This window comes from Mycobacterium sp. IDUB_39 (assembly GCF_055419205.1).
In genome coordinates, this window is record NZ_JBVAXF010000009.1 from 1 (window position 1) to 57,671 (window position 57,671).

Genomic DNA, 57,671 nt, shown 5'->3' on the forward strand with positions numbered 1-57,671 from the left:
ATCCTGGTCGCGGCCCTACTCAGGTGTCAGCGATGTCCCGAGACATACAAGTGTCAGCGATGTCCCGAAACAGAACACGTCGCTCAGCGAACGAAAGCGCGCCGAAATCGCTAGAAGCCCAGCTTTCCCAGCTGTTTGGGGTCGCGCTGCCAGTTCTTGGCGATCTTGACCCGCAGATTCAGGTACACCTTGGTCCCGAGCAGCTTCTCGATCTGAGTGCGCGCCGCGGTGCCCACCTCCCGCAGTCGCGCGCCGCCCTTGCCGATCACGATGCCCTTCTGGCTGTCGCGCTCGACGTAGAGGATGGCGTACACGTCGATGAGTTCCCCCTGCTCCTCCGAGCGGCCCTCGCGGGGGGTCATCTCGTCGATCACGACGGCCAACGAGTGCGGAAGTTCGTCGCGGACGCCCTCAAGCGCCGCCTCCCGAATCAGCTCGGCCATCAGGACTTCCTCTGGCTCATCGGTCAGTTCGCCATCGGGGTAGAACGCGGGCCCCGGGGGCAGCTTCGAGACGAGCACGTCGACAAGGACATTCACCTGTTCGCCGGTCGTCGCCGACACGGGCACGATCTCGCAGTCCCCGCCGGTCAGTTCGCTCACCGCGAGCAGTTGGGCCGCGACCCGATCCTTGGGCACCTTGTCGGTCTTGGTCACGATCACGATGAGCGTGGTCCTGGGTGCGACCGCGCGGACCTGCTCGTAGATCCAGCGGTCACCTGGGCCGATAGCCTCATCGGCGGGTATGCACAGCCCGATGACGTCGACCTCGGAGTAGGTGTTCTTGACCAGTTCGTTGAGCCGCTGGCCGAGCAGAGTCCGTGGCCTATGCAGCCCGGGCGTGTCGACCAGCACTATCTGGAAGTCCTCGTTGTGCACGATGCCGCGGATCGTGTGCCGCGTGGTCTGCGGTCGGTTTGAGGTGATCGCCACCTTGGTCCCGACCAGCGCATTGGTCAGCGTCGACTTACCAGTGTTGGGCCTGCCGATGAAACAGACGAAACCCGAACGGAATTCGGTATCGGTCATCGTGGCTCCCCCGCCAGGTCGGTGACGATGATCGCGGCATCCGCCGACATCTCACGCACCGCGGCCACCCCCGCGTCATCGGAGGTGCCGCCGACGAGGACCGCGGCCTCCAGACCCGCCGCCCCGCTGGAGACTGCGGCGGACACCGCGGCCTGCAATGCGGTGAGGCTCAGGGCCGCAAGCCCGACGGGGGCTCCGGCGTAGGTGCGGCCGTCGAGATCGCGCACCGCCGCACCGCTTTCCGACTCGGTCCGGGCCATCGCCCCACGGGCCAGGGTCACCAGCTTCGCGTCCTCGGTGTCCAGGGTGGTCATCGATCCTCCTCGATCTCGGTGGTGGGGGCGACCAGCACCGTGCCGATACGCACCCGACCGCGGTGGTCCCTGCCGCCCTCCGCGCGCAGCCGCAGCCCATCCCAGACCACCTCGGCGCCAGGAAGGGGCACCCTGCCCAGCTCATGAGCCAGCAGTCCGCCGACGGTGTCGAAGTCGAGGTCGTCCTCGATCTCGAGACCGGAGAACAGTTCGGTCAAGTCCTCCAGCGGCAGCCGCGCGGATACCCGGAACCGCTGGTCGCCCAGGTCCTCCCAGGGTTGGACCTCGTCGGTGTCGTACTCGTCGGCGATCTCGCCGACGATCTCCTCAAGGACGTCCTCGATGGTCGCCAGTCCGGCGATCGCGCCGTACTCGTCCACCAGCAGTGCCATGTGGTTGCGGTCGCGCTGCATCTCGCGCAGCAGGGCGTCCAACGGCTTGGAGTCCGGTACGAACACCGCGGGACGCATCACGTCGGCGACCTTGGTATCACGGCCGCCGTTGGTCGAGTAGTACGTCTGCTGGACCAGGTCCTTGAGGTACACCACGCCCACCACGTCATCGACGTTGTCGCCGATCACCGGGAGGCGGCTGTGGCCACTGCGCACCGCAAGGGATGTGGCCTGGCCGGCGGACTTGTCGGATTCGATCCAGACCATCTCGGTTCGCGGCACCATGATCTCGCGCGCTGCGGTGTCCCCGAGTTCGAACACGGACTGGATCATGCGGCGCTCGTCGTCGGCGACCACACCGCTCTGCTGCGCCAGGTCCACCACCTCACGCAGTTCGATCTCGGAGGCGAAGGGGCCGTTGCGGAATCCGCGGCCCGGGGTCAGCGCGTTCCCGATCAGCACCAGCAGCCGACTGATCGGGGTCAGCAGAACCGAGATCGCCTGTAGCGGAAGGGCGGCCATCAAGGCTATCGAGTAGGCGTTCTGCCTGCCGAGGGTGCGTGGGCCGACGCCCATCGCCACGAATGTGACCACCACCATGATGGCCGCGGCGACCACCAGTGCCCACTGCAGCGCGAAGTACTCGGCCAGGTACGCGACGAGCAGGACGGTGGCAATGGTCTCGCACGTGATGCGTAGCAGCACAACGAGGTTGATGTAGCGGGGTCGGTCGGTGACCAGCCGTGCCAGTCGGGCGGCACCGGGGCGTTCCTCGCGGACGAGTTCCTCGACGCGGGCTATGGAGACGGTGCTGATGGCGGCGTCGATCGCCGCGAACAGTCCGCCGATGAGAATCAGGGCGATGGCGCCGAGCAGCGGCGCGAGTGCGGTCACGGGTGGTCGTAGAACCGCGACTTGTCGAGCAGTTCCCGATCGCGCTCGGTCTGCCGGTCCCGGTGATAGGCCGCCACTTGATCGGCCACCCATTCCTCGAGCAGTTCGCCCTGCAACGCAAACATCTCCTTCTCCTCATCGGGCTCGGCATGGTCATAGCCCAAGAGGTGCAGGACGCCGTGCACGGTAAGCAGTGCGAGTTCGTGGCCCAGTGAATGTCCGGCGGTCTCAGCCTGTTTGGCGGCGAACTCCGGGCACAGCACGATATCGCCGAGCATCGACGGTCCCGGTTCGGGCGCGTCGGGCCGGCCACCGGGCTCGAGTTCGTCCATCGGGAAGCTCATCACGTCGGTCGGACCGGGAAGATCCATCCACCGCATGTGCAGATCGGCCATGGCCGCGGTGTCGAGCAGCACCATCGACAACTCGGCGGCCGGATTGACATCCATTCGCTTGATGACGAAGCGCGCGACGCTGATCAGTTCGGACTCGGAGACGTCGATCCCCGACTCGTTGGCCACCTCGATGGTCATCGGCGCTGCCTGCCCAGGTTGGCGCGACGCTGGGAGCGATTGAGTCCGCCAGACTCCTCGGACTCGGATCTCGCGTAGGCGTCCACGATCTCCGACACCAGCCGATGGCGCACGACGTCGGCGCTGGTGAGTTCGGAGACGTGAATGTCGTTGATGCCGTCCAGGATGTCGACTGCGGCCCGCAATCCCGAGCGGGCGCCGCCGGGCAGGTCGACCTGTGTGGCGTCCCCCGTCACGACCATCTTCGAGCCGAAGCCCAACCGGGTGAGGAACATCTTCATCTGCTCTGCGGTGGTGTTCTGCGCCTCGTCGAGGATGATGAACGCGTCATTGAGACTGCGGCCACGCATGTACGCCAGCGGCGCGACCTCGATGACACCGGTACTCATCAGCTTCGGGATCAACTCGACGTCCATCATGTCGTGCAGCGCGTCATACAGCGGGCGCAGGTAGGGATCGATCTTCTCACTCAGCGTGCCGGGCAGGAAGCCAAGGCGCTCACCGGCTTCCACGGCCGGCCTGGTGAGGATGATGCGCGACACCTGCTTGGTCTGCAGCGCATTGACCGCCTTCGCCATCGCCAGGTAGGTCTTGCCGGTGCCGGCGGGGCCGATGCCGAACACGATGGTGTGCGCGTCGATCGCATCGACGTACCGCTTCTGGTTCAGCGTCTTGGGACGAATGGTCTTGCCGCGCCGCGACAGGATGTCGAGCGTCAGCACCTCGGCGGGTGACTCGGTGCCCGATCCGGTCAGCATCGACAGCGTGTGACGCACGGCGTCAGGGGTCAGGCGCTGTCCGCTGGCGACGACAGCGAGGAGTTCGGTCACCGCACGCTCGGCGAGTGCGACGTCGGCGGGCTCACCGGACAGGGCGAGTGCGTTGCCGCGCACGTGGATGTCTGCGGTCAGCAGGTTCTCCAGGGCGCGCAGATTCTCGTCGGCTGAGCCGAGCAGGCCCACCACTAGATCGGGCGGCACGTTGATATTGCTGCGCACGGCGTCGTTGCTTCGCATGGCCGACGACGCAGCCTGCGTCTCGCGGGGAGTCACGTGGTGTTCAGTGCCTGCTTTCTGTGCTCTGGTAGCGGTGCAATTGCAGTTTACCGCTGGTCACGCACTCAAACCAACGGTCGACCCATAAGCCCATGGTGCAGACCGCACTAGGACCACCTGCCGGTCAGCACCCCGAGTGCCCCCAGCGCGACCGCCGCGGCGGTCGAGGTTCGCAGCACTGAGGGCCCCAACCGCACCGCTGTCGCACCCGCCCGGGTCAGTGCTTCAATCTCGTCGTCGCTGATCCCGCCCTCGGGCCCCACCAGCAGCAGCACTGCTCCGGCCTTATCCAGACGCGCTGTCATTTCGGGCGCGGTGAGCGGTCCCGTCGCCGATTCGTGCAGGGCGAGCACCACCGCGCCGGAGTCGACGGCCGCACCGACGGCGTCGATCAGCTCAGCGGTGGACAGCACCGACGTGACCGTCGGGATGTACGGGCGGCGCGATTGCCTGGCCGCCGACCTGGCCACCGCCTGCCACCGTCGCAGGCCCTTGTCCACCTTGGCGGATCCGTCCCAGCGCGCGACGCACCGCTGCGACTGCCAGGCGATGAAGCTGTCCGCGCCGGCCTCGGTCGCCAACTCGATGGCAAGTTCGGAGCGGTCGGACTTGGGCAGTGCCTGCACGACGGTCACGGTCGGAGTGGGCGGATCCACAGTCCGCCGTGTCATCAGCCGCGCCTCGAGCCGACCCTTGGCGACGTCCTCGACGACGCAGTGTGCGACCGCTCCCGCACCGTCGCCGATGTCGAGTTCCTCACCCACGCGGATGCGACGGACATTGGCGGCGTGGAATCCCTCATCACCGTCGACGACGACCCGCTCGCCGGTCTCGGGAAGCACATCGACGTAGAACAGGGCGGCGCTCACCCGAACCAGCTCACGCGCGGCTCACCCGATCTCAGCGGCCGGTGAAGGTCTCACGCAGACGGCTGAACAGGCCCCCGCCCGAGGACGTCGCATGCGTGGACTTGACCTCGGCGACATCGCGCGCCCGCTGCTCCTTGAGCTTGCGCAGCAGCTCGGTGTCGTGCGTGTCGAGACGCGTGGGCACGACGACCTCGACGTGGATGTGCAGGTTGCCGCGCACGCCCGTCCGCAGGTGCGGCATACCGTGCCCGCGCAGCGATGTGACGGTGCCCGGCTGTGTCCCGGGTGCGATGGTGATCTCGGTGGGACCGTCGATGATCGCGTCAACCGACAGGGATGTGCCCAGCGCGGCGTCGACCATCGGGACCGACACCGTGCAGTGCAGGTCGTCACCGTCACGCACGAAGACATCGTGCTGTTGCTCGTGGACCTCGACGTAGAGGTCGCCTGCCGGTCCGCCACCCGGGCCCACCTCGCCCTGGGCCGCCAGCCGTACGCGCATCCCCTCGCCAACGCCAGCGGGAATCTTGACGCTGACCTCGCGGCGGGCGCGCACCCTGCCGTCGCCGCCGCAGCGGTGGCATGGATCGGGAATCACCTCACCGACGCCGGCACAGACCGGACACGGACGCGACGTCAGCACCTGGCCGAGCAGCGAACGCTGCACGGTCTGCACCTCACCCTGGCCGTTGCAGGTATCGCAGGTCACCGGGGTCGAGTCGCCATGCGTGCCCTTGCCGTGGCACAGGTCGCACAGGATCGCGGTGTCGACAGTGACCTGCTTGGTCACGCCGGTCGCGCACTCCGTCAGGTCCATTCGCATCCGCAGCAGCGAGTCCGAACCGGGCCGCACTCGGCCAACCGGTCCGCGAGCCCCGCCGCCACCGCCGCCGAAGAACGCCTCGAACACGTCACCGAGCCCACCGAAGCCACCGAACCCGTTGCCGCCGCCTGCGGCCCGCTCCATTGGGTCGCCACCCATGTCGACGATCCGGCGCCGTTCGGGATCGATGAGGATCTCGTAGGCGAGCTTGACCTCGGCGAACTGCTCGCCCGCATCGGGGTTGACGTCGGGATGCAACTCGCGCACCAGTCGGCGATACGCCTTCTTGATATCCGAATCGCTCGCGCCCTTGCTCACACCGAGCAGGCCGTAATAGTCGCGTGCCACGCCAAACCCTTTCAAAACCCTCTGAGCCGCTTTTCGCGGCCCGACTCACACCCCTAACGGGTGCCCAAGACCTCGCCTATGTAGAGAGCAACCGCCGCAACGTTGGCGATGGTTCCCGGATAGTCCATTCGAGTGGGACCAACCACACCCATGCCGCCGTAAATCTTGCCCAAGCTGCCGTAGCTGGTGCTGACCACCGATGTTCCGGCCATCTGCTCGGCCTCGGTCTCGTGCCCGATACGTACCGTGACCTTACCGGCCTCCTGCTGCACGGCCAGCAACCGCAGCACCACGACCTGCTCCTCCAGCGCCTCGAGCACCGAGCGCAGTGATCCACCGAAGTCACCGGTGTTGCGAGTGAGGTTGGCGGTGCCACCGAGAAGCAGACGTTCCTCGTGGTGCTCCACCAACGTCTCGACCAGCACCGTGGCCGCGCGACCCACGGCGTCGCCGAGGCTGCCATGGCCGACGAGCTGGGAGGCGAGGTCCGCGACGGCGACCGACGCCGCCGAGAGGGGCTTGCCCTCGAGTGCCTGGGCCAGGCGCTCCCGCAACTGCGCGAGCTGATGGTCGTCGATGGCGTCGCCGAGTTCCACGATGCGCTGATCGACGCGGCCGGAGTCGGTGATCACGACAAGCAGCAACTTGGCCTGCGTCAGCGCGACGACCTCGAGGTGGCGCACCGTCGACGCTGACAACGTGGGGTACTGGACGATCGCGACCTGGCGGGTGAGCTGAGCGAGCAGCTTGACCGCGCGGCGCAGAACATCGTCGAGGTCGACGCCGGACTCCAGGAACGACAGGATCGCGCGTCGCTCGCTGGACGACATCGGTTTGACGTCATCGAGGCGGTCGACGAACTCCCGGTAACCCTTCTCGGTCGGCACGCGTCCCGAGCTGGTGTGCGGTTGCGCGATATAGCCCTCAGCCTCGAGCACCGCCATGTCATTGCGCACAGTGGCGCTGGAGACGCCGAGGTTATGCCGCTCGACAAGTGCCTTGGAGCCAATCGGCTCCTTGGATGTCACGAAGTCAGCGACGATGGCGCGCAGCACCTCGAAACGCCGATCATCAGCGCTACCCATCGTTCACCTCCTGGTCGAGTTTCATTTTACGGTGCAGAGCAGCGAGGACACCGAACGATAGTGCTCCGATGCCAGGGACAAGGCGCGCCCGGGGCACTAATCTCGACACATGCCGACGCCGATGTTGCGAAACAAGCACTGCGCGACGGCCCAGCGATGATCTTCAAGGGCGTCCGCGAGGGCAAGCCGTATCCCGAACACGGCCTGTCCTACCGGCAGTGGGCGCAGATCCCGCCCCGCCAGATTCGGCTCGATGAGCTGGTCACGACCACCACTGTGCTGGCACTCGACCGGCTGTTGTCGGAGGACTCGACGTTCTACGGTGACCTCTTCCCGCACGCCGTGCGGTGGAAGGGTGTGGTGTACCTCGAGGATGGCCTGCACCGCGCGGTGCGCGCCGCGCTGCGAAACCGCACGGTCCTGCACGCCCGCGTGTTCGACATGGACGGTGCGCTACCCCAGCCGACCTGACGCTTCGCTCCCCCACTTTCCGCGAGCGCGCGTGTCTGCGGCCGACACGCCGCGTCTGAATCGGACTCTGCGCGCTCTCACGCGTGAGCGCCTCTACGGCCGCGCGCCAGAACCGTGACCGCCGTCGCGACCTGCCACGCGTAGATCGCGTAGACACTGCCGCGTTCCCAGACACCGATCGGCGCCAGCTCGACCGCGACGGCGACGAGGCACAACAGTCCCGACACCCCGAGCGCTATGGACATCACCCGGTACGCCGGCGCGGCAAGCGCTGGTCGAAGGGCCGACGATCCGACCAGTACCGCCGCGTTCCCGCCGACCAGTGCGAGGGCCGCGCCGACACCGTGCCAGGCCGAACCCGTTCCGCTGTGTACGGCGGCAACGAGCAGATTGCCGACGCCGTTGCACACCGCGAGCGATAGGAACGGCAGTGCCTTGCGCAGCTGCCCGGCCCGGCACAGCAACCACGCACCGATCGGGAAGGCCAAACCCTGCACCACGAAGGCCGCGTTCATCACCGCCGCGTGCGGCGATCGAGCTGGGTCGCCGAGGTCACTGACGTAGTTGGTGGCGTAGCCGTAGGTGTCGATTGCTGTGGCCGCCACCGCCTCCGCGGCGAAGTAGCAGACCGCCGACGCGATCCAGAGCAGCGCACCGGTCCGGGCGGTCACGCCCGCCAGCCTAGACAGGGCTAGTCGCAATCCCCAGGCGCGAGCGCGCGAAAAGTCCGATTTGAACGCGGCGTGTCGGCCGCAGACACGCGCGCTCGCGGGAGAGGGCGTAGGGCTAGTCGGCGGCCATGGCCTCGCGCAGTGTGCGCGGCCGCAGGTCGGTCCAGTTCTCCTCGACGAAGGCCACACAGTCGGCGCGTGTGCTCTCCCCGAACACCACCCGCCAGCCCGCGGGCACGTCGGCGAACGTCGGCCAGAGGCTGTGCTGGTCCTCGTCGTTCACCAGGACGAAGAAGGTGCCGTCCTCGTCATCGAACGGATTGTTGCTCATCGAGTCTCCTCATCGGATCGTGGGTCAGGTCGGCGCCCAGCACCCGGTCCGACAACAGCCCGAGGCAGGACAGGTTGGGGAACCCGGGACCTTGGGTGAGTCCGGACAGGCCGGGCAGGAACAACTTCGGGTGCACGCCAGTGACGGCCAGGTCGTCGCCGATGGACTCCTGCAGCGACTCACTGGTCATCGGCCCGCCCATGCCGAGTTCCAACACGTCCAGCGCGTCCTGGGTGAACAGCGGCACGAACCACAGCGCGTCCGCGCCGGACCCGTCGATCACCAGATCGAAGCCGTGCACGGTCTCGACGGCCTCCCCTCCGGTGTTCGTGCTGAGCGTCAATCTGATTCGTCCGTCACGCGCGACGGCGTGCGCGACGCGGCCACGCAGGTGCCGGATGCGGTCATCGGCGAGCAGAGCGTCCTGAACGCGTGCCGAGAAGACGCCGCGATCCGTGCGGGCCAGGGCGTCGCGACGCTCGGCCAAGGTCAGTCCGGTCCACCCCGTCGGATCGGAGAACAGCGCGTTCTCGAAGAAACTCTCGCCGCGGGTGAACAACGTGACCGACGGCGAGATCACCGTGATGGTCGAAACACGGTGGCCGAAAAGCTCATTGAGCATCGACGCGGCGGTCTCGCCACCACCGATCACCGCGACGCGCTCGGCGGAGATACGTTCGTGCTGCGCCGCGTGGTGCCAGAACTGGGCGATCGACATGACGCGCGGATTACCCGGCAGCACCGACCGTTCGGCCTGTCCCGGACCGGTGACCATGACCCCGTCGGCGTACACCGTGTCCTCGGCGGTGTGCAGCGCCCAGCGCTGGTTGCCCGCGTCCTCGTGCACCGAGATCCGCTCGACCTCACCGTTGACCACGGTCATGCCGACGTCATCGGCCACCCACCGCAGGTACTGGCTCCACCGCCGATGCGTCGGCGCGGGTCGGCCACGGTCGATCCACTCGGCGAAACCACCCGTCGCCACCAGGTATGCCTGCCAGCTGTGCCGTGTCATCCGCTCGTCGAGTTCGGCGTTGCGGCGGGGCACCAACGACGACCGGTACGGGAAGCCCACGTCCTTCTCGGGGCCGGTGCCCAGGCGGTGATTACCGTCGGTCCAGCCTCCGCCAGACTGCCAGTTGGCGGCCACACCGGCGCGCTCGACGGCGACGACGTCCGGTGCGGGCACGCCCATCGCCCGCAGTTCGGCGGCCTTGGCGGCGACTGCGACGGCCTTGGCCCCCGCACCGATGACAGCCAGTTTCGGAGTTGTAGGACTCACTCGATTACCTCTCGCAGAGCGTCCATCCACATCGCCTGCAGGGTGGCGACATCGGAGGTGGACAGGATTTCGGGAAGGGTGCGCCACTGGGTGCCGAGAACCGCCGACCCATTGCGGTCGATCACGGCCGCCATGATCGTCAGTTCGTGTCGCACCGCGGCGTTGGGCTCGGGAAGCGTCGACACGTCGCTCAACAGTGAGCGGTCCTGCCGCAGCGCCCCACCGTCGGTGGCGAGCTGCATGCGACCCAGGTAATTCAGCAGAATCTGCGGATCGCGATGCGCGCCAAGTCGTTCGGCGGTATCGGCGCGCAGGTAACGCAGCAGCCCGTAGTCGATGCCGTCGCCGGGTATCGCCGCGAACGCCTCTGCCACCCCGCGGGCGTCGGTCGCGCCGAGCCGCAGCGGGTAGATCGCACTGAGCAGGCCGACGGTATCGCCGGTGTCGATCTGACGGGCATCCTCGCCCAGCCCAGCCGACACGGCCAGGTCGGCGCGGCCGTGCGTCTCCAATGCCAGTAGCGGCGATGGTGTCGCCTGGCCACGATGACGACGCCACGCGGTCAGCGTGCGTGCCGTCGTCGCGGCCAGCACCTCCGTCACGGGGATCGGGCCGGTGAGCACGCGCGCTGTCACCTCGGGATCGGCGAACGCCATCTCGACCATCACATCGCCCATGCAGTCGTTGCCCGGCGATATCCGCCGCGCCCCCAGAAGGGGGTCGTCACCGTCGAACTGCGCCGCCCAGAAGTCGCACGTGTCGAGCGTGCGTGCGCGCTCGGCCAGAAGCCCCGACCACTGACGCAGCGACGTGTGCTCCCGTGCTGGCGCCGGACTGGTGCCGGATGCCAGCGCGTGCCAGCCCGCCTCGAGTTCGCCGAGCACGATCCGCCACGACGCCGGATCCATCGCCAGCACGTGCACGGTGAGGACCAGCACGCTCGGCCCGCCGTCACCGTCGTGTAACCACACCGCGTCCAGCATCGAACCCGCGTCGGGATTCAGGCGTTCCACCGACTCCGCGGCGTGCTCGGAGACTGCTCCGATCAGGTCACCGGCCACGATCGCCTCGGACAGCACGGCCTCGTTGACGTGGCCAACCAGTGTCATGGTGTCGCGGTCCAGCCGACTGCGCAGCACCTCGTGCCCGTCGATCACGTTGCGCAACAGCGCCTCAAGCTGGACGCGGGTGATGCCGTCGGGGAGACGGAGCGCCTCGGTCTGTGCGAGCCGGCGCGGGTCACCGCACTGGTAGAGCCAGTGCCCGTTGGGCAGCAGCGGGATCGGATCCGACCCCTCGTCGTAGTCTGCGTCCACGCCGTCGTCGGAGTCGATCGCCGCGGCCAGTTCGCGGACTGTCGAGCAGTCCAACATCAGCCGTGCCCGCAACGCGATACCGCGTCGCCGCACGGCCTGCACGACCGACAGCGCCACGATGCTGTCCAGACCGAGATCGAGGAAGTCTGCCGTGACGTCAATCTGCGTGGCCTCGAGCATTTCGGCGAACACCTGCGCGAGCACGGTCTCGGTGTCGGTGGCCGGGGCCTCGAACTGCTCGGAGCGCCGGTCGGCGTCAAGCGCCGCCAGCGACGCGTCGTCGACCTTCCCATGTCTGGTCAGGGGTATCTCGTCGACGACGACAATGTGGTGGGGCACCAGGTATCTCGGCAACGTGGTGACCAGCAGCCTGCGCAGGTCGGGCACCGGGGCGCTGGTCGCAACGTAGGCCACCAGGCGGGGGCCGCTGCGGTGGCGGCGCACCGCCACGTGGGCGTGACGCACATCGGGGTGACCGGACAGCGCGGCGACGACTTCGCCCGGTTCCACCCGGAATCCGCGGATCTTGACCTGGTCGTCGCTGCGACCCAGGAACTGGATTGCAGCGTCCGGCGGGCAGGAGCGCAGCGACCCGGGGTTCGACACAGGCTTGCGGCGGACCACGTCGCCGGTGCGGTACATCCGCGCGCCTGGGGTGAACGGATCGGCGACGAACCTGCCCGCGCTCTCGCCGGCACGACCGAGGTAGCCGCGTGTGAGTTGGCCTCCGGCCAGGTACAACTCGCCTGCCACACCGTCGGGTACGGGCCGCAACCAGGAGTCCAGCACGTAGGCCACGGTCGAGTCGGTTGTCGTGCCGATACACGGTTCGTCGTAGTTGGTGATCGCGGCGACGACGGCCTCGACCGTCGTCTCGGTCGGCCCGTAGCAGTTGTGCGCGGCCATGCCGGTGCGCCCGCACTCCGCTCGAATGGCCTGCCACAGCCCGGTGTCGATGGCCTCTCCCCCGAGCGCCAGCACCGCCAGGGGCACCCTGCTCAACAAACCCGCCGCCTGTAACTGACCGAACATCGACGGTGTGGTGTCGATCAGATCGATTCCGTGCCGGTCGATCACCTCGACCAACGCCTCGGCGTCGCGCTGCACGGCGTCGCCGACAATGTGCACGGTATGCCCGTCGAGCAGGGCGGCCAACGGCTGCCACGCCGCGTCGAAGGTGAACGACCACGCATGCGCGATGCGCAGCGGACGGTTCAGACGCTCGGCCGCGGGACGCAGGACGTTGCGCACGTGATCGGTCGCGTAGGACAGCAGCGCTCGGTGAGTTCCGATGACCCCCTTGGGCTTTCCCGTCGTCCCTGAGGTGAACACCACGTAGGCGCCCTGGCCCGGACGGATGTCGGCAGCCCGGTAGTTGGCGCCTGCCACGCGCGGTGCGGCGGCCAGCACTGCGTCATCGACGATGAGCGACGTACTTGTCTGGCCCACGATCTCGTCGATGCGGTCCTCGGGCATCGAGGGGTCCAGCGGAACGATCAGCCCACCTGCCTTGAGCACGGCCAGCATCGCGATCACGTAGTCCGGGCCACGGCGCAGCAGAATCGGCACCGGGGTCTCGGCGCGCACCCCGCGTCGGACGAGTTCATCGGCCAGTCCGTCGGCGACCTCGTCGAGGTCACGGTAGGTGAGTTCACCGCCGTCCCAACTCAGTGCAGCCGAATCCGGGCGCTGCGCGGCGATCTCGGCGAAGGCGGTGTGGAAGCCACCCGTGGGTTCGGTGCCGTCGACGGGCGCCGGCGGTGAGACCTCGCCATCGAGAGTCACGGCGACATCGCGCAGCGGCCGGTCCCACAACCGCAGGAGGCGTTGAACAACCGTGAGCACCCGTCGGCCGAGCGCCTCGGCGTCGAGCGCTCCGAGCGCACCGTCGAGGGTCTCGACGAGCACCGTCAGCCGCCCATGCGTCGGATGTGCGGCGATGGTGACCGGGAAGTGCGACAGGCTCTCCAGGGCGGCCGGGCGCAGTACCGCACCGTCGAGCGGGAATTCGTCGCTGCCGACCAGCCCGCCCGGCGGGAAGTTCTCGTACACCAGCAGCGAGTCGTACATCTCGCCGAGGCCACCGAGTGCCCGGATCTCGGAGTGGCTCAGGTAGCTGTGGTCGCGCAGCTCGGCGGCTTCGCGTTGCAGTGCCAGACACTGCTGCCCCACCCGCCCGGTGGCGTCGAGGCGGATGCGCAGCGGCACCGTGTTGATGAACAGCCCGACCATCGTCTCGACACCGGACAGCTCGTCCGGTCGACCCGACACGGTGACTCCGTACACCACGTCGGTACGGTCCGTGAACGCCGAAAGTATTGCCGCCCAGGCCATCTGGAACAGCGTGTTCACGGTGACACCACGCAGCCGCGCGGCGTCCACTAGCTCGGCGGTGGCCGCCTCGTCGAGCATGACCTCGGCGCGCTGCGGCAGCCCCGGCGCGGCCTCACGACCGGTCAGAGCCGGTGAGAGCAGCGTCGGCCCGTCGAGTCCGTCCAGGTGTGTCCGCCAGCGCACGCGGCTGGTCTCCGGGTCGCGGCCCGCCAGCCAGCCGATGTAGTCGCGGTAGGGCCGCGGCACCGACGGCAGCGCGTCGACGTCGCCGCCGGCGCAGTACAGCGTGATCAGTTCGCCGACGAACACCGGCAATGACCACCCGTCGATGACGATGTGATGGGCGATCACGACGAGCCGCCACTGCGATTGCGGTTTCTCGATGAGCAGGAAGCGGACGACGGGCCCCTTGGCCAGATCGAATCGTCTGCGCCGTTCGTCGGCCTCGATCCCGACGGCCTCCTCCGCGGTCGCCGTCACGTGCCGCCACGGCAGGTCCACGTTCGATGGCACCACGGCCACCGGCCGGCTCAGATTGCCCTGGAAGAAGCTGGCCCGCACATTGGGATGGCGCACCAGCATCGCCTCGGCGCAGCGGCGCAGAAGCCCCACATCGAGCGTGCCCTCGACGTCGGCCGCCATCGCGATGACGTACGGATCGGCAGCGTCGTCGCCATCGGTCAGGCCCGTCAGCGAGTAGAGCCCCTGCTGCAGCGGGCTCAGCGCCATGACGTCCTCGACGGCAGACGGCGTTCCGATCGTCGTCACGTCGTCTCGTCTCGCGTCTCCGACCAGCCGGCGGTCAACGCCGCCAGTTCATCGGCGGTCAAACCGGACGCGGCCATCGGCGCATGGTGGGCGTCGCCACCGGTGGGGGCACCGCCTGCGGCGGCCTTCTCGTCGATCGCGACGGAGAGTTCGGCGATCTCGGGATGCTCGAACACCATTCGTGCCGTCAGCGGAACACCGGCGTCGCGGGCCCGCGCGGCCAGCTGCACGGCCAGGATGCTGTCACCACCCAACGTGAAGAAGTCGTCGTTGCGACCCACTTCGCCGATCCCGAGAACATCGATCAGCACCGCGGCCAGAGCGCGTTCGGTGTCGGTGCGCAGGGGTTCGGTCGGTGCGGTGTTGGTGAACACCGGGCGGGTGAGGGTCCTGCGATCGATGGAGTCGACCACCGTGATGGATGGCGGAACCAGATCCTCGGGCAGTGCCGCAGCCACCTGCTCGGCGAACCGGATACGTTCGGCGGCGTCCTCGATAGGCGCCTCGGGCACGACATAACCGGCCAGCTGCGTCCCGACACGACCGGGCCACGCCCTGGTGGCCGCCGACGCGACACCCTCGACTGCCTCCAACGCGGCCTGGACGCGGTGATCACCCGCGTCGACGACCTCGAGCCTGCCGTCAGCTGTCCACCGCGCCCGATCGCCGGTGCGGTACAGGCTGGTGCCCGTCGTGAACGGGTTGCCCACGAACCGGATCGCGCCTGCGACATTGGCATTCGCCGCCGCGTCGTCTACGGCGCCTCCTGCGTAGTGGACATCGCCGATGACACCGACTGCGGTCGGTTCGAGCCACTCGTCGAGTACGTAGACAGCGGTTGCGCCCGCGGTCTGCGGCAGCGCCTCCGGCGGTACCGCGGAGGCGCTCCAGTCCTCGACGATGCGGCGGCGTTCGCCCGGCTCGATGACCGTGATGTCGCGCAGCGTCTGATCCGCGTTATCGGCGAACGCGGCGATCACGCGATGCAGCCACGAGACGAGGCGTTCCGCGGTGGCACGCTCATACAGCTCGGTGCGGTAGATGACGGTGCCCTTGTACCCCGCGTCGGGCTCGGCGAAGAAGTTCAGCGACAGGTCGGCATGGGCGACGTCGAACGTCGGCTCCAGTGCGGTGAAACGGGTCTCACCGTCGGGGCCGGAATCGATGACCCGATCGGCAGGCAGATCCTCGCGGACGTGCACCACGACGCCGAACAGCGGGTTGCGTGACAGCGACCGCACCGGGCTGACCGCGTCCACGACGCGATCGAACGGCAGGTCTTGATGCTTGTACGCGTCGAGCGCCATCTCACGGGCGCGACGCAGCACCTCACGCAGTGTGGGGTTTCCGGCGAGGTCGTTACGCAGCACAACGATGTTGATGAAGAAGCCGATCAACGCTTCCAGCTGCGGTTCGGTGCGCCCCGCGACCGGTGTGCCCAACGGGATGTCGACGCCCTCCCCCGCGGCATGGAGCGCAACGGCCACGGCCGCCTGCAGCAGCATGAACTCGGTGACGCCGAGTTCTCGGGTGAGCTCGGTCAGCCTGGCGCGTGTCTCGCCGTCGATGCTGAAGCCCAGTGCGTCGCCGCCACCGGATGGCACCGGCGGGCGCGGGAAGTCCGGACGCAGCCCGTTCTCCTCGGGCAGCCCGGCCAGCTGTCGGGTCCAGTACTCCCGTTGCGCGACAACCGCTTCACCCTCGTCGGCGAGCAGCCCGGCCTGCCAGGACGCGAAGTCCGCGTACTGCACATCCAGGTCGGGGAGCTCGACTTCCTGGCCCGCGCGTCGGGCGCGGTAGGAGGTGAGGATGTCGGTGAACAGCACGCCCGCCGACCAGTGGTCGGCGGCGATGTGGTGTACGACGATCGACAGCACATGGTCGGACGGCGTGGACAGCACCGCGGCGCGGATGGGCCAGTCGCTCTCCAGCTCGAAGCAGTACTTGCGCTCGGCGTCGAGTTCGCGCTGCAGCCACTGTTCGTCGGCACCGCGTGCTCGCCGCACCGTCAGTGGCGCGACGGGGTTGATCAACTGGTAGGGCGCACCGTCGATCTCGGTGTAGGTGGTCCGCAGGATCTCGTGGCGTGCGACGACGTCGTTGATCGCCGCGACCAGCGCCTCGGCGTCACTGGGTCCGGTCACCCTGGCGGCGAACGGGATGTTGTTGACGGGGTTCGGTCCGTCGATGCGGAACTGGAACCACTGCCGCAGCTGTGCGGCCGACATCTGCAGCGGCCCCTCGTGCGGGATGGCCACGATCGGGGGCCGCCCTGACGTCCCGCCCGATGCGATGAGATCGTCGACGTGGGCGGCCATCGCCGCGACCGTGGCGAGTTCGAAGACGTCCTGTACACCGATGTCGACGCCGCAGCGCGAACGCACCGCCGCCACCAGCTTGGTGGCCAGCAGCGAGTGTCCACCGAGTTCGAAGAACGAGTCGTCGGCGCCCACCTGATCGCGGTCCAGCAGCTCGCCGAAAAGCGTCGCCAGCTGACGCTCGGTGTCGTTGGCGGGCTCGCGGAACTCCGTCGCCGAGCGGATCTCGGGCTCCGGCAGCGCTTTCCGGTCGATCTTGCCGTGCGCGGTGATCGGGATCTCGTCGATCGCCACGTACGCGGCGGGGATCATGTACTCGGGCAGCGCAGCCGCAACCCGCGCCCGGATGCGGTCGATCTCCACGACCTCGGCATCGGCGGCTGGGGTGATGTAGGCGACCAGGCTCTTGCCCAGCGTCGGCAGATCGCTGACCACGACCACGGCCTGACCGACCGAGGGGTCCACCGAGATGGCGGCGGAGACCTCGCCGAGTTCGATGCGGAATCCGCGTACCTTGACCTGTTCGTCGGCGCGGCCGACGAACTCGACGTCACCGTCGGCATTGCGGCGCGCGAGGTCACCCGACCGGTACATCCGTCCACCCGGGTTGAACGGATCGGCGACGAAGCGCTCGGCTGTGAGGCCGGCCCTGTCGTGGTAGCGGGCGACATGGCTTCCGCCGATGTAGATCTCACCGATCACCCCGACCGGAACCGGTGCCAGCGCCTCGTCGAGGAGGTGGATGGTGGTGTTGATCTTCGGGGTGCCGATCGGCACGATCCGGGCGCCCTGCTTGCCCTCGACCTTGAACCGGGTGCAGTTGAGCACCGTCTCGGTGGGCCCGTAGAAGTTGTGCAGCAGCGAGTCGAACGTGGCGTGGAACTTGTCGGCGATCTCGCCCGGCAGGGCCTCGCCGCCGATCGGCACACGCTGCAGGGTGCGCCACTCGTTCACCCCGGGTAGCGACAGGAACAGGCCAAGCAGCGACGGGACGAAGTGCATCGACGTGATGCCCTCGTTGCGCAGCAGATCGGTCAGGTAGCCGATGTCGCCCAGTCCACCCGGCCGTGGAATCACCAGGCGGGCACCGGCGGCGAGCATGCCGAAGATCTCACCGATCGACACGTCGAAGCTCTGCGAGGCGACCTGCAGAAGGCGATCGTCCTGGGACACCTCGTATTCGGCGCCGAACCACACGAAGTACTCCGCGATGGGGCGGTGCGAGACCGGCACCCCCTTGGGCAGGCCGGTGGAGCCCGACGTGTAGATCAGATAAGCGGTGTTCTCGGGCCGCAGTGGTCGGACGCGGTCGGCGTCAGTCGGGTCCGCCGCCGAGTAGTCGTCGAGTCCGGTGACGGGCTCGCGCAGCACCACCTTGGGGTCGGAATCGGCGAGGATGTAGGTCAGCCGATCCTCGGGGTAGGTCGGGTCCACCGGCAGGTACACCGCGCCAGCCTTGACGATCGCCAGTGCGGTGATGACGAGTTCCGGGGACTTGTCGAGCAACACGGCGACACGGTCCTCGGTGCCGATGCCCTGGCTGATCAGCCAGTGCGCCAACCGGTTCGCGGATTCGTTGATCTCGCGGTAGGTGTAATGGCGTCCCTCGTAGACGACGGCGATGTTGTCGGGGGTGCTGGCCGCCTGCTCACCGACCAGTTCGGTAAGCGTCCTGGCCGGGGTCTCGAAGACCTCACCACGCGACACCGAGTCCATCCACGCCGCGTCCTCGGCGGTGAACAGCGGAAGCCGGGACAGCGGAAGGTTTGGATCCGCCAGCGCAGCCTCGAGGAGCACGACGAAGTGATTGAGCATCTGGCGAGCCAGGCCGGCGTCGATGATCTCGGTCAGATGCTCGGCCTCGACAACGGCTCCCGCCGCGTCGATCTCGATCATGAAGCCCAGCGGCAACTGTGTGGTGTGACCGCGAAGTTCAGCGCGGGCACTGAGCACGCCGTCTGGGCTGAATCCGCCGCCGTCGGGTTCGCGGAAGCCGAAGCTGACCCGCGTCATGCGCTCTGCGCCGTGGCGGCGATCGGGGTTCAGCTCACGCACCACCCGGTCCAGGTTGACGCGCTGGTGTGCGAACGCGCCGAGCGCGGTGTCGCGGGCCGCGGTGACGAGATCGCGGAATCCCACCGACCCCTGCGGGCGCAACCGCATGGCCACTGTGTTGCCGTAGTAGCCGATGGTCTCGTCGGACTCGCGGTTCAGGACCGGTGAGGCCACCAGGAAGTCGTCGGCGTGGGTGTAGCGGTTGATGAGCGCGCCGAAGGCGGCCAGCAGCACCATGTAGGGCGTGGACCCGGTGTCGCGTGCCAGCGCCGACACCCTCTCGACGGTGTCGGTGGACAACCGGATTGTGCTGCGCTGCGAACGGAAGCCGGTGGGTATCGCGGATCCTGTGGGACCCGGAAGCTCAAGCGGCTCCGGTGGATTCGCCATCACCCCACGCCAGTACCGCAGGTCCTCGGCGGTGGTGTCGGCCGGCGGGGCGGCGGGCCGCGGTGTCGGCGCCAGTTCGGCACCGGAGTAGGCCTGCGTGAGGTCGCCGAAGAACACCCGCCACGAGCCGTCGTCCCAGGCGATGTGATGCGCCACCAACAGCATCACGTGTTCGGCCGGGCCGGTCTTGATCAGGGTGATGCGCAGCGGCGAATCGGTGCGCAGATCGAAGGGCTTGCCGAACTCGCGCTGCGCGAGCACCTCAAGCCGAAGTTTGCGCGCCCGTTCCGAGGACTCGGACAGATCGTGCACCGTCCACCCGGGAGTCAGGTCCTCGTGCACGCTCGCCTGCGGCTCGCCGTTCTCGTCGGCGGCATAGGTGGTCCGCAGAATCGGATGGCGCTGTGCGGTGGCGGCCAGCGCGGTGTGCAGGCGGTCGGCGTCGACGATGCCGGTGAGCCGGTAGGACAGGCAGATGTTGAGCAGCACGCCACTGGGGTCCACTGCCTGCACGAACCACATCCGGCGCTGCCCGTCAGACAACGCGTTCGGATCGACCTCGGCGTTGGAGTCGGGGTCGGCGGCCGTCGAGGACAGCCCCCGTTCGGCGAGCTTGCGCTTCATCAGCTCGAGGCGGGACTCCTTGGCGGTCTGCTCCGCTCCCGCCGTCTTGTCGGTGCGGGTGCCGTCTGCAATGTCAGTCACGCGAAAGTGCTTTCTTCTCGGGTCGTTCGAGGTGCTCGATCAACTCGGTGGCCGTGGCTCCGCCGAGAATTCTGGCCAGGGGAACGTTGTGCCCGGTGGCCTTCTTGAGCTTCTTGCGGAGGTCGATCGCCAGAAGTGAATCGACCCCCAGGTCCAGCAATGAGGTATCCAGGTCCAGCCCAGTGGTGTCGGCCAGCTTCAGCACCGCCCCCAGGGCGGCGCGGATGATGCCCACGGTGTCCAGACCGCTGGTGTCCAGATCGGCCGCGCCCGGCGCGTCCGCGAGTCCGTCCGTCTCCGCTTCGGCGCTAAGGAATGCCCGCAGACGGTCCGGATCCGCCGAGAACACCAGCGGATCCGCGCTGTGATCGCGCAGGCTCTCCTCGACGGCCCGTTCGGGCTGCATCGCCCGCAGACCCGATCGCTCGACGCGGGCGATCTCGTCGGCATCGATGACGCCGGTGCCCTGCCACAGACCCCAGCGCACGGAGGTGCACTGTCTCCCCCGGTCGCGCATCTGTCCGGCGATGACGTCCAGCAGCCGGTTGGCTGCCGAGTAGGCGGCGTGCCCACGCCCGCCCCACAGCCCGGACACCGATGAGCACAACAGGATTCGGGCATCGGTCCGCATCGGCCACGTGTTCTCGAGCAGACCAAGACCGACGACCTTGGCGGCGAACGTGTGGTGGGCCGATTCCGGGGTCAGCTCGCGGTGGGCTGCGATGGTGGCCGCGCCCGCGGCGTGAATGACCAGTGATGCACCGTCTCCGCCGTACTCAGCGGCGATGGCCGACAGCGCGGCGGCGTCGGTGATATCGCAGCGGGGAGCGACTATCTCGGTGCCGTACCTCTCGGCAAGCCGGGTCAGTGCGGTGATATCGGCGCCGCCGCGGCTCAGCAGCACGATCCTGCGGGCGCCACGCTCGGCGAGCCAGCGCGCATAGTGCAGGCCGATCGCTCCGCCACCGCCGGTGATCACGACGTCGTCGAACACGCCGCTCTCTATCGACCATGGCGCCGCCCGTGTCGTCTCATCGCGCGTCGAGCGCCCGTATGCCCTCAGACCGGAGGCACTGGCTCGCAGGGCCACCGTGTCCACATCGCCCAGTAGCGCGCCGATGACCGCGGGCGTGGCCGCAGAGGGCAGGTCAGTGGGTAGGTCCAGGTGTCGGAATCGCTGGTCGGGGTACTCCAGGCCGACGCTGCGGTGCATGGCCGCCAGCGCCGCGGGACCCGGTCGCGGGCCTGCGGCCGCCGGGTCGACGCGTTCAGCACCGGACGTCACCAGCCACACGTCGCGACAGGTCGCGGTGATGGCGTCGACGTAACCGAACAGTCCGTCGCCGATTCGGCGGCTCAGCTCGGCAGCGGCCTCGTCAGCGTCGCCGTCGACATCGGGTGCCACCACGATGAGCAGATCGGCGTCGGCCGCAGCCACCAGCTCGAGCGCCTCGTGTCCTTCTGCGGCGGCGCGCAGCCATGCGCCGACGCGTCCCTGCGCACCGCTTTCGAGGATGGCGGCGCGCCGGACGTCCGTCGCGGGCGTCGATGCCGCGAGCGCCTCCCAGTGCTCGACCGCGACGGTCAGGCCGGGGATCGGTGGTAGCGGTTCCGCTGTCGCCCAGTGATGTTCGCGCCGCATCGGTGCGTACGGGAAGTCGGCCAGCGGTCGGCGAGTTCCGTCGGCCTGGTCTGCCCAGCGATGCCCCGGCTCGGCCAGCGATGCCGCGACGATGCTGGCCGCCAACTGATCCACGATCGGTTCGTCGCGTCTGCCCGAGCCCAGCAGGACCGTCGCGCCGTCGGCCAGATCGGGCAGGTCGTCGAGCACCGCCCCCATGGCGAACAGCAGAGCGGGGTGCGCCGACATCTCGATGAAGGTCCGCGCACCGTGCGAGACGGCCGCGGCAACGGCCCTGTCGAATCGGACTGTGGAGCGCAGGTTGGTGTACCAGTAGTCGGCGAAGGGCGTGTTCGGCGCCACCACGTCGGCGGTGGCCGAGCCGATGAACTGAATCGGCGTATCGGTGAATTCCGCTGCGGGAAGCAGTGCTTCGAGTTCGGCGCGCAGCGGATCCAGGGCTGTGGTGTGCGCGGGGAACCACATCTCGATCTCCTTGGCGAACGCGCCGCTCTCGGCGACGGTCCGCACGGCGGCCGCGACGGCGTCGCAGTCACCGGACACCGCGACCGACGAGTTCGAGTTCACGACCGACAGTTCCAGCCAGCCGGGGGTCTGCTCGATCACCGCCTGCGCCTCGTCGGGGGTGACGCCGAGCACCGCCACCCGGTAGGGACCGGTGAGACGGTCCAGCAGCGTCGCACGCGCGATGACCACGCCGACGGCGTCCGACAACGTGATGGTTCCCGCGACGTACGCGGCACCGATCTCGCCGAGGCTGTGCCCGACGGTGATGTCGGGCAGCACGCCGCAGGAGCGCCACACGGCGGCCAGTGCGACGCCGTGCACGAACTGGGCACCCTGGGTTGCCACCTGTGTGAACTCGGCGGTCGGGTCGGCGGCGAGCAGGTAGGACAGCGGCGACACCGCTCCCGCCGCCTCGAAGGCCGCGGCGCACTTGTCGGCCTCCGCGCGGTAGACGGGAAGACGGTGATAGGCATCCACACCCATCGATGGCCACTGGCTGCCCTGCCCGGGGAAGACGAAGGCCACCCTCGGCACCGAGCCCGCGGCGCTGCTCGTGGAGCGCGTGAGCAGCGGGTGTTCATCGCCCGAGGCGAGTGCGCTCAGCCCCGCTCGCAGCTCACCGATGTCGGCGGCCCGCAGTACGGCGCGGTGCCGCCGGGTCCGACGTGTGCGCAACAGGGTCGCGGCCACATCGTCGACGTCGGTCACGGCGGGTCGCGCGTCGAGGTAGGTCAGGATCGCGGCGGCGTCACCGCCGATGAGGTCATCGGCGTGGGCGCTCAGCAGCACCGGGGTACGGCCGTCGGGCAGCGGGTTGGCGACCATCAGGCGACCAGCCCATCGGTGTCGCGGGCGGGATCCTCAGGCATCGACACGACGACGTGGGCATTGGTTCCGCTCATGCCGAAAGCCGACACCGCGGCGATCCGCCGGCCGTTGACGGCGGGCCAGGGGGTCTGCTTGTTGGCCAGCCTCAGACCCTGTGCATCCCAGTCGATCTCGCGACTAACCTCGTCGACGTGGAGGCTGGCGGGAACCGCGCCGTGCTGGGCGGCGACGAGGACCTTGGCCAGACCAAGTGCACCGGCCGCGGCTTGCGCGTGGCCGATGTTGGACTTCACCGATCCCAGCAGCGCGCCCGCGCCGGTGGCGGTGGCGCCGTAGGTCTGGGCCAGCGACCGCAGTTCGGTGCGGTCGCCGAGGCGAGTTCCGGTGCCGTGGCCCTCGATCATGCCGACGTCCTCCGGTCGCACGCCTGCGGCCTCGATCGCCTTGGTGAACAGGCGTGTCTGCTGCCTGCCATTCGGGGCGGTCAGCCCGATGGTGCGGCCGTCCTGATTGACGGCCGTCGCGCGGACCTCGGCGAGGACGCGTCGACCGTCGGCCAGGGCCCGGGACTTGCGCTGCAGCAGGAAGATCGCGGCGCCCTCGGCCCACACCGTTCCACTCGCCAGCGCGCTGTACGGACGGCAGTGCCCGTCGTCGGACAGCGCATGTTGCTTCGAGAACTCGACGAAGTAGCCGGGGGTGCCCATCACGCACACGCCACCGGCCAACGCCATATCGCAGTCGTCTGCGCGCACCGCCTGTACCGCGGTGTGGAAGGCGGTCAGCGCCGACGAGCACGACGTGTCCACAGTCAGAGCCGGGCCTGCGAGGTCAAGGGTGTAGGCGATGCGTCCGGAGATGACGCCGAGCGATGTCCCGGTGATGAGATGGCCGCTGTGGTTGGAGAACTCGGACAGCTCGGGTCCATACTCGAGGCCCGACGCTCCGATGTAGCAGCCGACGTCGTGGCCTGCCACGTCATCGGGGTTGATACCGCTGTTCTCCAGCGCGCGCCACGCCAGGCGCAGTGCGACTCGCTGCTGCGGGTCCATCGCGACGGCCTCGCGTGGCGAGACCCCGAAGAACGCGGGGTCGAACGTCGCCGCGTCCGACAGGAAGCCCCCGAGATCGTGGATCGCCTTGAAGCCGTCCCGGCGCGAGCCGTCGAACAGGTCCCTGATCGCCCAGCCGCGGTCGGTCGGGAAGTGCCCCAACCCCTCTCGCTGCTCGGACAGCAGTGACCAGTAGGCGTCGGCGGTGTCGATCCCGCCGGGGGCCTCGAGCGCCATCCCGACGATGACGACTGGATCCTGCCCGGTGAGCTGGCTAGAGCTCATTGATCAGCTCCGCGACGTCCGCGGTGTGCTCGTTGACGTAGAAGTGACCACCGTCGAACATCGACACCGTGAACGCACCGGTGGTGTGAGACTCCCAGCGGCGCAGCATGTTCTCACTGACCCGATGGTCGCGGTCACCGCCGAGGGTGTGGATGTCGGCACCGATGGTCACATCGGTCTCACAGCCGTAGCGGTTGAAAGCGTCGTAGTCGGCGCGCACCGCCATCAGCAGGAGCTCGACGAAGTCGTCGTCGGCGAGCAGTTGGGGGTCGGTGCCTCCGAGGTCCACCATCTCGGCGAGGATCTCGGACTCCGCGGTCGGCAGCGCAGGCGATGCCGCGACCGTCGAGGGTGCCTCGCTGGCCGAGACCCACAGCGAACTCACCTCGACGCCGTGACGCTCAGCCACGCGGGCGAATTCGAAGGCCACCACGGCACCCATGCAGTGCCCGAACAGGCGCAGCGGGCCCAGGCCCGCCCAGTCGCCCGCGTCGAAGAGGTCCGTGGCGAGGTCGCCGACCGTGGCCGGCGCGGGGTGCGTCAGGCGGTCACCGCGCTGGGGGTACTGCATCACGTATGCGTCGGAGCCCGCCGCGGCCAGGGCGGTTCCCAGCGACCGATAGGCCAGTGCGGCGCCGCCGGCGTGCGGAAAGACCAGGGTGGCGCGTGCGTCGCCGCCTGCCGCCGCGGGGTAGCGCTTCACCCACGGCTTGAAGGCGAGCTGCGCCCTGTCCTCGATCATGGCTGCGCCGATGCGCGTTCCAACTCGGACACCACTTCGGCGTTGTCCATGTCAGAGATCTCCAGGTACAGCTCGGCCACCTGCTCCAGCCGGTCGCTGCCCGCCTCACGGTCGGCCAACCGCGCGGCGAGCATCTCGACCGTCCGGGTGGCGAAGATGTCGGGCACCCCGACCGTCGGCGTGTCCAGCCAGTCCCGCACGCGGGCGACCACGGTGGTCGCGAGGACCGAGTCGCCGCCCAGTGCGAAGAAGTCGTCGTCGACGCTGACGTCCGTGCGCGCGAGCACCTCGCCGACGATGGCGGCCAGCGCCTTCTGCAGGGGTGTGGACGGAGCACGGTAGACCCGCTCGGCTAGGGCACCGGCCTCGGCGAGACGTTGGGCGACGGCCTTGCGGTCGATCTTTCCGCCGACCGTGAACGGGATCCGGTCGGTGGCGACCAGGATCTGCGGAATCATGTGCGCGGGAACGAGTTCGGCCATCGCAGTGGTCACCGACGCGGTGTCGATCGAATCCCCGCCCAGCGTCTCGGCGTCGACCCGGATAAGCGCACCAAGCACCTCGCGGCCACCGTCGACCTGCACGACGCCGGCCACGGCGGCGCCCACACCGTCGACGCGAGCCAACGCGGCCTCGACCTCGCCCAGTTCGATGCGGTACCCGCTGAGCTTGATCCGGTGATCGACACGGCCGACGAACTCGATGGTGCCATCGGGCCAGTAGCGCGCGAGATCACCTGTCCGGTACCACGTCCGCCCGTCGTACTCGACGAACTTCTCCGCCGTCAGATCCGGACGTCCTCGGTACCCCCGGGCGATGCCACGACCTGAGAACCACAGTTCGCCGGGCACCCAGTCCGGGCAGTCCGCGCCGCTGGCACTGACCACGCGGCAGGCGTTGTTCGCGAACGGCACGCCGTAGGGCACCGACGGCCAATGCACCGGGAGCGCCGCATCCAGGTCAGCACCGATCTCGAATAGCGTTCCGTGCACCGCGGTTTCGGTGGCACCGCCCAGACCGGCGAACCGTGCCTGCGGTGCGCACCTGCGCACCGCTCGGGCCAGATCCGGGCGCACCCAGTCACCGCCGGTCAGCACCACCCGCAACGACGAGACCGGCCGCCCGGTGGAGGCTGCCGCCTCGACGAGCATCTCCAGCCAGCCCGGCAGGAAGTTGACGACCGTCACGCCGTGCTCATCGATGAGCCGGGCCCAGGTGTCGGGGTCACGGCGGTGCTCCTCGTCGACCATGACGATCGCTCCGCCGGCACGCAGTGTGCCGAACACGTCGGGCACCGACATGTCTGATTCGAGGTGGGACAGCGCGAGCGCCCGGTCGGCGGAACCGATGTCGAAGTGGCGGTACAGGAATTCGAGGGTGTTCATCACGGCGTCGTGAGTGAGTTCGACACCCTTGGGCGCACCGGTGGAGCCCGACGTGAACAGCACGTACGCCAGTTCCTGCGGGTCGACCGTCGTTGCCTCGAAATGGGCTGGATCACCGATGATCTCGGCGTCGGCGACGGTCAGCGATGGCACTCCGCAGGCGTCGAGCACGTCCGGGGTGTCCGTGCCGCACACCAGGGCGAACTCGACTCCCCCGGTCTCGAGGATGCCGGCGGCCCGGTCTGCGGGCTGGTCGGGCCCGATCGGGAGGTATGCGGCACCGACAGCCAGGATGGCCAGCAGCGCGGGAATCTGCTCGGCGCCCTTGGGCCCCATGATCGCGACGACGTCACGTCGACCGACGCCCCGGGACTGCAGCGCGGCCGCGAGCGAGAGCACCTTGTCCTGCAGCTGCGCATACGTCAGGGTCTCGGCGCTGCCGATGAGCGCCGTGGCCTCCGGTGTCCGTGCGGCGTTGCGGAAGAACCCGTCGTGCAGGGCGTCCCCACTGGGTGCGGCGACGGTCGAGTTGACGGCGTCCCGCACAGCGCGTGCGGTCTCCGACAGTGCGGGCGGGTCGGTGGCCTCCCATGCCGCGTCATCGGTGGCGAGTCGCGTCAACTCGGCGACCTGGTAGGCGAACATCCCCTCGGCCACGCCGGGCGGGAAGGCCTCAACGCGCACGTCCCAGTTGATCATCAGCCCGTTGGCGAGCGGCGTCGCCTGAGCGTCGATGAGCACCTGCGGTCCCTGCGAGATCGTCCACACCGGCTCGCCGAATTGGTCGGTGACATCACCGGCGAACAGATCACCGAGGCCCAGCGCGCTGGTGTAGACGATGGTCGCCAGAGTCTGGGTGCCGCGGTGACGGCTGGTGTCGCGCAACACCGACAGCCCGGACACCGCCGAGTGTCTCGCGGTGGCGTGCAGGGTCTCCTGCACCGACCGGGCTCGCGAGATCGGCGAGTCGGTGTTGGTCAGGTCGATGTCGAGCATGAGCGAGGAAGTGAAGTCGCCGACGAGTTTCTCGACGTCGGCGTGGTACGGCTCGCGGCCGAACATCGGCAGGTTGAGCAGGAACCGCGAGTTGGTGGACCACCGCGCCAGCGCGTTCGCGTACGACGCCGCGACGGCCATCGCCGGGGTGATACCGCGGCGCTGCGCCGCGGCGAACAACGCGTCGCGAGTGGGCACGTCGAACACGTGCCACAGCCTGATGTTTCGCAGCGGGTTGGCCTGCTCGGAACGCGGAACCAGCGGCAGGGCAGGAGGTTCCGCAAGATCGGGGATCCGCTCTGCCCACCACTGCACGTCCTCCTCCGGGGGCGGCGGCGTCGAGGCGGTCAGCTGCGCGCGGTACTCCCGGTAGGTGTAACCGAGCTCGGGCAGTTCGGCGCCGCGGTAGAGGGCGGCCAGGTCACCCATGAAGTTGCGATAGCTCACCGCATCCGCGGCCTGCATGTCCATGTCGACGTGCAGGCGGGTGCGCCCGTCGGGCAAAAGCGACAGGCTCAGTTCCAGCATGTCGACCTCGAGCAGCTGATGCGACTTCGCGTCGCGGGTGATCTCGAGCTGCTCATCGGCGGCCGCGGCGTCCAGCCCACGAAGGTCGTACACGTGCACCGGCAGCTCGCGGTCAGTGATCCGCTGGGTGCCGTCGGGGAGGATCTCGACACGCAACATCGGATGGCGCGCAGCCAGTTTGACCGCCGCGGCGCGCAGTCGATCCGGGTCGACGCCCGCGCCGTCGAACTCGACGTACAGGTGGGCGGCGACACCGCCGAGTTCCTGTTCCCCGTTGCGCCCCAACCACATCGCGTGCTGGATGGGGGCGAGCGAGAACGTTGTGTCGGGGTCGAGGTCGTCGACCACGGAGGCGTCAGCCGCAGCGGCCTCGTCGGCACTGCTGTGCTCGGTGACCAGATCGATCCACGAGGCGACCGTCGGATTTGCTGCGAGTGCCGCGAAACCGACGTTTATGCCCTGCTTGCGCCAGCGACCCGACAGCGACATCATCCGAATGGAATCCAGACCCGAGGCGATGAGATCGGCCTCCGGATCGAGGTCGTGGGCGCTTATGCCGAGCAGTTCAGCGACCTCGTCGCGAACAGTCTGAGCACTTGTCGCACCTGCACGCACTTCTGGACCTCTCCAACATTTAGTAAAGGCTGCCCTAACTTTGAGCAGGCTACCCTATATAGGATCTTGGGAACACATCTACCCAGAGGGGCTGGACTTCACCGATGAGCACCGGATCTCAACGTGGGCAACGTGACCTCGGCCGGGGTTTCGTGCCGTTTCCCGACCACCGCGCCGAGGTGTATCGAAGCGCCGGCTACTGGCGGGGACGGGCCCTGGAGAGCATCCTGCGGGACGCGGCGACCCAGTGGCCGGACAAGCCCGCTGTGATCGATGCCACGGGCAGCCACACGTTTGCCGAACTCGACGCGCTGGCCGATCGAACGGCCGCCGCGCTGGCCGCGCGCGGCATCGCGCCGGGCGACCGCGTGCTCCTGCAGCTGCCAAACACCCGGGAGTTCGCGGTGGCGGCGTTCGCGCTGCTGCGGGCCGGCGTGGTCCCGGTCTTGTGCCTGCCCGGCCACCGCTCGGCGGAGTTGGGCCACTTCGCCGAGGTGAGCGGCGCCGTCGGCCTGGTGATTCCCGACGTGGTGGGCGGCTTCGACTACCGCGAGATGGCCGGTCAGCTCCGGGATGCACACCCCGATCTGCGCCACGTGTTCGTGCACGGTGAGCCCGGCTCCTTCGAATCCTGGTCCGCACTCGCAGATTTCGAGGATCCGGGTCCTCCCGTCTTCACCGTCGACACCAGCGATCCCGCGGTGCTGCTGGTATCGGGCGGCACGACGGGGCTGCCCAAGCTGATCCCCCGCACCCACGACGACTACGTATACAACGCGGTGGCCAGTGCGCAGGCCTGCGAGATGGTCCATGACGACGTCTATCTGGTGGTATTGCCTGCCGGGCACAACTTCCCCTTCGCCTGCCCCGGCCTGCTCGGAGCCATGACCGTCGGAGCGTCCTCGGTGTTCACCGCCGATCCCAGCCCCGAGTCGGCGTTCGCCCTGATCGACAAGCACGGTGTCACCATCACCGGCATGGTCAACGCCCTGGCCAAGCTGTGGACGCAGGCGTGCGACTGGGAGCCCGTGCTGCCGAGCACGCTCCGGCTGGTTCAGGTGGGCGGGTCGCGGCTCTCCCCCGATGAGGCCCGCTACATCTATGACGGCCTGACCACTGGGTTGCAGCAGATCTTCGGCATGGCCGAGGGCATGCTGCAGTTCACCCGGCCCGGCGACCCCGTCGAGGTGGTGGCCAACACCCAGGGCCGGCCGATGTCCCCGCACGACGAGCTGCGCGTGGTCGATGAGTCAGGTGTCGAGGTGGCACCCGGCGAGGAGGGCGAACTGCTGGTCCGCGGGCCCTACACCCTCAACGGGTACTACCGAGCCGACGAGGCGAACGCCCGCTCCTTCTCCCCCGACGGCTTCTACCGCTCCGGCGACCGGGTCCGCATCTTCGCCGACGGTCCGCTGGCCGGCAACATCGAGGTCGTCGGCCGGATCAAGGACGTCATCCACCGCGGCGGTGAGACGGTGTCGGCCACCGACCTCGAGGACCATCTGCTGACCCACCCCGCGATCTACGCGGCCGCCGCAGTCGCACTGCCCGACGACTATCTTGGCGAGAAGATCTGCGCCGCAATCATCTTCAGGGGAACTCAGATATCGCTCGCCGAACTCAACGCCTTCCTCGACGAGCGCGGCGCCTCGGCGCACGCACGGCCCGACGTCCTGGTGCCGATGCCGTCGCTGCCGATGACCGCCGTCGGCAAGGTCGACAAGAAGAGTCTCGTCGCCGCGATTTCGGCGCGCTAACCGTCGCTCAGCGAACGAGAACGCGCCGAAATCGCGGGGTTCAGACGCGCAGGGCCGCCTCGCACAGGCCGTGGGCCCGTTCCACCGCGGCGCGCAGTGCTGCGGGCTCGGCGTCCAGGCCCGCAACCACATCGTCGATCGCGCCGAGCCCCGCGCGCGACAGCAGCGTCTTCTCGTTGGTGATCCACTCCCCTCGCGCCGCGAGCACTGCATGTGCACTCTTCATCGCTGCCTGGATCAGCAATCCGGTGGACTGCGCCACACGTCCCTGCGGCGCACACGCGTCACGTGCATGTCCGAACACCAACTCGGCGTCCGCCCACCAGACGCCAGGCGCGTGCTTCCGCAGTGCGTCGGGATAGGCCGGCTTCTGCAACGGATCGGGGAGTTCGCCGCGCAGCACACGGTTGATGGCGAGTTCGGCGACCACGAGGTACGACGGGATGCCCGCGAGGTGAAACAGCAGGGGCTCGACATGGAACCGGCCGGCCTGCGCCTCGCCCATTTCGTGCTCGACTACGTCGAGGTCGCGGTAGATCACATCGACGGACTGGCCGTCGACCTGAAGCCACGCGCCGCCGTTGAAAATCCCGCCGCCCCAGGCGCCGACGTTGAACACCTCACCCGCCCAGCCGACGGCTCGCAGGTCGTCCGGATCGAAGTTGCCGCGGTAGTACAGGCCGAGGTCCCAGTCGCTGTCGGGCCGATGGGTGCCCTGCGCTCGGGACCCGCCGAGGGCAACCGCCTCCACGCCGGGCAGCCGGAACAGGCGGTCGGCGACGTCAGCGATGAAGTTGTCTGCCATCCGGCGACGATCTCACGGGCATCGCCCTCGGGACCAACGGTTTTCGGCGCGCTAACCGTCGCTGCGCGAACGAAAGCGCGCCGAAATCGCAGCTAGAGGGCGACGCTGGCGGCCGAGTCCAGCATCTCGGTGATCTTCTCCGCGACCGCGGCCGCGGTGGGGTGCTCCCACAGCAGCGTCGGGGGCAGCGTGAGGCCCGTCTGCTTCTCCAACTGACGCCGCAGCCGCACCGTCATGATCGAGTCGACACCGAGTTCCACCAGCGGCAGGTCGGGGTCGACATCGCCCTCGGACAGTCCGAGCTGGGCGGCCACCGCAGCCAGCACCTGGCCGGCCAGCCACTCCGGATCCACCTCACCCGATGCCATAGGTGCCGAGCCCTCGTCGGCGGGTTCATCGTCGCTGGGCGCCACATCGGCCAGGATCGGCACCGCGGCGGCGGCGGGTAGCAACGGCAACACCACGACGTTCGGATCGTCATCACGCATCGCGAGATCAAGCGCACGCATCGCGTCATCGGCTCCCACGGTGCCCATGCCGAGCGCCTCGAGTTGTGCGGCGACGAACTCCGACGCCGAGCCCATACCGAGGCCGCGCCACGCCGTCCACGCCACCGCGGTGGTCCGGTCACCCAGGCTGCGCCGATGGCGCGCCATCACGTCGAGGAACGAGTTCGCGCACGCGTAGGCGCCCTGGCCCGGGAATCCGGCGAGATAGCCGCACGACGAGAACAACACCATCCAGTCGAGTTGCTCCGGCGGGAAGACCTCGTGCAGTGCCAGCGTGCCGTGCACCTTCGGGTGCATCGCCGCGGCGAAGTCCTCCGGCTTCGTATTCGACAGCAGCGCACCGGCTTCCACACCGGCCGCGTGGATGACACCACGCACCGGCGGAAGGTGTGCCAGCACCACGCGCAGCGCGTCGGCGGCACCGGGCGCACCGATGTCGACGGCGGCGGCCGTCACGGTGACACCGCGATCCTCGAGCGCGCAGACCGCGCGGACCGCGTCGGACTGACCCGCCTCGCTCCAGGACGCCCGATCCGGTAGCCCCGATCGCGATAGGAGCACCAGGCGTCGGGCGCCGAGGTCGGCGAGGCGCTGCGCCATGCGCAGGCCGAGCACGCCGGTACCGCCGGTGATGAGGTAGGTGCCCGCCGGGGAGCACGCCATCGGGGACGCCGATCCGGGCCCCGTCGGGGCCAGCCGCGCCACTAGGGCGGCACCGTCCCGGATCACGACAACACCGTGACCGTGCAGTGAGATCGCGCCGAGCGGCAGGCGTCCGTCAGCCACGTCGATGACGCCGCCCCAGTGTTGGGGCTGTTCCGCGGCGGCCACCCGGGCCAGGCCCCACAGCGGCGCGTGAGCGAGGTTGGCGCCCTCGTACACGCCGGTGGTGAGGACCCACAACCGGGCGTTCAACCCCGACTCCTGCACCAGGGTCAACGTGCGCATGACCAGATCGACAGACGCCTCCGGCGCATCGTCCTGCCGCGGAAGCACCAACACCACCGCGGTGGGGCCGAGTTCCTCTGAGAGAACGTTGAACTCGGTGATCGACGCGATCTCTGCGGGATCCTCCACCGCTCGGTAGGGCACGCCCGCGGCTGCCAGGTCGCGTACCGCGCCGTCCAGTCCGTGGGCGTCGCCACCGACGAGTACGACGCCGCTGGGGCGGTCGTCCGCACGCCAGGCAACCGGCTGCCAGTCCACGTGGTGGAGCATTCCGGCCGCGTCGTTCAGCGAACGCTCCCGGCCCGGACTGTCGAGTTCCTCGAACGCCATCCCCGATATCGACACCAGTACCGAGCCCGACTCGTCGGCGATCGACACATCGGTGGTCGTGGTGCCGGGTCGACGCCTGACGTGCAGCGTCGCGACGGCGGGCGGCGCACCGTGCACGTGCACTCGCTCAATGCGAGCGGGCATCCGAAGCCGCGGCGGTCCGTCGAAGATCGTCGACGCGGCCGATGTCGCGGCGTCAATGAGCGACGCCCACGTGCTCGGGGCCGATCCGTCGGCCTCCGCCGCAACGACACCCAGCAACTCGTCGGCACCGCGACGCAGATCCCGCACATCCCAGCCGAAGCCCATCGCCGCGACGCCGAGGGTGGCGAGCGTGTCAATGACGTGGCGCGGCGGCAGCTGCTCGGTGCAGCGCTGCCTGGCGGACTCGAGATCCACCTGGGTGTCCAGGAGTTCGTCGATATCGTCCTGCACGGCCACCACTGCGCGGCTGTGGGTCAACCACCCACCGTCGTGCGAGTCATCGAGTTCGACAAGCCGCGATGCCAGCGTCAGCTCCCTGTCCTGCAGCACGACCTGGAGATCGCGGGCGCGTCCCGGCGGGACAGGGGTTCGCAACTGGACGTCGGCCAGCCCGATACCGGTGCACTCACGGCCAGCACCGAGTTCGCCGCCGCGTGCCGCGGTGAGGAATGTGTTGAGAAGTACTGCGGCGGGGACGATCTCGGTGCCCTGCACGGGATGGTCACCCGGGTAGGGGCGGGTGTCGAGGTCCAGCCTGGTCTGCCACATCCGGGTCGACACGGCACCGGTGACCTCGGTCCGGCCGCCGAGCAGGGTGTGACTGTCGGTGTCGTGGACGCCGCGACCGCCGGGCGGCGGGGTCGGGGTGCGCCAGAAGTGGCGATGCTGCCACTGCGTGCCGGGCAGATCGCCGGCCCAGGGGTCCTCGGCGGTCACTCCGTGCGCGACGGTGGCGCCGTGGCAGTACAGCCATGCGACCGACGTCGCGACGGCCCGAACCTCCGGGGTGTCACGGCGAAGCACTGGCACGGCTGCGTGCTCGTCGATCCCGAGGCCCAACAGTGTCTCGACGATCGAGTGCGACACAACAGGATGCGCGGACACCTCGAGGAAGAGCCGGTGCCCGTCCTCGGCTGCGGCGGTGACGGCCTCGGCGAAGCGCACGCGCCCCCGCAGGTTGGCGACCCAATAGTCGGGATCGCGCGGCGCGGTGGAGCGCGGATCGTCCAGTGCCGTCGAGTACAGCGGGATGCACGCGGGCCGCGACGGTGCGAGCCCGCCGACCAGCCGCGCGAGATCGCCGGTGAGTGCATCCATCGCGGGGCTGTGGAACGCCACGTCGGTGTTGACCCGCCGCACCACGACGCCTTCAGCGGCCCACGACTCGCACACTGCCTCGACGGCGTGGGTCAGCCCCGAGATGACGGTCGACTCCGTCGAGGCGCTGATGGCCGCGACGACATCGGTGCGACCGGTCAATCGGCGCTCCGCCTCCGCGAACGGCAGGCGGACCAGTGCCATGGCGCCATCGCCGGCGACCGAGCGGAATCCGCGGGCCCGATAGCACGCCACCGCGGCACCCTGGCGTAGGTCGAAAACGCCTGACACCACACACGCCGCGACCTCCCCCACGGAGTGGCCGATCACCGCGCCCGGCGTGACGCCGCGGTCCCGCAGCACGGCGGCAAGCCCGACCTGCATCGCGAACGTCAGCGCCTGGACCCGGTCGGTGCCGCCCAGTTCGCCGGAGGTCAATGCCTGGCGAGCCGAGAAGCCGAGTTCGGCACCGAATACCTCGTCCACCTCGTCGATGACACGGGCGAACGCCGGTTCGGACTCGATGAGCTCGCGGCCCATGCCGACCCAGTGCGAGCCATGACCGGAGAAGACCCAGACCGCGTCGCGGGCCCGGCCGGATGGCGCTGTGCCGGTGACGAGATTTGTGGTGGACTCGCCGCGAGCCAGCGCGTCCAGGCCCGCGATCAGATGGTGTGGATGCCTGGCCACGACGGCGGCGCGGACAGGCTCGTGGGTCCGTCTCGTCCACATCGTCGCCGCGACCTGCTCGGCGGGCACGTCCGCTGCCCTGAGGTGGTCGGCCAGCGCCTCGGCCTGACGAGCCAGCCTCGTCTCCGAGCGCCCTGACAGGGGGATGACAACGGGCACGGGCTGCACCGCGGGCCCGGGCTGCGTAGCGACGGGAGCCTCCTCCAGCAGCACGTGCGCGATGGTGCCGCCGTATCCGTAGCTGCACACTGCCGCCCGCCGGGGCACCGCACCGCGCACCCACGGTTCGACCTCGGTCGGAACACGTAGGCCGCTGTTCGCCCAGTCCACCGCGGGAGTCAGCGCTTTCAGTCCGGCGGTCGGCGGAATCGCCTCGTGATGCAGGGTGAGCACGGTCTTGATGAGCCCGATGACGCCCGCGCCACCCTCGAGGTGGCCGACGTTGGGCTTGACGGAGCCGATGCGGCACGGCTGATCGGCCGGGCGTCCAGCGCCGTACACCGCGGCCAGCGCACCCACCTCGGTGGGATCGCCTGTGGGCGTGCCGGTTCCGTGAGCCTCGATATAGCCGACGCTGACCGGGTCGATAGCCGACATGCTGCAGGCGCGTCGGAACATGTCGGCCTGGGCATCGCCGTTGGGCGACATGATGCCGACCGTGCGGCCGTCCTGCGCGATCGCTCCCCCGCGCACGACCGCCAGCACGTGGTCGCCGTCGCGCTGGGCGTCGGAGAGTCGCTTGAGCACCACAACGCCCACGCCCTCACCCCGGCCGTAGCCGTCGGCGGCCGTGTCGAAGGTCTTGCACCGGCCGTCGGACGCGGTGGCACCGGCCTCGTCCAGCACGCGAACCAGGCCCGGACCGATCAGCGCGCTGACACCGCCGGCGAGCGCCAGCGACGTCTCGCCCGCGCGAAGCATCTGGCAGGCCTGGTGCACGGCGACCAGCGACGCCGCGCACGCGGCATCGAGCGCGACGCTGGGGCCACGCAGGTCGAGCAGGTGTGACACGCGGTTGGCGATACCGCACAGCGAGGTGCCGATCCCGGTCCACGCCTCGATGCCGGGCAGATCCTCCATGATCAACTTGCCGTAGTCATCGGAGTTGACGCCCATCAGCACGGCAGTGTCGCTGCCCGCCAACGCCTTCGGTGACACGCCCGCGTTCTCGAGCGCTTCCCAACTCACCTCAAGTGCGATGCGCTGCTGCGGGTCCATCAGCTCTGCCTCGCGCGGCGACACCCCGAAGAACTCGGCGTCGAAACCGGGCAGATCGTCAAGGAAGGTGCCCCAGCGCGTGGTCTCACGCAGCACCGCGGCGTTGCGCGGGTCGCGGCGAAGGTACGGCTCCCACCGTTCCTCGGGGACCTCCCGCACGTCGCTGCGCCCCTCCAGCAGGAATGTCCAGAAGTCAGCAGGGGTGGCGATGCTGCCCGCGACGCGGCAGCCAAGGCCGATGACGGCGATGGGTTCGGGGGCTGAGGTTTCGGGCGCCATGTCAGCAGGTTTCCGACGACACGAAAGTCTGGATAGCCTTGCCTAAGTGCGCTGGCGACATGCGGACAATACTGACATACCGACCCTGCCGGTTGGCCCCCACCCGCGCGAAGAGTGCACAGAAGGGGAAGTTTGCCTGTCGGCGCCCATGACGTGCGGTTTCACCGTTGCCGGGTTGTCACACCAGCGGTTGCCCCCCAGCGCGTGGGCCCCCACGGTGTTAGCTCACTCACACGCCGGACCCCACGGGCCCGGGCCAACGCCCTCGTCAGGCGAGCAGGTCGCGCACGACGGCGTCGGCGAGCAGTCGACCTCGGTCACTCAGCACCAGGGCATCGTCGCGGCGCAGGAGAAGGCCGTCGCCGCGCATCGTTTCGGCTCGGGCCAGTTCATCGGCGTCGAGGAGTCCCACCGCGAGGCCGTCACGCAGCCTGGCCCGCAGCATCACGGCCTCGACGTGCATATCGGTGTCATCGAGCACCTCGGAGTCGGCAACGGGCAGCCTGCCGGCGGCGAGCTCGCTCGCATAGGCGTTGGGGTGCTTGACATTCCACCACCGCGTGCCGTCGACGTAGCCGTGCGCACCTGGGCCCGCACCCCACCATTCGCCACCCTGCCAGTAGCCGAGGTTGTGCTGACACTCCCCGCCCGGCCGACTCCAGTTCGACACCTCATACCAGTGCAAACCGGCGTCGGACAGTCGCGCGTCGAGCAGTTCGTAGCGGCCGGCCAGTACGTCGTCGTCGGGTGCCGCGATCTCACCGCGCCGGACCCGGCGGGCAAGGGCCGTGCCGTCCTCCACGATCAGCGAGTAGGCGGACACGTGGTCCACCCCGGCCCCGATCGCGGCGTCGATGGAGGCCCGCAGATCGTCGTCGGTCTCGCCGGGTGTGCCGTAGATGAGATCGAGGTTGACGTGCTCGAACCCCGCGGCACGGGCCTCGATGGCCGCTGCGGGCGCGCGGCCCGGCGAGTGCACCCGATCCAGCGCAGCGAGCACGTGCGGCGCCGTCGACTGCATCCCCAGCGAGATCCTGGTGAACCCCGCGGCGCGCAACTCGGCGAAGAACTCCGGTGAGGTGGACTCCGGGTTGGACTCGGTGGTGACCTCAGCGTCGGGTTCGAGATCGAAGTGCTCGGTGACCGCTGCCAGCACCGCAGCCAGGCCCTTTCCGCCGAGCATCGACGGCGTGCCGCCACCGACGAACACCGTCCGCAGGGACCGGCGATCACCGAGGCGCCGGGCGGCCAGCTCCAGCTCGATACGCAGAGCGGCCAGCCAACCGTCGGGGTTGGCGCCGCCCAGCTCCGACGGCGTGTAGGTGTTGAAGTCGCAGTACCCGCACCGGGTAGCACAGAACGGCACGTGGACGTACATGCCGAACGGACGGGAACTCATCCTGTCAGTGTCGCAGAACCGGTTGCACTCACCGTGATCGCAAAGCTGGCCCAGTTAGGGCACACGAGGCCGGTCGTGGCAGAATAGGCACCGTGTCTGCCGCCCTGAGTCCACGCCGCGTATCGCTCGTGGCACGGCGGCACGTTGACTTCAAGCGCGTTTGCACCTGTATCTGTCTGCTTTGACGTCGTAGACCTGCCCACCTGTACTTCCAGCTGGCCGCCGGATCTGCGCCGCCGGAACAGCCACCGGTGGACGCTTGTGATCTGAAACGCCGGCTCCTCGCAAGATAGGGGCCCACCCCATGACCACAGCTGAATCCAAATCCGCGGATACATCCGCCGCGGCCAAGCCCGCCAAAGCCCCCAAGGTCGAAGGCCAGTGGGCGCTTGGACACCGCGAGCCGCTCAACGCCAACGAGCAGGCCAAGAAGGATGACAACCCGCTCAACGTGCGGGAACGCATCGAGAACATCTACGCCCCCGGCGGCTTCGAGTCCATCGACAAGGGCGACCTGCGTGGCCGTTTCCGCTGGTGGGGTCTCTACACACAGCGCAAGCCCGGCTACGACGGCACCTGGACCGGTGATGACAACACCGACATGCTCGAGGACGAGTACTTCATGCTGCGGGTCCGTAGCGACGGCGGTGCGCTGACCGCGGCCGCGCTGCGCACCCTCGGCGGGATCTCGACTGAGTTCGCCCGCGACACCGCCGACATCTCCGACCGCCAGAACGTCCAGTACCACTGGATCCGCGTCGAGGACATGCCCGAGATCTGGAACCGGCTCGACGCTGTCGGCCTGCAGACCACCGAGGCCTGCGGCGACTGCCCGCGCGTCGTGTTGGGCTCGCCGCTGGCCGGCGAGTCGCTCGACGAGGTCATCGACGGCACCCCGGCGGTCAACGAGATCGTCAAGCGCTACATCGGCAAGCCCGAGTACTCCAACCTCCCGCGCAAGTTCAAGACCGCGATCTCGGGCCTGCAGGACGTGGTGCACGAGATCAACGACGTCGCATTCATCGGCGTTGTGCACCCGGAGCACGGGCCCGGCTTCGACCTGTGGGTCGGCGGCGGCCTGTCCACCAACCCGATGCTGGGCCAGCGCCTCGGCGCGTGGGTGCCGATCGACGAGGTGCCCGATGTGTGGGAGGCCGTGGTCAGCGCGTTCCGCGACTACGGCTACCGCAGGCTGCGCGCCAAGGCCCGGCTGAAGTTCCTGATCAAGGACTGGGGTGTCGAGAAGTTCAGGGAAGTTCTCGAGACCGAATACCTGAAGCGCCCCATGATCGACGGCCCCGCACCCGACCCGGTGACACGTCCGATCGATCACGTCGGCGTGCAGAAGATCAAGAATGGGCTCAACGCCGTCGGCGTGGCTCCCATCGCCGGCCGAGTCTCGGGCACGATCCTGAGCAAGGTCGCCGACCTCGCCGAATCGGTTGGCTCCGACCGGATCCGGTTCACCCCGTATCAGAAGCTCATCATCCTCGACGTGCCCGATGACAAGGTCGAGGAACTGCGCACCGGCCTCGACGCACTCGGTCTGCCGTCGCAGCCATCGCACTGGCGGCGCAACCTGATGGCCTGCACCGGCATCGAGTTCTGCAAGTTGTCGTTCGCCGAGACCCGCAAGCGCAGCCAGACGCTGGTTCCGGAACTCGAGCAGCGACTCGAGGACCTCAACGCCCAACTCGACGTCCCGGTGACCGTCAACATCAACGGCTGCCCGAACTCGTGCGCACGCATCCAGGTCGCCGATATCGGCTTCAAGGGCCAGATGGTCGACGACGGCGACGGCCCGGTCGAGGGTTTCCAGGTCCACCTCGGCGGCAGCCTCGGCCTGGACAGCGGTTTCGGGCGCAAACTGCGCCAGCACAAGGTGCCGGGCACCGAAGTCGCCGACTACATCGAGCGGGTCGTTCGCAACTTCGTGAAACAACGCGAGGACGGCGAGCGTTTCGCTACGTGGGCAGTGCGTGCTGACGAGGCGGACCTCCGATGAGCGCTTGCGCGAAGAGCATCAGTTCGATGAGCCGCTTGCGCGAAGAGCAGATTGAGGTAACAGATGACTGACTTGCGATCTGAAGAAGACCTGATCGAGCTGGCCGAGCGCGGCGCGGCAGAACTGGTGGACGCGTCCGCCGAGGAGCTGCTGCGCTGGACCGACGAGCACTTCGGCGGGCAGTACGTCGTGGCGTCCAACATGCAGGACGCGGTCCTGGTCGACCTGGCTGCCAAGGTGCGCCCGGGTGTCGATGTCCTGTTCCTGGACACCGGCTACCACTTCGTCGAGACGATCGGCACACGGGACGCCGTCGAGGCGGTGTACGACATCAACGTCGTCAACGTGACCGCCGAGAACAGCGTCGCGCAGCAGGACGAGTTGCACGGCAAGGATCTCTTCGCCCGCGACGCCGCGTCGTGCTGCCGGATGCGCAAGGTCGAGCCGCTGGGCAAGGCACTGTCGGGTTACACGGCGTGGGTGACGGGCATTCGCCGCGTCGAGGCACCGACCCGCGCCAACGCGCCATTGATCAGCTTCGACCATGCGTTCGGCTTGGTGAAGATCAACCCGATCGCGCCGTGGTCGGACGAGGACATGCAGGCCTACATCGACGACAACGACGTGTTGGTCAATCCCCTTGTCTACGAGGGCTACCCGTCGATCGGTTGCGCCCCCTGCACCGCCAAGCCCGAAGAGGGCGCCGACCCGCGCAGCGGCCGGTGGGCCGGGCAGGCCAAGACGGAATGCGGTCTACACGCCTCGTGAGCGTCTTGATCCTCGCGGCCCACGGCAGCGCTGATCCCCGATCGGCCACCGTGACGCACGCGCTGGCCGGTCGGATCAGGCGGCTGCGGCCGTGGCTGGATGTCCGCGCGGCGTTCCTCGATCACTCCGAGCCCAACCTGACCGACGTGCTCGCCGACATCGCGGAACGCGACCACTCCGCTGTGGTGGTGCCAATGCTGCTGGCCAGCGCATACCACGCGCGCGTCGACATTCCGGCCATGATCGAAGCATCCGGCGCGGCGGTACGCCAGGCCGACGTCCTTGGCGAGGACCCGGCTCTGCTCGCCGTGCTCGGGCAGCGTCTGGCCGAGCATGGCGTGGCCCCGAGTGACCCTGACCTGGGGATTATCGTCGTCGCGGTGGGCTCCTCCAGTGAAGCCGCCAACGCCCGCACCGCCACCGTCGCGCCCGCGCTGAGGTCGGGTACGGGCTGGGCTGGGGTCGAAGTGGCGTTCGCGACCGGACCGCACGCCGACGACCTGACCGAGGTCGCCGACCGCCTGCGGCGTCGGGGTGCGCGCCGCATTGTCATCGCCCCCTGGTTTCTCGCCCACGGTCGCATCACGGATCGCGTCGCGAAATCGGTGGCTAGCGTGGGCGCTTCGATGACCGCGCCGCTTGGCTCCCACAATCTCGTCGCCGCGGCATTGCTGGATCGGTTCGACGAAACTCAGTCCGCCTACGTCGCGGCCTGACGCACCTGCCACGAACACTTGGCCTCGGCGGCTCACCCGCCTGGATTAACGGCGACGAGGTCCAACCTGCGGCTCGAGCCCGTCAGATTCGCGAATTCGCCGTCTGAGCTTTGCAACGAAGTTTGCTCTGGTGTGCCACAATATTGACGTTACCGTTGTACGCCAACGACTCGCAGAGCAGTGGTTGGTTCCAATTCGGGGATGAGATTGGAAAACAGCATGAATTCAGGTCGTTTTGCCCGTCGACTGGCGTTGGTCGCCGGCGGGGGCGCGATCATCGCGATGGGCGCGCTGACCGCTGGCTGCGGTACCAGCGAAGAGCCGAGCCCGTCGACCACGACCACGACGACCACGTCCTCGGTTGCACCTTCTCCGACGGAGAAGAACATCACTCCCGGCGGCGGAAACAGCTTCTCGCCCACGGTTGTGGCGCCGCCTGCTGCGACGCAGGCTCCCGGCAACCACCGCTCGGACGGAAGCCACCGCGGCTGACAGTCAACCGCGCCTCCTGCAGATGGCACTGAATTCGCCACTCTGCGGGAGGCGCGTTCGGCACAGGTCGGCGATCATTGATGGGTAGGCGCAGGATCTTTCGCCAGCTGCTCGGATGTTGGTTGACGGTGTCACTTGCCGCCGCGACTGTGCTCGTTGCCGCTAAGGACGCTGATCCGGTGTCATCGGACGCCACAGCGATCGGTGGCCCCTATGCGCGCCTACTCGCCAGCTCCACCGATCTGGGGCCCTCCACCCGCGATAGCGCTCAGCTGACTGTCGCCCTTCGTGATTCGGCGCGCCCTCTGGCGTTGATCCGGTGGGCCGAGGCCGAGAGCCTCGATGTGCGCTGGTACGACGGCGAGGACTGGGCCATCGTCGGGGGTAGCCCGGCTCAGCTCGCCGACGCCTTCGACGTCCCGGTGCACGACTACCGAGGCATGCAAGGTCAGGTGTTCTACGCCTCGGCCAAACAGGCGGCGGTGCCACAGGCGATACGTGGCACGGTGAGCGACCTCGGGCGCATCCTCGGCTTCACCCCGCACCGCGAAGCACGTCCATGGATGCTTCCACTCGACGTCCCGAACCACGGCTTGTCGCCGAACCACGTGTTGACGGCCTACAACGCGAATCGTCTTGCGGCGGAGGGATTCACCGGCAAGGGGCAGACCATTGCGATCTATGCGTTCCACGGTTTCGACCAGACCGATCTCGACGATTTCGCCACCGGATCCGGGTTGCCGCCGCTGAAGCCCATCGTGTTCGGCGGCATGCCAGACGACACCAACGGCGCTGAGACCGTGATGGATCTTGAGGTGGTGCACGCCATCGCACCCGACGCGCAGAAGGTCGTCGTCAACGCGCGGCCCACTCTCGAGGGCGGCCGCACGTACGAGCGCATCGCCGAGATGTTCGACTCGGTCGATCGCCAGTTCCCCGGCGCCATATGGAGTTTGTCGATCGGCTGGGGGTGCGACGCACTGATCACTGCCACCGACCTACGACCCGTGCAGTCCGCACTACAGCGCGCGCACGCGCATGGGACGACGGCCTTCGACGCAAGCGGGGACACCGCCGGGCTCGAATGCAAGGGCGGCCCGAACTGGTCATCCCCGCCGGGACCGGATGACATCGGACTTGACGCCGTCGCATCGTTGCCCGGTATGACCTCGGTCGGCGGCACCACACTGTCGACCGACGACAGTGGCGAATGGCAGTCGGAGCAAGCCTGGTTCGACTCACCGCTGTCCCAGGGCTCCAGCGGGGGCGTGTCAAAGCTGTTCCCCCGCCCGATCTGGCAGGAGCATGTGTTCTCCAAGCGCGACCCCGACTTCGAGAGTCGATTGACACCCGACGTCGCCGCGGTGGCCGATCCGTTCACCGGTATGCGGATCCGGTACGACCAGCAGGACTTCGTCGGTGCGGGCACGTCTCAGGCCGCGCCCATCTGGGCGGGGCTGACCGCAATCATGAATCAGTACCTCCTTGCCAACGGCGGACGAGCACTCGGCGATATCAACCCCTTGCTCTACCGGGTGGCGGCCGGCGCGAATCGTCCTGGCTTCCGTGACGTCAGCCTCGGCGCGAGTGCGGTCGATGTCGCGACTCCCGGCTACGACCTGGTCACCGGACTCGGCAGCCCCAATGTGGACGGCCTGGTGCACGACTTCCTCGACATTCAACGCGGGGCGGCGCCGCGATGACCGCTGAGCTGCCGTCCGATGAGTGGGAGTCGTTGCCCACCATGCCCTGTCGTGCGTGCGGGCGAGACGTTCCCGCCGGCGCGTTCTGCGGTGAGTGCGGCGCCGCGCTGTCCCCTCAGCCTGGTGATGGACCCGTGTGGTTGCGGATCCGGGTCTACGCCGCGGCACCGGACGAGCACCTGGTGCGCCCATCGATCACAACCTCGGTCTTTCCACAGCTGCCACGCCGTTCTCGAACGGCTTTCCGGGTGGGCCTTATCCTGCTGGTCGTCCTCCTGACCGTCTTCGCCGCGCTGCGGTTGGAGCCGGCCCTGATCGGGATCAGCGCGCTCGGGTTGCCGCTCTTGTTCGGTGTCTATCTTTGGGAGACCGACGCATTCGATGACGTGTCCATCCGCTCCCTGGTGATCAGCGCAGCCCTCGGCATCGGGTTGGGCATCGGCTGGGCGGTCGTCACCGACGCCATCTGGGCACGAACCTACGACGACGTGCTCGGCACACCGATGACACCGGTGCAGGCGCTCATCAACCTGGTGGTTCTGCCCATCGCCGGTGTCCTGCTCATGCTCCTTCCGGTGGCCGTCGTGCGGTTGTGGCACACCGGAGCACGGGAGTCGCTGGACGGGTTCTCCATCGGTGCGCTCGGGGCCCTGTGCTTCACCGCCGCGGGCGTCCTCACGTACGGTGCACCGGAGTTCGCGAACGGGCTTGTGGCCAAGGACTATCCACTGGACGCGCTGTTCTCGCTGGCCGCGATCCGGGGTGTGGCCGCACCCCTGACGGCGGCGGCCATCGGCGGCATGGTGGGTGCAGCGCTCTGGTTCAGGCCGCGAACGAATCCCGAGGCCGTGCGGCACTGGTACTCGCTGACCTCTCCCGTACCAGCCATCACCATCGCCCTGCTCGCGTACATCGCGCAGAACGCGATCGACTTCGCCTGGATCTCGTACGGCCTGATTGTGGCTCTCTACGCCGCGATCGCGGTGCTCTCCGTCGTCGCGCTTCGGGCGGTTCTGCACTCCGCCCTGCTCGGTGAGGCCTCCGCTGACACCAACCCCACCCAGCCGGTGCTGTGCCCGCAGTGCGACCACGTGGTGCCTGATCGGGCCTTCTGCGTCAACTGCGGGATCGCCGCGAACGCGGCATCGCGATCGTCTCGGCGGGCACGACGGACCGACCGCCCGGTGTCGGCCGACCAGTCACAGGACGGCCCATGAGCGCGCCAACGGCTGCCGCCCCGCCGCCACAGTGGCCTGGACAGTCGGTCCCGGGCGGATCGTATCTAGCCCCACCACCGCGCCATACGTCACTGGGGCGCCTGCTGTTGATGCAGGGCACCGCCGCGGCTGTCGTGGTGGCGGCGACGATCGGCCTGTCGCTTCTGGTCACGCCCGCCCCGGCGGACTACGCGTGTCCCCCCGACTGCGGACGGCCTCCCATCGGCCAACCCGTCGCGACCAATCCCCGGTTCACATCCGCCGATGGCGCGTTCTCGGTCTCCTACCCTGGGCCCACGACGGCGTACGAGGCCACCCTCGAGCCCAACGGCGTGGTCTTGGACCTGCAGGCCGGAGACGGCGGGACGCTGCACCTGTTCGGTGAGCCCGCACTGGGCCGGAAGCCGCGCCAGATCGCCAATGACCTGATCGACGAGCACTTCCCGGACTCGACCATCGCCTACGAGATACCGAACGCGCAGGTCGGCTATCAACCGGGATACGGCGCCGTCGTGGATGTGTACAAGCCCAATTCGACCGGCGGTTCCGCCCGGCTGCGGGTCCTGATCATGGTCGCTGTGAAGCACGACCTAGCGCTGATCGCCGAAGGCGCGGGGCCCTATCACGAATTCACTCCGGACTTCGGTTCCGGGCACCCGTCCGGCGCCAACTTCTTTCTCGCGCTGGACATGAGCAAGTACGTCAACAGCTTCATGTGGCGCGGGGACCCGCCGCGCTGACGCAATCAGGCCTTGGTCAGCGTCTCGACCTCGTGATCCACCGCAGCCGCGGCGGCGCCGGGAATCGGCGGTACCCGGGTGGCGCGCACGTACACCGTGTCGCCCTCCTTGAGTCCCAAGGCCTCGGCGTCACCGCGGGTGATCTGGGCGGTGAACGGCGTGTGGTCGGCGGAGTTCGTCAGCTCGACACGAACCTCGAAGCCCAGCACCACGATTCGGTCGATGACGGCTCGGATCACACCCGTGGCCGCGATGCTGCCCTCGGCCTGTGCGATCGCCATATCGGGATTGCGGCCGACGCGAATGTCGTGGGGCCGCACCAGGGTGCCGTTGAGTGAGGACACCGCGCCGAGGAAGGACATCACGAAGGCGCTCTGCGGGCTGTCGTACACGTCGGTGGGAGAGCCCACCTGCTCGATGCGCCCCTTGTTGAGCACCGCGATGCGGTCAGCTACATCGAGGGCCTCTGCCTGGTCGTGCGTGACGAGCACCGTCGTCACGTGCACCTCGTCGTGCAGCCGACGCAGCCAAGCGCGCAGGTCCTCGCGCACCTTGGCGTCGAGCGCACCGAAGGGCTCGTCGAGCAGCAGCACCTGCGGGTCGACGGCGAGCGCGCGAGCCAGGGCCATCCGCTGCCGCTGACCGCCGGACAGCTGATTGGGGTATCTGGTCTGAAAACCCGAGAGACCGACGATCTCGAGGAGGTTGTCGACCCGCTCCTTGACCTCGGCCTTCGGCTTCTTGCGGATCTTGAGCCCGAAGGCGACGTTATCGCGCACCGTCAGGTGTTTGAACGCCGCGTAGTGCTGGAACACGAAGCCGATGCCGCGTCGCTGGGGCGGCACATTGGTGACGTCCTCGCCCTTGATGGTGATCACGCCGCTGTCGGGCTGATCGAGCCCCGCAATGGCGCGCAGGAGCGTCGACTTACCCGAACCGCTGGGACCCAGAAGTGCGGTCAGCGATCCCTCCGGCACGTCGAAGTCGATGTTGTCCAGGGCCACGAAATCGCCGTAGCGCTTGTTGGCGCCGCGCACCGTGATCGCGTTCTTCGGCTGCTCGCCCCGCGAGCGCTCATCGAGTGTCATGTCATCGGGTCCTTGTCGATCGAAGGCCTATTTTGCCGCGCGGGCGCGGCGGGCGTCGAGAATCACCTGTGCAACGAGCACGAAGACGGCGACACCCATGAGCAGCGTTGAGATGGCGTATGCGCCGTACTCCTGGCCGCGGTTGTAGCGGTCGGCGACCAGCAGGGTGAGCGTCTGCGAGGTGCCAGGCAGGTTCGACGACACCATGATCACCGCGCCGAACTCCCCGAGCGTGCGTGCGATGGTCAGCACGATGCCGTAGGTCAGACCCCATCGAATGGACGGCAGCGTGATCTTCCAGAAGGTCTGCCACCACGACGCGCCCAGTGTCGATGCCGCCTCCTCCTGGTCGGTGCCGAGCTCGTGCAGCACGGGCTCGACCTCCCGGATGACGAAGGGCACGGTGACGAAGATCGACGCGAGCACGATGCCGGGCAGGCCGAAGATGATCTTGAAACCGAGGTCGTTCTCCACGAACCCCAGCACGCCGGCAGAGCCCCACAGCAGGATCAGTGCGACGCCGACCACCACGGGTGACACCGCGAACGGCAGGTCGATAACGGCCTGCAGCGCACTCTTGCCGCGAAACCTGTTGCGGGCCAGTACGAGTGCGGTCGGAATGCCGAAGATCACGTTGAGCGGGACGACAATCGCCACCACCAACAGGGACAACTGCAACGCCGAGATGGCGGCCGGGGTGGTGATGGACGCGATGAACTCACCGACGCCCGGTTCCAGGGTGCGCCACAGGATCAACCCGACCGGCACGATGACGAGGATCAGAATGTAGCCGAGTGCGGTGTAGCGCAGCAGGTTGCGAACCAGTGGCGACAGGTTCATTGCGCCAGCTCCTCGCGCTTGGCGGCCCGGGATCCGACCGCCCGAAGGACGAACAGCACGACGAATGAGATCGCCAGCAGCACGATCGAGATGGCTGCGGCGCCGGTGCGGTCGTCGTTCTCGATCAGGGTCCGAATCCACTGCGAGGAGACCTCGGTCTCGCCGGGAACGGCACCACCGATGAGCACAACGGAGCCGAACTCGCCGATCGCGCGCGAGAACGCCAGGCCCGCACCGGACAGTAGCGAGGGCAGCAGCGCCGGAAGGATGATCTTGGTGAAGATCGTCACGTTGTTGGCGCCCAGCGACGCCGCGGCTTCCTCCACCTCGTGGTCGAGCTCGAGCAGCACGGGTTGCACCGAGCGCACCACGAACGGCAGCGTGACGAACAGGAGCGCGATGCCCACGCCCCACTGAGTGTGCTGAAAGTGAAGTCCCACCGGGCTGTTCGGTCCGTATAGGGCCAGCATCACCAGGCTGGCGACAATCGTCGGCAGCGCGAACGGCAGGTCGATGACCGCGTCAACCAGTCGCTTACCCGGGAAGTCGTCACGCGTCAGCACCCACGCAACGATCAGACCGAACACGACGTTGATCACCGTGACACCGATCGAGATCGTCAGCGTGACGCGGAACGACTGCAGTGCCGCGGGCGATGACACCGCACTCCAGAACGCATTCCAACCGCCGCCCGCCGACTGCCAGAGGATCGCCGCCAACGGAAGCAGCACGATCACCGACAGCCACAGGGTCGCGGCACCCACACGCAGTCCCGTGGTTCCGTGTGCCGCGCCGAATACCCGCCGCCCCCGGGGAGATCCGCCCGAGGCACCGCTTCCGGTGACCTCGGGACGGACCGCCTCGGGATTCGGGTCGACGGCTGTGGTCATCCAGTCGCCTGCTTGTAGATCTTTGTGATCGTGCCGTTGTCCTTGTCGAACAGTGCGGGATCGACCTCAGTCCAGCCGCCCAGGTCGGCGATTGTCCACAGCTTCTCCGGTGCCGGGAACTGCGCGGCGAACTGCTCGGCCACCGCGGGGTTGACCGGCCGGAACCCGGCCTCTGCCCACAGCTTCTGTCCCTCGTCGGTGTAGAGGAAGTTCTTCAGTGCGTTGGCCTTCTCGACGTGTGCGCTGCTGGTGACGACCGCGACGGGGTTCTCGATCTTGAACGTCTGCGGCGGGTTGAGGTAGTCGAAGTCGCGGCCCTGGCGCTGGGAGTTGATGGCCTCGTTCTCGTAAGCGAGGAGGACGTCGCCACTGCCCTGCAAGAACACATCGGTGGCCTCACGGCCGGAGCCCGGTCGCAGCTTGACGTGCTCGGTGACGAGCTTGTTCACGAAGTCAAGGCCGGCCTGCGGGTCCTGGCCCCCGTTGCTCTTGACGGCGTAGGGCGCCAGCAGGTTCCACTTCGCCGAACCCGAACTCAGTGGGCTGGGTGTGATCACCTCGACGCCCGGCTTGAGCAGGTCGTCCCAGTCCTTGATGCCCTTGGGGTTGCCCTTACGGACCATGAACGACACGACGGATCCGAACGGGATGCCCTTGGTGGCATCCGCGTTCCAGTCCTTTGCCACCTTGTCGGCCTTGACCAGTCTCGTGACGTCGGGATCGACCGAGAAGTTGACGATATCGGCGGGCTTGCCGTCGACGACGCCGCGGGACTGGTCACCGGACGCGCCGTAGGAGGTCGTCACGGCGACGCCCTTGCCCTCCGGGGTGGCGGCGAACGCCGGGATGATCTTGCTCCAACCGGGTTCCGGGACCGCGTAGGCCACCAGGGTCAGCGTCGTGTCGGCCTTGCTCGCTCCGTCACCACCGGCGACGTCGCTGGCTCCGCCGCCGCATGCCGCGAGCAGAGTGGCGGTGAGCACGATGGCACCGGCCGACAGCCAGGACTTCCTGCTGTGGAGCGACTTCTTGCTGTGGGACATGGGGGCCTTTCGAGAGGTGAGGGAAAGTATTACCCCGTCACAACGGAAAGGTGATCGATCAGCTCCCGGGCACCATGGCCACACGACTGACGCCAAACCGCGAACGGGCTGGGGTCAGCGACAACAGAGAACGGCTGCAACAACGGGAGAGCCCACGCCAACGAGAGCCACGATGTGGCTCTCGGCGCTGCGGGACGCTGCGTGCATGGCGCGAAGAATAACAGAGGTGTTCGACGAACATGAGACGAGCGAGCCCGATAGTCCGATCAGCGGGTGAACAGCCACATGACGATGACCAGGACCACCAACAGGATCAGGATCAGTGTGACGCGCGAACGGGGCATGCCGGTCACCCCTCGTCCTCGCCGGTGTGCCCGGCGCGTCGCAACAAACGGATGCCATTGCCGAGCGCCCCGTCGAGCACCACCGCGATCCCGTAGGCGAGAAGCAGGACCACGGGCATCACCACCGCGGTCTGCGCGACGAATCCGAGGCCCGACAGCCACAGTTCCACGCCGTCCCACCAATTCAGAATGCCGCTCATCCTCACCACCATACGATCAACGCCATGGCGGACCCCGGCAAGGCTCCTCTCGATGCGACGACGTGCCTGGTCGCGGGCGGTGGTCCGGCAGGGATGATGCTGGGTCTGCTGCTGGCCCGGGCCGGGGTCGACGTCACTGTGATGGAGAAGCACGCCGACTTCCTGCGTGACTTCCGCGGTGACACCGTGCACGCCAGCACGCTGCGCCTGTTGGACGAGTTGGGTCTCGGCGACGAGTTCGCCGCCCTTCCGCACCGGATGATCAACAGTGTCAACGCGACCATCCAGGACACCACGGTGAAGGTGGACCTGACCCGGTTGCCCGGCCCCCACAAGCACATCGCCCTGGTCCCCCAGTGGGACTTCCTGGAGCTGCTGGCCAGCGCGGCGCAGGAAGAGCCCACCTTCCGCCTGATGCGCAGCACCGAGGTTCTCGGTCCGGTGCGGTCGGGGGGCCGCGTCACCGGGGTGCGCTACCGAGGCGCCGACGGCGCGGAGGCCCAGATGCGGGCCGATTTGACCGTCGGCTGCGACGGGCGGTCCTCGACCCTGCGCGCGGCCGCCGGGCTCGCGACCCGCAGTTTCGGCGCCCCGATGGACGTGTGGTGGTTCCGCCTGCCGCGTTATGCCGGCGACCCGCACGGTCTCAACGGCGTCTTTCGGTCCGGACACGGGTGCGCGCTGATCGACCGCGGCGACTACTTCCAGATCGCCTACCTGATCCGCAAGGGCGCCGACGCGTCAATGCGTGCCGAGGGGATCGAGTCACTGCGACGCCAGTTGTGCGAACTGGTGCCCTGGCTCGCCGACCGTATCGACGCGCTGGGGTCCTTCGACGACGTGAAACTCCTCGACGTGCAACTCGACCGGCTGCGCCGCTGGTACACCGACGGGCTGCTCTTCATCGGCGACGCGGCGCATGCCATGTCGCCGATCGGCGGAGTGGGCATCAACCTGGCCGTCGCCGACGCGGTGGCCGCAGGCCGGATCCTCGCCGATCCGCTTCGCCGACGGTCTGTCACCACAAAAGACCTGGCCAGGGTGCAGGTCAGACGATGGCTGCCCGCGGCCATCATTCAGCGGGTGCAGCGCACAGTGCAGGACCGTGCCATAGCGGTGGCGATCGGCACCGACGGCGGTTTTCGGACCGCACCTCGGGCGGTGCGCCTGGTCAACAGATTCCCCGCGTTGGGGGCTGTGGCTGCGTACGGCGTGGCCATCGGTCCGCTGCCGGAGCACGCACCGGCCTACGCCCGGCGCTGAGTGCCTGCTGGCTCACAAGTAGACGGCGGGCGGGTCGGCGGTCGATGATGTGCCCATGGTCCTGGAGCACACCGAGTCCGCCGACGACACCGACACGGAAGCCGTGGCCGAGGCGCCCTACACGGTGACCGCGCCGGTGCCGTATGCGCCGGGCGGGGGGCCGCTGCGCAACCCGTTCCCGCCGATCGCGGACTACGCGTTCCTGTCCGATTGTGAGAACAGCTGTCTGGTCTCCTCGGCCGGGTCGGTCGAGTGGATGTGTGTTCCGCGGCCGGACTCACCGAGTGTGTTCGGGGCGATCCTGGACCGCGGCGCGGGCCACTTCCGGTTGGGCCCCTACGGGGTGACGGTTCCGTCGGCGCGGCGCTACCTGCCGGGCAGCCTGATCCTGGAGACGACCTGGCAGACCCACACGGGTTGGGTCATCGTGCGCGACGCGCTGGTGATGGGACCCTGGCATGACCTGGACACCCGCTCGCGCACGCACCGTCGCACGCCGATGGACTGGGACGCCGAACACATCCTGCTGCGCACGGTGCGCTGCGTGAGTGGTGTGGTCGAACTGGTGATGAGCTGCGAGCCGTCCTTTGACTACCACCGCGAGCCCGCCACCTGGGAGTACTCGGCGGCCGCCTATGGCGAGGCCATCGCGCGGGCCAGCAAGAACCCCGAGGCCCACCCCACCCTGCGGCTCACCACGAATCTGCGAATCGGCCTGGAGGGCCACGAGGCGCGGGCGCGGACGCGGCTCAACGAGGGCGACAACGTGTTCGTGGCGCTCAGTTGGTCCAAGCACCCGGCCCCGCAGACGTTCGAAGAGGCCTCCGACAAGATGTGGAAGACCAGCGAGTCGTGGCGGCAGTGGATCAACATCGGTGACTTCCCCGACCACCCGTGGCGCTCCTATCTGCAGCGCAGCGCGCTCACGCTCAAGGGGTTGACCTACTCCCCCACCGGCGCGCTGCTGGCAGCCTGTACCACGTCGCTACCGGAAACGCCTCAGGGCGAACGCAACTGGGATTATCGCTACTCCTGGATTCGGGACTCCACGTTCGCACTGTGGGGTCTGTACACGCTGGGCCTGGATCGTGAGGCCGATGACTTCTTCGCGTTCATCGCCGATGTGTCCGGTGCCAACAACGGGCAACGCCACCCACTTCAGGTGATGTATGGCGTTGGCGGCGAACGCACGCTGGTCGAGGAGGAGCTGAACCACCTCTCGGGCTATGACAATTCGCGGCCCGTCCGCATCGGCAACGGTGCGTTCGACCAGATGCAGCACGACATCTGGGGCACCATGCTCGACTCGGTGTATCTGCACGCCAAGTCCCGTGAGCAGATTCCGGAGATGTTGTGGCCGGTGCTCAAGGAGCAGGTCGAGGAGGCCGTCAAGCACTGGCGCGAACCAGACCGTGGCATCTGGGAGGTCCGCGGCGAGCCGCAGCACTTCACCTCGAGCAAGATCATGTGCTGGGTGGCGCTGGACCGCGGCTCCAAACTGGCCGAGCTGCAGGGCGAGAAGAGCTACGCGCAGCAGTGGCGGGCGATCGCCGAGGAGATCAAGGCCGACATCCTGGCCCATGGTGTCGATTCGCGCGGCGTACTGACCCAGCGTTACGGCGACCCCGCACTGGACGCCTCGCTGCTGCTGGCACCGCTGGTGCGGTTCCTGCCGTCCGACGACCCCCGAGTGCGCGCGACGGTGCTGGCCATCGCCGACGAACTCACCGAGGACGGCCTGGTGCTGCGCTACCGCGTCGAGGAGACCGACGACGGGCTGTCCGGCGAGGAGGGCACCTTCACCATCTGCTCGTTCTGGCTGGTGTCGGCGCTGGTCGAGATCGGCGAGTTCAGCCGGGCCAAGCACCTGTGCGAGCGACTGCTGTCATTCGCCAGCCCGCTGCACCTGTACGCCGAGGAGATCGAGCCCCGCACGGGCCGCCACCTCGGCAACTTCCCGCAGGCATTCACGCACCTGGCGCTGATCAACGCCGTGGTGCACGTCATCCGCGCCGAGGAGGAGGCGGACAGCACCGGCGTGTTCCAACCGGCCAACGCGCCGACCTAACAGCGGGTCCTGACGTCAGGATCACGCTGCACCGATATCTTGTCGCGGCCACCCCGAGCACGGACCATGTTGCCGGTGAGCATCCATCTGCACTGGTATCTGCCCACCAACGGCGACAGCCGGGAGATTCTCGGATCGGGTGACGACTCGCATCTGGCCGTTGGCCCGTCAGCGAGCCGAATCCGCCAGCCGACGATCGCCTACCTCGGCGAAATCGCCCGCACCGCGGAGCTTCTCGGATTCGAGTCGGTGCTCACACCAACCGGGACGTGGTGCGAGGACGCATGGGTCACCACCGCGGCGCTGACCCAGGTCACCTCCCGGTTGAAGTTCCTGGTGGCGTTCCGGCCGGGCTTCATCTCCCCCACGCTCGCGGCGCACCAGGCCGCGACGTTCCAGCGCATCTCCGGTGGCCGGCTGCTGCTCAACATCGTCACCGGTGGCGACCCCGTCGAGCAGGCCCGGTACGGCGATCACCTGGGTCACGACGAACGATACCGGCGCACCGGGGAGTTCCTTCGGGTGCTGCGCGGCGTCTCGACGCTGCCCCGCGGCGAGACCTTCGACCTCGACGGTGAGCACTACCAGATTTCCGGTGCCCGAATCGATTTCGGCGACTGGGATCCTCCGCAGATCTTCTTCGGCGGTGCGTCCAGCGCCGCCGAGGACGTCGCGGCGCGCTATGTCGACACCTATCTGTCGTGGGGCGAGACGCCAACACAGATCGCCGAGCGGCTCGACCGGTTGCGTGTCCGTGCCGCCGAGCAGGGCCGCTCGTTGCAGTTCGGCATTCGGCTGCACGTGATCAGCCGCGACACGTCGGCCGACGCGTGGGCGCACGCCGAACGCCTGCTGTCGGCCATCAGCGATGAACGGATCGCGGCAGCGCAACAGGTCCTGGCCCGCTCGGAGTCCGTGGGCCAGCGCAGGATGACCGCACTGCACGAGGGGCGAACCGCGAATCTCGAGATCTCGCCGAACCTCTGGGCGGGCTACGGCCTTGTGCGCGGTGGCGCCGGCACGGCGCTGGTCGGCAGCCACACGGAGGTCGCCGACCGCATCGCGGAGTACCACGCGCTGGGCATCGACCACTTCGTCCTGTCGGGACAACCGCATGTCGAGGAGGCGTACTGGTTCGCCGAGGGCGCGGGCGCGGTGCTGCGCGCCCGCGGCCTGGTGTGAGGCCTCAGGTATCCACTCTGCGAACGTGAGTGTTCGCAGGAGTGAGTTCGACGCCGTCCTCGTTGACCACGCGAAGTGTGGGCACAGCACCTCCGCCGGTGTCGTCGACCAGCGTCGAGTGTCGCTCGCCAGCCGAGAAGGCGTTGCGTTCACCCCATTGACGAAGGCTCACGATCACCGTGAACAGGTCGCGGCCGCCACTGGTGAGCACGTACTCCTTGCGGGTTCCCTGCTCGTTTGACTGAGTCTCGAGAATCCCCTGTTCGACCAGGACGCGCAGCCGGTCACTGAGGATGTTCTTGGCGATACCGAGACTGCGCTGAAGCTGACTGAACCGGCGAGCACCGTCAATGGCGTCGCGCACGATCAGCAGCGACCACCGATCGCCGACGAGGTCGAGTGCTCTCGCGACGGGGCAGTGCTCGTCGGTCCATCGATCGTTGTCAGTCATGAACCCTCCACGATGGTTGCAAAATGCAACCGTATTGATCTACCTTCACATGGTTGCAATAGAAAACCATACGGAGGTTGGCGTGGTCGAGGAAGAGCATGGCGCCGCAGCGACGCCGAGGACGGGCATATCGGCATCCCTGCGAATCCTGTTGGCGGTGTTGTGCGGAGCCGCCGTTGCCAACATCTACTACGCCCAGCCGCTTCTCGAACGAATCGGCGCCGACCTGTCGATTCCACGCGGCAACCTCGGTGTGATCATCGCGATCGCCCAACTCGGCTACCTGGTGGGTTTGATAGCGCTGGTTCCACTCGGCGATCTGGTGAACCGCAGAAGGCTGATCGCCATCCAGATCGGCGCCACCGCCGCGGGGACGACGCTGGTCGCCTTCTCCACCACGAGCGTGCAGCTCCTGGTGGGAATGGCTGTGGCAGGACTGTTCTCGGTGGTGGTGCAAGTGGTGGTGGCCTACGCGGCGGCGGTCAGCGCACCTGCCGAGCGCGGTATGAACATCGGTGTCGTCACGAGTGGGGTGGTCATTGGCATTGTCCTGGCGCGTACCGCGTCCGGCGTCATCGCGGATCTCGTGGGCTGGCGTGCCGTTTACGCGGGGTCGGCCCTGATCTCCGTGCTGCTTGCGGGTATCGCGCTGGCTCGGCTACCTCGTGACAAACGGGTGCCGCCCGAGCGCACATATGCCCGGTCAGTTGTCTCGGTGATCACCCTGACGGCGACCGATCGAGTGTTCCGCACCCGGGCCGTGATAGCCCTGTTCCTGTTCGCATCCTTTGGGGTGCTGTGGAGCGGGATGGCGCTGCCGCTCAGCGCAGACCCGTGGCACCTGTCGACCACACAGATCGGGCTGTTCGGGATCGCGGGTCTGATTGGCGCCCTCGGCGCCACCCGCGCCGGACGATGGGCCGATCGGGGGAAACAGCAGCGTGTCACCGCGATAGGGCTGATCGTCCTCATGATCTCCTGGGTGTTCAGTGCGCAGGCGCCCCACTCCCTGGTTCTGTTCGTGATCGGCGTCATCGCACTCGATTTCGCCGTTCAGGCCGTACATGTCACGAGCCAGAACCAGATCGTCGCGCACGCACCGGAATCCGCAGGCAGCATCGTCGGCAGCTACATGGTCTTCTACTCGCTCGGCAGCGCCGTCGGAGCAATCAGCAGCGCCGCGGTCTTTGAATCCGCGGGGTGGGGTGCGGTGTGCGTCCTTGGCGGTGCCTACGCTGCTGTCGCCTTCTGCATCTGGGTGGTCGACCTACGCGGACTCAGTTACCCTGCCCGCCGCGACCGCCTGCAACCAGACTCGACACCGGTGTCCTGCCGTTGACGAGCCAGTCCCCCAGGATCCGGGCCTTGTAGACCCGCGGATTGTGCGACGCCAGGGTCCTGGCGTTACGCCAGTGCCTGTCGAGCCCGTTGACCTCCGACACCCCCGATGCGCCAAGGGCATCGAAGATCTCGGTGGTGGACTTCAGCGCAGCGGCGATGATCACCAGCTGCGCCTGCGACACCGCAACCTCGGCGTCGATCAAGAGCTGCTCGACGCGGGATTCGCGGGCCTGCACGCGGGCGGCGACGATATCGTCCAGCGTGCTGCTACCTCTGCTCAGTGCGGCGTCCGCTGCGAACACATCGGCCGACACCTGACCGATGACCTGAAGTAGCTGTGCGTCATCGGAGGGAACCTCGGTGAGTCCCTGTGGATAGTTGCGCGCCCGCGCCCTCAACTGGGCTGTGCCGTCACGCAACGCCGCACGCGTGATGCCGGTCAACACCGACAGCATCGCAGTCTGATAGAAGTGCGCCTGGTAGACGAACCGGTCTCCGGCGGGGAAGACGTCACCCTCCTCCGCGCGGACCTGGTTGTAGCGGGCTGATCCACTGGCCGTGGTGCGCTGGCCGAATCCTCGCCAGTCATCGACCAGTTCGACTCCCGGATCATCGGCCCGTACCAGCGCCGTGAGCAGTGCCCCGTCGCCATCCTTACCCAGAACGTCGAGCCAGTCCGCGTAGAGGCTGCCGGTTGCATAGTATTTCGCGCCGGTGACTTCCCAGTGGTCGCCACGCTGCGTCACGGTCGAGGCGATGTTGGCCAGCGTGACGTTGTTCGCCTCGGTCCATCCGCCACCCACGAACGCACCGGAGAGGAATCGCTTCAGCCAGGTGTCGGCGCCGGCCGATCGCGGCGCGTTGAGCCGGTCCTCGACGAATGCGAGATGGTTTCGGAAGATGTGCGCGACGTTCGGGTCGGCGGTAGCCAGATCCGCCAACAGCTCGAACGTCTGCCGCAACGAGGCTCCGAAACCACCGTCCTCCTTGGGGATTCGCAGCGTGCCGAAACCCTCGTCCCGCAACCAGCGCACCTGCTCGTGCGGGAACGTCCGGTCACGCTCTCGCTCGGTATTGCCCTCGGCGATGAACTCGAACACGGGCCCGAACCTCGACCACAGCTCGCCGTCCGATGCGCTGGGGTGGCGCAGGTAGGTCTCGTTGTCACTCATGGGCGTTCGGCTCCCTCACGGCATCGATACGGTATGCATACTGGTTCTCCACGGCGACGTATCCGAGTCGCCGGTACAGCAAGTGGGCATTGCTCTGGTTGTTGATGTCGGTGCCCAGCGAGGCGACCGGCACGCCGCGCCGCAGCGCGGCGAGCCAGACCTTGCGCAGCAGAAGTTCACCGATCCCCCGCTTACGCTGATCGCTGCGGACTCCGATGTAGTCGGTGTGGGCACTGCGCTCCTCGCCCGGCGCCGCCCCCGCGGTGAACGTCGAGCCAAGCACGTAGCCCACGACATCACCGGAGATGTCGACCGCTGCGACGCTGAAGTCAGGTGTGAACGACCGGCT

41 protein-coding genes (1 of these 41 running past the window's edge) are annotated in these 57,671 nt (G+C 68.1%); 13 read left to right on the forward strand and 28 right to left on the reverse strand.

Features of this window, described 5'->3' with window-relative positions; all coding sequences use genetic code 11:
* Nucleotides 1-110: 110 nt before the first annotated feature.
* The 8 genes from era to hrcA form a co-directional block, all read right to left on the reverse strand.
* Nucleotides 111-1,028, reverse strand: a complete 918-nt coding sequence (gene era, locus ACZY0X_RS27240; protein WP_354525718.1) for a GTPase Era — start codon at nucleotides 1,026-1,028, stop codon at nucleotides 111-113.
* A complete protein-coding gene (locus ACZY0X_RS27245) occupies nucleotides 1,025-1,342 on the reverse strand; it encodes a cytidine deaminase (RefSeq protein ID WP_463774865.1) in 318 nt (105 codons plus the stop codon). Before ACZY0X_RS27245 ends, era begins: the two co-directional genes overlap by 4 nt.
* Nucleotides 1,339-2,628: a hemolysin family protein gene (locus ACZY0X_RS27250; RefSeq protein ID WP_463774867.1), complete on the reverse strand. Its 1,290-nt coding sequence runs from the start codon at nucleotides 2,626-2,628 to the stop codon at nucleotides 1,339-1,341. The genes ACZY0X_RS27245 and ACZY0X_RS27250 overlap by 4 nt, the downstream gene beginning before the upstream one ends.
* Complete coding sequence (gene ybeY / locus ACZY0X_RS27255; protein ID WP_463774868.1) at nucleotides 2,625-3,161, reverse strand: rRNA maturation RNase YbeY; 537 nt, start codon at nucleotides 3,159-3,161, stop codon at nucleotides 2,625-2,627. Before ybeY ends, ACZY0X_RS27250 begins: the two co-directional genes overlap by 4 nt.
* Nucleotides 3,158-4,213, reverse strand: a complete 1,056-nt coding sequence (locus ACZY0X_RS27260) for a PhoH family protein (protein ID WP_463774869.1) — start codon at nucleotides 4,211-4,213, stop codon at nucleotides 3,158-3,160. Before ACZY0X_RS27260 ends, ybeY begins: the two co-directional genes overlap by 4 nt.
* Before the next feature lie 110 nt (nucleotides 4,214-4,323).
* The gene (locus ACZY0X_RS27265) at nucleotides 4,324-5,085 is read right to left on the reverse strand and encodes a 16S rRNA (uracil(1498)-N(3))-methyltransferase (RefSeq protein WP_463774871.1); all 762 of its coding nucleotides are present in this window, start codon (nucleotides 5,083-5,085) and stop codon (nucleotides 4,324-4,326) included.
* Nucleotides 5,086-5,116: 31 nt separating this feature from the next.
* The gene (gene dnaJ, locus ACZY0X_RS27270) at nucleotides 5,117-6,256 is read right to left on the reverse strand and encodes a molecular chaperone DnaJ (RefSeq protein WP_463774872.1); all 1,140 of its coding nucleotides are present in this window, start codon (nucleotides 6,254-6,256) and stop codon (nucleotides 5,117-5,119) included.
* 53 nt (nucleotides 6,257-6,309) lie between these two features.
* The gene (gene hrcA, locus ACZY0X_RS27275) at nucleotides 6,310-7,341 is read right to left on the reverse strand and encodes a heat-inducible transcriptional repressor HrcA (protein WP_463774874.1); all 1,032 of its coding nucleotides are present in this window, start codon (nucleotides 7,339-7,341) and stop codon (nucleotides 6,310-6,312) included.
* A gap of 156 nt (nucleotides 7,342-7,497) precedes the next feature.
* Between hrcA and ACZY0X_RS27280 the strand changes: the two genes are divergently transcribed.
* Nucleotides 7,498-7,812: a type II toxin-antitoxin system VapB family antitoxin gene (locus ACZY0X_RS27280; protein WP_463774875.1), complete on the forward strand. Its 315-nt coding sequence runs from the start codon at nucleotides 7,498-7,500 to the stop codon at nucleotides 7,810-7,812.
* A gap of 77 nt (nucleotides 7,813-7,889) precedes the next feature.
* Here the strand turns inward: ACZY0X_RS27280 and ACZY0X_RS27285 are convergent, their stop codons facing one another.
* The 9 genes from ACZY0X_RS27285 to ACZY0X_RS27325 all read right to left on the reverse strand — a co-directional run bounded on the left by ACZY0X_RS27285 (nucleotide 7,890) and on the right by ACZY0X_RS27325 (nucleotide 28,562).
* Entirely contained in the window at nucleotides 7,890-8,483 is a 594-nt protein-coding gene (locus tag ACZY0X_RS27285) for a DUF998 domain-containing protein (protein ID WP_463774876.1), read from the reverse strand.
* 115 nt (nucleotides 8,484-8,598) lie between these two features.
* Nucleotides 8,599-8,814, reverse strand: coding sequence for an MbtH family protein (locus tag ACZY0X_RS27290; protein WP_241404495.1), 216 nt, complete (start codon nucleotides 8,812-8,814; stop codon nucleotides 8,599-8,601).
* A complete protein-coding gene (mbtG, locus tag ACZY0X_RS27295; RefSeq protein WP_241404494.1) occupies nucleotides 8,792-10,096 on the reverse strand; it encodes an NADPH-dependent L-lysine N(6)-monooxygenase MbtG in 1,305 nt (434 codons plus the stop codon). Before mbtG ends, ACZY0X_RS27290 begins: the two co-directional genes overlap by 23 nt.
* Nucleotides 10,093-14,514 (reverse strand): non-ribosomal peptide synthetase, encoded by a 4,422-nt coding sequence (locus tag ACZY0X_RS27300; RefSeq protein ID WP_463774878.1) that lies wholly within the window; start codon nucleotides 14,512-14,514, stop codon nucleotides 10,093-10,095. Before ACZY0X_RS27300 ends, mbtG begins: the two co-directional genes overlap by 4 nt.
* Nucleotides 14,511-19,982 carry an amino acid adenylation domain-containing protein gene (locus tag ACZY0X_RS27305; protein WP_463774879.1) on the reverse strand — a complete coding sequence of 1,824 codons (5,472 nt, stop codon included), beginning with the start codon at nucleotides 19,980-19,982 and terminating at the stop codon, nucleotides 14,511-14,513. Before ACZY0X_RS27305 ends, ACZY0X_RS27300 begins: the two co-directional genes overlap by 4 nt.
* On the reverse strand, nucleotides 19,975-22,956 hold the full coding sequence (gene mbtD / locus ACZY0X_RS27310) for a mycobactin polyketide synthase MbtD (RefSeq protein ID WP_463774881.1): 2,982 nt from the start codon (nucleotides 22,954-22,956) through the stop codon (nucleotides 19,975-19,977). Before mbtD ends, ACZY0X_RS27305 begins: the two co-directional genes overlap by 8 nt.
* A complete protein-coding gene (locus ACZY0X_RS27315) occupies nucleotides 22,956-24,296 on the reverse strand; it encodes a beta-ketoacyl [acyl carrier protein] synthase domain-containing protein (RefSeq protein ID WP_463774882.1) in 1,341 nt (446 codons plus the stop codon). The genes mbtD and ACZY0X_RS27315 overlap by 1 nt, the downstream gene beginning before the upstream one ends.
* The gene (locus ACZY0X_RS27320; RefSeq protein ID WP_463774883.1) at nucleotides 24,286-25,038 is read right to left on the reverse strand and encodes a thioesterase II family protein; all 753 of its coding nucleotides are present in this window, start codon (nucleotides 25,036-25,038) and stop codon (nucleotides 24,286-24,288) included. The genes ACZY0X_RS27315 and ACZY0X_RS27320 overlap by 11 nt, the downstream gene beginning before the upstream one ends.
* Nucleotides 25,035-28,562, reverse strand: coding sequence for a non-ribosomal peptide synthetase (locus ACZY0X_RS27325; RefSeq protein WP_463774884.1), 3,528 nt, complete (start codon nucleotides 28,560-28,562; stop codon nucleotides 25,035-25,037). The genes ACZY0X_RS27320 and ACZY0X_RS27325 overlap by 4 nt, the downstream gene beginning before the upstream one ends.
* Before the next feature lie 104 nt (nucleotides 28,563-28,666).
* Between ACZY0X_RS27325 and ACZY0X_RS27330 the strand changes: the two genes are divergently transcribed.
* Nucleotides 28,667-30,319 carry a (2,3-dihydroxybenzoyl)adenylate synthase gene (locus ACZY0X_RS27330; protein ID WP_463774886.1) on the forward strand — a complete coding sequence of 551 codons (1,653 nt, stop codon included), beginning with the start codon at nucleotides 28,667-28,669 and terminating at the stop codon, nucleotides 30,317-30,319.
* A gap of 40 nt (nucleotides 30,320-30,359) precedes the next feature.
* Here the strand turns inward: ACZY0X_RS27330 and ACZY0X_RS27335 are convergent, their stop codons facing one another.
* The 3 genes from ACZY0X_RS27335 to hemW form a co-directional block, all read right to left on the reverse strand.
* Nucleotides 30,360-31,124: a nucleotidyltransferase domain-containing protein gene (locus tag ACZY0X_RS27335; protein ID WP_463774888.1), complete on the reverse strand. Its 765-nt coding sequence runs from the start codon at nucleotides 31,122-31,124 to the stop codon at nucleotides 30,360-30,362.
* Between the two features lie 92 nt (nucleotides 31,125-31,216).
* Nucleotides 31,217-36,400: a type I polyketide synthase gene (locus ACZY0X_RS27340; RefSeq protein WP_463774889.1), complete on the reverse strand. Its 5,184-nt coding sequence runs from the start codon at nucleotides 36,398-36,400 to the stop codon at nucleotides 31,217-31,219.
* A gap of 268 nt (nucleotides 36,401-36,668) precedes the next feature.
* Complete coding sequence (hemW, locus tag ACZY0X_RS27345; RefSeq protein WP_463774891.1) at nucleotides 36,669-37,799, reverse strand: radical SAM family heme chaperone HemW; 1,131 nt, start codon at nucleotides 37,797-37,799, stop codon at nucleotides 36,669-36,671.
* A 304-nt stretch (nucleotides 37,800-38,103) separates the two neighbouring features.
* Here hemW and ACZY0X_RS27350 point away from each other — a divergent pair, with 304 nt between their 5' ends.
* From ACZY0X_RS27350 to ACZY0X_RS27380, 7 genes are all read left to right on the forward strand, one after another.
* Complete coding sequence (locus tag ACZY0X_RS27350; RefSeq protein ID WP_463774893.1) at nucleotides 38,104-39,804, forward strand: nitrite/sulfite reductase; 1,701 nt, start codon at nucleotides 38,104-38,106, stop codon at nucleotides 39,802-39,804.
* Nucleotides 39,805-39,867: 63 nt separating this feature from the next.
* Complete coding sequence (locus ACZY0X_RS27355; protein ID WP_241404475.1) at nucleotides 39,868-40,572, forward strand: phosphoadenylyl-sulfate reductase; 705 nt, start codon at nucleotides 39,868-39,870, stop codon at nucleotides 40,570-40,572.
* Complete coding sequence (locus ACZY0X_RS27360) at nucleotides 40,569-41,288, forward strand: sirohydrochlorin chelatase (RefSeq protein WP_463774895.1); 720 nt, start codon at nucleotides 40,569-40,571, stop codon at nucleotides 41,286-41,288. Before ACZY0X_RS27355 ends, ACZY0X_RS27360 begins: the two co-directional genes overlap by 4 nt.
* 219 nt (nucleotides 41,289-41,507) lie before the next feature.
* On the forward strand, nucleotides 41,508-41,780 hold the full coding sequence (locus ACZY0X_RS27365) for a hypothetical protein (protein ID WP_463774897.1): 273 nt from the start codon (nucleotides 41,508-41,510) through the stop codon (nucleotides 41,778-41,780).
* An 80-nt stretch (nucleotides 41,781-41,860) separates the two neighbouring features.
* Nucleotides 41,861-43,483: a S53 family peptidase gene (locus tag ACZY0X_RS27370; protein ID WP_463774898.1), complete on the forward strand. Its 1,623-nt coding sequence runs from the start codon at nucleotides 41,861-41,863 to the stop codon at nucleotides 43,481-43,483.
* Nucleotides 43,480-44,700: a zinc ribbon domain-containing protein gene (locus ACZY0X_RS27375; protein WP_463774899.1), complete on the forward strand. Its 1,221-nt coding sequence runs from the start codon at nucleotides 43,480-43,482 to the stop codon at nucleotides 44,698-44,700. Before ACZY0X_RS27370 ends, ACZY0X_RS27375 begins: the two co-directional genes overlap by 4 nt.
* Nucleotides 44,697-45,440 (forward strand): hypothetical protein, encoded by a 744-nt coding sequence (locus tag ACZY0X_RS27380; RefSeq protein ID WP_463774901.1) that lies wholly within the window; start codon nucleotides 44,697-44,699, stop codon nucleotides 45,438-45,440. The genes ACZY0X_RS27375 and ACZY0X_RS27380 overlap by 4 nt, the downstream gene beginning before the upstream one ends.
* A gap of 5 nt (nucleotides 45,441-45,445) precedes the next feature.
* On the opposite strand, the gene ACZY0X_RS27385 is transcribed toward ACZY0X_RS27380, so the two are convergent.
* The 5 genes from ACZY0X_RS27385 to ACZY0X_RS27405 all read right to left on the reverse strand — a co-directional run bounded on the left by ACZY0X_RS27385 (nucleotide 45,446) and on the right by ACZY0X_RS27405 (nucleotide 49,845).
* Nucleotides 45,446-46,528: a sulfate/molybdate ABC transporter ATP-binding protein gene (locus tag ACZY0X_RS27385; protein ID WP_463774903.1), complete on the reverse strand. Its 1,083-nt coding sequence runs from the start codon at nucleotides 46,526-46,528 to the stop codon at nucleotides 45,446-45,448.
* A gap of 27 nt (nucleotides 46,529-46,555) precedes the next feature.
* Nucleotides 46,556-47,368: a sulfate ABC transporter permease subunit CysW gene (gene cysW, locus ACZY0X_RS27390; protein WP_241404456.1), complete on the reverse strand. Its 813-nt coding sequence runs from the start codon at nucleotides 47,366-47,368 to the stop codon at nucleotides 46,556-46,558.
* Nucleotides 47,365-48,258, reverse strand: coding sequence for a sulfate ABC transporter permease subunit CysT (cysT, locus tag ACZY0X_RS27395; RefSeq protein ID WP_463774905.1), 894 nt, complete (start codon nucleotides 48,256-48,258; stop codon nucleotides 47,365-47,367). The genes cysW and cysT overlap by 4 nt, the downstream gene beginning before the upstream one ends.
* Nucleotides 48,255-49,301 (reverse strand): sulfate ABC transporter substrate-binding protein, encoded by a 1,047-nt coding sequence (locus tag ACZY0X_RS27400; RefSeq protein WP_463774906.1) that lies wholly within the window; start codon nucleotides 49,299-49,301, stop codon nucleotides 48,255-48,257. Before ACZY0X_RS27400 ends, cysT begins: the two co-directional genes overlap by 4 nt.
* A 349-nt stretch (nucleotides 49,302-49,650) precedes the next feature.
* Complete coding sequence (locus tag ACZY0X_RS27405) at nucleotides 49,651-49,845, reverse strand: hypothetical protein (protein WP_463774907.1); 195 nt, start codon at nucleotides 49,843-49,845, stop codon at nucleotides 49,651-49,653.
* A gap of 24 nt (nucleotides 49,846-49,869) precedes the next feature.
* Between ACZY0X_RS27405 and ACZY0X_RS27410 the strand changes: the two genes are divergently transcribed.
* From ACZY0X_RS27410 to ACZY0X_RS27420, 3 genes are all read left to right on the forward strand, one after another.
* On the forward strand, nucleotides 49,870-51,108 hold the full coding sequence (locus tag ACZY0X_RS27410; RefSeq protein WP_463774908.1) for an FAD-dependent oxidoreductase: 1,239 nt from the start codon (nucleotides 49,870-49,872) through the stop codon (nucleotides 51,106-51,108).
* A gap of 55 nt (nucleotides 51,109-51,163) precedes the next feature.
* The gene (locus tag ACZY0X_RS27415; protein WP_463774909.1) at nucleotides 51,164-53,176 is read left to right on the forward strand and encodes a glycoside hydrolase family 15 protein; all 2,013 of its coding nucleotides are present in this window, start codon (nucleotides 51,164-51,166) and stop codon (nucleotides 53,174-53,176) included.
* A 75-nt stretch (nucleotides 53,177-53,251) separates the two neighbouring features.
* Nucleotides 53,252-54,358: an LLM class flavin-dependent oxidoreductase gene (locus ACZY0X_RS27420; RefSeq protein WP_463774911.1), complete on the forward strand. Its 1,107-nt coding sequence runs from the start codon at nucleotides 53,252-53,254 to the stop codon at nucleotides 54,356-54,358.
* Between the two features lie 4 nt (nucleotides 54,359-54,362).
* Here ACZY0X_RS27420 and ACZY0X_RS27425 read toward each other — a convergent pair whose 3' ends face one another.
* A complete protein-coding gene (locus ACZY0X_RS27425) occupies nucleotides 54,363-54,809 on the reverse strand; it encodes a winged helix-turn-helix transcriptional regulator (protein ID WP_463774912.1) in 447 nt (148 codons plus the stop codon).
* 82 nt (nucleotides 54,810-54,891) lie between these two features.
* Here ACZY0X_RS27425 and ACZY0X_RS27430 point away from each other — a divergent pair, with 82 nt between their 5' ends.
* A complete protein-coding gene (locus tag ACZY0X_RS27430; RefSeq protein WP_463774914.1) occupies nucleotides 54,892-56,148 on the forward strand; it encodes an MFS transporter in 1,257 nt (418 codons plus the stop codon).
* On the opposite strand, the gene ACZY0X_RS27435 is transcribed toward ACZY0X_RS27430, so the two are convergent.
* Nucleotides 56,087-57,322 carry an acyl-CoA dehydrogenase family protein gene (locus tag ACZY0X_RS27435; protein ID WP_463774915.1) on the reverse strand — a complete coding sequence of 412 codons (1,236 nt, stop codon included), beginning with the start codon at nucleotides 57,320-57,322 and terminating at the stop codon, nucleotides 56,087-56,089. The genes ACZY0X_RS27430 and ACZY0X_RS27435 overlap by 62 nt on opposite strands.
* A protein-coding gene (locus ACZY0X_RS27440) for a GNAT family N-acetyltransferase (RefSeq protein ID WP_463774917.1) crosses the window boundary here: on the reverse strand, nucleotides 57,315-57,671 show its 3' end. Its footprint extends 651 nt past the window's final position; only the last 357 of its 1,008 coding nucleotides appear in the window; its start codon lies off the right edge, out of view; its stop codon occupies nucleotides 57,315-57,317. The genes ACZY0X_RS27435 and ACZY0X_RS27440 overlap by 8 nt, the downstream gene beginning before the upstream one ends.

Excerpts from the sequence above, each read along its gene's own strand:
- era (WP_354525718.1), bottom strand. The coding sequence starts at position 1,028 with ATGACCGATACCGAATTCCGTTCGGGTTTCGTCTGTTTCATCGGCAGG.
- ACZY0X_RS27245 (WP_463774865.1), bottom strand. The coding sequence starts at position 1,342 with ATGACCACCCTGGACACCGAGGACGCGAAGCTGGTGACCCTGGCCCGT.
- ybeY (WP_463774868.1), bottom strand. The coding sequence starts at position 3,161 with ATGACCATCGAGGTGGCCAACGAGTCGGGGATCGACGTCTCCGAGTCC.
- hrcA (WP_463774874.1), bottom strand. The coding sequence starts at position 7,341 with ATGGGTAGCGCTGATGATCGGCGTTTCGAGGTGCTGCGCGCCATCGTC.
- ACZY0X_RS27280 (WP_463774875.1), top strand. The coding sequence starts at position 7,498 with ATGATCTTCAAGGGCGTCCGCGAGGGCAAGCCGTATCCCGAACACGGC.
- ACZY0X_RS27290 (WP_241404495.1), bottom strand. The coding sequence starts at position 8,814 with ATGAGCAACAATCCGTTCGATGACGAGGACGGCACCTTCTTCGTCCTG.
- mbtD (WP_463774881.1), bottom strand. The coding sequence starts at position 22,956 with ATGGTCGCCAACCCGCTGCCCGACGGCCGTACCCCGGTGCTGCTGAGC.
- ACZY0X_RS27315 (WP_463774882.1), bottom strand. The coding sequence starts at position 24,296 with ATGAGCTCTAGCCAGCTCACCGGGCAGGATCCAGTCGTCATCGTCGGG.
- ACZY0X_RS27320 (WP_463774883.1), bottom strand. The coding sequence starts at position 25,038 with ATGATCGAGGACAGGGCGCAGCTCGCCTTCAAGCCGTGGGTGAAGCGC.
- ACZY0X_RS27330 (WP_463774886.1), top strand. The coding sequence starts at position 28,667 with ATGAGCACCGGATCTCAACGTGGGCAACGTGACCTCGGCCGGGGTTTC.
- ACZY0X_RS27335 (WP_463774888.1), bottom strand. The coding sequence starts at position 31,124 with ATGGCAGACAACTTCATCGCTGACGTCGCCGACCGCCTGTTCCGGCTG.
- ACZY0X_RS27340 (WP_463774889.1), bottom strand. The coding sequence starts at position 36,400 with ATGGCGCCCGAAACCTCAGCCCCCGAACCCATCGCCGTCATCGGCCTT.
- hemW (WP_463774891.1), bottom strand. The coding sequence starts at position 37,799 with ATGAGTTCCCGTCCGTTCGGCATGTACGTCCACGTGCCGTTCTGTGCT.
- ACZY0X_RS27350 (WP_463774893.1), top strand. The coding sequence starts at position 38,104 with ATGACCACAGCTGAATCCAAATCCGCGGATACATCCGCCGCGGCCAAG.
- ACZY0X_RS27355 (WP_241404475.1), top strand. The coding sequence starts at position 39,868 with ATGACTGACTTGCGATCTGAAGAAGACCTGATCGAGCTGGCCGAGCGC.
- ACZY0X_RS27365 (WP_463774897.1), top strand. The coding sequence starts at position 41,508 with ATGAATTCAGGTCGTTTTGCCCGTCGACTGGCGTTGGTCGCCGGCGGG.
- ACZY0X_RS27370 (WP_463774898.1), top strand. The coding sequence starts at position 41,861 with ATGGGTAGGCGCAGGATCTTTCGCCAGCTGCTCGGATGTTGGTTGACG.
- ACZY0X_RS27375 (WP_463774899.1), top strand. The coding sequence starts at position 43,480 with ATGACCGCTGAGCTGCCGTCCGATGAGTGGGAGTCGTTGCCCACCATG.
- ACZY0X_RS27380 (WP_463774901.1), top strand. The coding sequence starts at position 44,697 with ATGAGCGCGCCAACGGCTGCCGCCCCGCCGCCACAGTGGCCTGGACAG.
- ACZY0X_RS27385 (WP_463774903.1), bottom strand. The coding sequence starts at position 46,528 with ATGACACTCGATGAGCGCTCGCGGGGCGAGCAGCCGAAGAACGCGATC.
- cysW (WP_241404456.1), bottom strand. The coding sequence starts at position 47,368 with ATGAACCTGTCGCCACTGGTTCGCAACCTGCTGCGCTACACCGCACTC.
- cysT (WP_463774905.1), bottom strand. The coding sequence starts at position 48,258 with ATGACCACAGCCGTCGACCCGAATCCCGAGGCGGTCCGTCCCGAGGTC.
- ACZY0X_RS27400 (WP_463774906.1), bottom strand. The coding sequence starts at position 49,301 with ATGTCCCACAGCAAGAAGTCGCTCCACAGCAGGAAGTCCTGGCTGTCG.
- ACZY0X_RS27405 (WP_463774907.1), bottom strand. The coding sequence starts at position 49,845 with ATGAGCGGCATTCTGAATTGGTGGGACGGCGTGGAACTGTGGCTGTCG.
- ACZY0X_RS27410 (WP_463774908.1), top strand. The coding sequence starts at position 49,870 with ATGGCGGACCCCGGCAAGGCTCCTCTCGATGCGACGACGTGCCTGGTC.
- ACZY0X_RS27415 (WP_463774909.1), top strand. The coding sequence starts at position 51,164 with ATGGTCCTGGAGCACACCGAGTCCGCCGACGACACCGACACGGAAGCC.
- ACZY0X_RS27425 (WP_463774912.1), bottom strand. The coding sequence starts at position 54,809 with ATGACTGACAACGATCGATGGACCGACGAGCACTGCCCCGTCGCGAGA.
- ACZY0X_RS27435 (WP_463774915.1), bottom strand. The coding sequence starts at position 57,322 with ATGAGTGACAACGAGACCTACCTGCGCCACCCCAGCGCATCGGACGGC.